The organism is Pseudomonas sp. RIT-PI-r (genome assembly GCF_001297015.1).
Classification (GTDB): domain Bacteria; phylum Pseudomonadota; class Gammaproteobacteria; order Pseudomonadales; family Pseudomonadaceae; genus Aquipseudomonas.
This window is the reverse complement of record NZ_LIGE01000031.1, coordinates 1-53,829: the sequence shown is the minus strand read 5'-3', so window position 1 is coordinate 53,829 and position 53,829 is coordinate 1. Positions and strand designations below refer to the sequence as shown.

The window sequence follows — 53,829 nt, the reverse complement described above, 5'->3', positions numbered from 1 at the left end:
ACCGGTTGCCCGGACACCAGGACGAACCAGCCGATCGTCCCAGAGATAAGCATGGCCGCAGTCATTTCAAATGTGCCGCGACGGATTGGGTTGTCCATCATCAATCTCCTGAGCATTTGCTGAAAACGTGACAAAAGTATGTCAAGCCCAACCACCTGTTCTCCAGAGTAAAAAGCAGGCTAAACTTAATTTTTGCCTTTTTTATCGAGGGTGGTTTCCCTCAGTGGCCTAATCCTGGAATCAGCTCATGACAGACGATATAGACCAGATCCTCATCAGCGCATTGATGGAAGATTCGCGGCGCTCGCTCAAGGCGCTAGCACAGCTGAGCGGGTTGTCTTCGCCGAGCGTGGCCGAACGTTTGCGCAGGCTTGAAGAGCGCGGTGTGCTCAAAGGTTATACCGTCGAAATCGACCCGAAATGCTTCGGTTACCAGCTACAGGCAATCGTTCGCGTGCGGCCACTGCCGGGGCAATTGCAGGAAGTGGAGCGGCAGATTCTGGCGATTCCAGAGTTTACCGAGTGCGACAAGGTCACCGGCGAGGACTGCTTTATCGCCCGTCTGCACGTGCGCTCGATGGAGCAACTGGACACCCTTCTCGACCGGCTCAATACTCTGGCGGAAACCAATACTGCGATTGTCAAGAAGACACCGGTCAAACGCCGATTGCCGCCGATGGCGTAAGTGCTTTTTCAGCATGTTCGGCGTAGATTGAGGTTTTTCCGGCGAAGGATTGGCGGCAATGAGAATTCAGGCAATGATACTGGCGGCGTTGATGCTAGGCGGTTGCGGGACAGTTCAAACCGTGGTGCGCAATGATCAGGCCGCGGTGGACAGCCTCAAGAAACAGAAGAGTTATTGCGGGGCGGTGCCAAGAATCTACAGCGGCCTCGCCTACGATTTCTGCAGTTTGCATGCCCCTCTGGGCGAAGGCGTGGAGGCCGACGACTACAAAAACGCCGCGATTCCTGTGGTGTTGATCGATGCGGTGATATCCGGGGCACTCGATACTTTTCTGCTGCCCTACACCATCTACAAGCAGCAGGTCGACGGCAGCATCGTGATCAATTAGCCGAGCATGGCCTCACCACTTTCACGCAGACAACAAAAAACCCGCCTAGGCGGGTTTTTCGTTATTTCACAGACTGCGATCAGTCGTCGCGGCTCATGATGCCGAAGATCTGCAACAAGCTGACGAACAGGTTGTAGATCGATACATACAGGCTGATGGTCGCCATGATGTAGTTACGCTCGCCGCCGTGAATGATGGCGCTGGTCTGGAACAGGATGCACACCGACGAAAACAGCACGAAACCTGCGCTGATCGCCAGTTGCAGGCCGCTGATCTGGAAGAAGAAGCTTGCCAGCGTTGCTCCCAGCAACACGAAGAAACCGGCGGTGATGAAACCACCGAGGAAGCTCATGTCCTTGCGGGTAATCAGCACGTAGGCCGACAGACCACCGAACACCAGTGCAGTCATTGCGAACGCCGAGCTGACCACTTCAGCGCCGCCCTGCATGCCCAGATAGCGGTTGAGGATCGGGCCGAGCAGGAAACCCATGAAACCGGTCAGCGCGAATGCGGACACCAGGCCCCACGCGGAATCACGCAGTTTGTTGGTAAGGAAGAACAACCCGTAGAAGCCGATCAGCACCACGAAAATATTCGGGTAGCCAACGCGCATCTGCTGGGCAACGAAAGCCATCACACCGCTGAATGCAAGGGTGAGAGCCAGTAGGCCGTATGTGTTGCGCAGGACGCGGCTAACCTCTAGCTGCTCAGCCTGCACGCCGTTATTAACTGCGTAATCCTGTTCGCGCATGGCGACACTCCTGTTGGTTTGAAACGTTCAGTCGCAAAGATCATAACAGACGCTCTGTAACAAGCCATGCAGAGAGTTTGACAGTGTGTTTCATTCAGGTATTATGGCGCCCGCAACGCAACGGAGGTGTGGCCGAGTGGTTTAAGGCAACGGTCTTGAAAACCGTCGACTGTAACAGGTCCATGAGTTCGAATCCCATCGCCTCCGCCATATTTTGTACCGACAAAGCCCTGATTATTCAGGGCTTTGTCGTTTCTGTTTGATGAGATTTCCGCCGCGCTAGCTGAAGCGTTACAAAACTTTTTGGTCCGCGTTACAAAACTTTCTGCTCGTTCTCCCTTCTCCGGCGTCCTGCCAAACGTAAAACACCCTTCATGTAACACGGTGCTACGCTGGGCTATCTCACGGAGGAACGCCCAATGCCAAATTCTGATCTGCTCCCTTCCCTGCTATTCAAGATCAACGAAAACCAGCTCGCCCTCAAGGCCGCCATCATGGAACTATCCAACTGGGTTGAGCAGCGCGGATCGGCCGATGTCGCCGAGAACGTTCGCGGTGCACTCTGGACAATCGACAAGAACGAAGAATTCATCAAGATGACGCTCGCGGTACTTATGGCTCCCGAATGACAGAAGTCTGTCCAGACCGTCGCACTCGCCCCTAGCACCCCATGCAGGGGACTGAAAAAACCTAATCTGTTGTTTTAAAGGATAAAAGCCATTTTCTTTCATGGCAAAACAACCGATTTTTGTGCTCATGCGAGCGGAAACGTGCGGCGTCCGACGTAGGTTTTGCGCAGAATCCGTCTGCAAAGGCGTCCTACAAAATTTAGACCTAGATATCCTCAAGATGGGATAGCATCAACTGCCATCAGAAGGAGGCGGAACATGTCTTGGGTAAACATAGCGGGGATCGTTTCAAAGCAATTTAAGTGCGGGTTCTGCAACAACACGGTAGCGAGTTCAAGAGGCTATTACTCGTCAGAGAATCAACACATCTATGTTTGCAGCCATTGCTCAAATCCGACGTACTGGGGAAATGGAAAGTCTCAGCTCCCCGGAATTTTGCCTGGCAACAACGTTGCTCACCTCCCCAAAGACCTAGAGTCTCTTTATGACGAGGCTAGACAATGCACGGCTGCTGGTGCATTCACCGGCTCTGTCCTTCTGTGTCGAAAATTGCTCATGAACATAGGGGTTTCTCAGGGGGCGGCCGAGGGAGAGGCGTTCATAAGTTACGTGAACTTTCTCGCGGATGCAGGCTATATACCGCCGAATGGGCGTGGATGGGTCGACCACATCAGAAAAAAAGGAAATGAAGCTACGCACGAGATTGCACTTATGACCCAAGATGACGCACACGAACTCCTAGCGTTTGCAGAAATGCTGATGAAATTTATTTATGAATTTCCCAGTAAGGTTCCCTCCGCTTAACCGTGACTTTTGTGGTGTGGGCAAAAACTGCCCACCACTATGTCAAGGTGACCCCGAATAACTCATGATCCTACAGTTAGTCGACGCGATAATGGAACTACGCATCTCAAATGATCGAAGACGGATTCCGTTGGGGTACATCTCGCCTTATCCCCCCAACACACCACTGATGCAGCAGTATGGGCTGGAACAGTGCATAGGCCACGCACTACGCGGCCCTCAGCATTTAACTGTCTAAAACCATACCGTCATTTATACGCGTTTTAGGTCAGTGAATACGCGGTAGACAGGGTTAGTTTTAGACAGAAAATCAGCCCATTTTCTACACGGTCTTGCCGTCAATCCTCACGCTGGCGGTGCCGGTGTCAGAATTCGGAATCCGCACCTCCACCCGCTTACCCGATTCGGTAGTCACCGTAATGACCACACTCGTGGGAGGCGGCCGCAGATCATCACCGCATATCAGTTCTACAATGTCCTCTCCTGACGCGCTCTCGCCGAACGGATCCCACAAATCGCCGTTAACGAGCGGTGCAGCAACCTTGATTGACATCCCGTACTTCCGCTTGGTTAGGTTTGTAGTCTGACGCTACCAGATGCGCAGGAAATATTCCTGCCTCACACCTGGGAAAGCTAGAGGGGGCGGATTAGCTGGCGTTTTTGGTCTGGGGGGTTTAAAGGGTTTTAGGGGGGTATTTATCCCCTAAAGTCCCCCTCAGAAACACAGAAATGGTACAAAAAGTGGTACGGCATTTTGCATTCCCAGCGCCCAACCAACTCCCGCCTCCCTTGCTGTATATGCTTCATCCCCAGGGGAAAGCAAATGCCTAACTCTGGCCTGCTTCCCTGCCCTAAAAACTCAACGAAAACCAACTGGCGCTAGAGGCAGCCATCATGGAGCTTACGCTTTGGGTCGAGCAACGCGGAGCTACTGAAGTCGGCGGTAATGTCCGCAGCGCCCTGGAGACCATCGATAAAATCGAGGAATTTATCAAGATGACGCTCGCGGTGATGATTGCCGAAGTGACTTAAAAATCGACAGCTTTCTGGGTTCATTCGTACAGCCCACGACCTGTGTCACTGGTCGGTTCGGACCACACAGTTCCTTCCTTGCTTTTTGGCTAAATTTTCAGCTTCGTTGGCTTTCGTCCGGACATCATCAACAGCGAGGTCGCCTGGTTGTGAACAGCAGGTCCCGATAGAGAGAGTAATATTTACATCGATACCATTCACATCAAATCGGCGTGCGGCGGCTTGTTCCAGTAACCTCTTAGCGAAGGCTTCGGACTCCAGCGCACTAGTGTTGCCAAGCAGCACAATGAACTCGTCTCCACCGACACTGTAGCCATAACCCCGCGTTTCAACCAAATCGGCGATAAATATCATGAAGGGTTTAAGCACATATAAGTCCACGATAGTTTCAGTGTGCTCAGTGTTAAGGTCTTTGAAATGATCAATATCGAAGAACAAAAAACCGACGGGTTTACCTAATTCGGTCAAGGCCTGGAAGTCTTGCGCAAGCTGCGTTTCTGCTCTGAGAATCTGGAATTTTCCATACTTTACCGACGATTGTTGCGCAAGAAATTTTGTGGCAGCCATCAAATGGTCGATTGCCCTTAAGAACTCCTTCTGCGAGATATAATTCCGCAACTCAGGTAAAGCGGTGAGATCTCTATGCTTCGAGTTTTTATTTTGTGCTTCCTTAAGTAATCCATTGAACTGAGCTATGAGGGCATTTTCGGCAAGGTAGTCGCCGTTCCCTTTTGCTCGTTCGGCAAGGTCTTCTATACTCGCTCTTAGATCAAAATAACTCATATCTCCCCCCCTGAACACCCACCAATGGCATGGGTAAATCAGTGACGCTACTATTTTGTAGACAACCTGTCCAATGCGAGCCCGTTCGAGTGAGTTCCGCCACCCGATTCAAATTCATTACCTACAGGCGCTCATTACGAACAGACTGAGTAATGTCGAGGTAGTTTTAGAGAGCGTTTTAGCACTTGCCGGCGCCGCTTACTCAGTTCGCCACTCATTGAGAGATGGAGGCGAAAATAGAAACCCCAGAAGGGCCAACCTCCGGGGCTTTGCTTTTTGGCCCATGTTAATTTTTCCAACCTGAAATGTAGGTCATCGCGCCACGTCCCTGACGTAAGCTTGGCACGCCGCCAGTGCAATCAGTCCTTGGTCGCCGGCGTCGGTGATTCCGACAATTCGTTGAGCATGCGCCGGGTCAAGTTGGGCGCGTACGGCTGCATGATCCACGCCGCCGGCGCCGGGGGCGGCAGACACTGAGCAGCCACCGGCTGAATCCGCGTCGAGGAGGACTGACAACCGCAGATCAGAAGTGGCAAGGCGATCGCGCAAGCGATCTTGGTCACGTTGGGCATCGCTCATTTTCCTGAAGTGGGTTTTCTCACTGGCCGCCAGCCGCTGCTCGAGCGCCAGACGCTTGTCCTGCTCGGCCTGCTGCGCGGAAGCTGCGGCTTGGGTCAGTTGATTGAGGGTTTCGGCGTGCAGTTGGGATTGCTCCGCCAACTGCTTTCCGTAGCGCCAGTCCTGAAACTGCCAGGCACTGCCGGCGCCGCTAAGCACTAGCAACACCGCACCGACCGCTTTCCACGGTACGGCGATCACGCCAGCACCGCCCGCGCACGCGACCAGATATCCAGTCGATCCTGCAAGCCATTCAATCCGCCATTGATTCGGCGGGTGATCGTGTTGAGCTGGTCACGGTCAGCCAAGTCGTTCAGCCCATTTTGTTTCCAGAACCATGCCGCTGACATAGTGGCATGCTGTGGCAACTCGAGCAGCTCGGGGAAACTGATCAGGTCAAGGCCCAGCGCCTCGCCGCACGCCACATAGTTCGCTCGGCCGGTGATCTGAATCAGGCCGCGTCCACGGTACTTCGAACCGTCACCGGATTGGGTATTGCCCAGATCCGCTCGACCCTCGTATTTCGTTTGAGCCGGAGTCGGTCCCCAGATCTCCCGGACGTAGCGCAGTTGGCCAGACTCATGGCCGATCTGGGCGATGAACGCGGCAACACGCTTGCTACCGACAATTTGGTAGCGCTGCATTGCTGTATTCAGGACAGGTACAAAAACGCCCGCGACTGGGCGGGCGTTGGGGAGGATCTGCAGCAACTGCTGCTGAGTGATGGACATACAAACTCCAGACATGAAAAAGCCGCTCAAGGCGGCGAATGGGTGCGACTGATGGCGTTATGCGAGGTTGACGATTTTGACCGGCTTGGCCGGCTTTTTCCCTTTCTTGCCCTTGGCGTTGGCCTTGCCCTTCTTGCCGCCGTTACATTCAACGGTGGTCGACCAGCCGGATTGGGTGTACGTCTGCTGCACCGACTCGGCAAGAAACTCGCCATCAAGCCCAACCTTGAAGCCCTGGGCGATGATCAGGCATTCCGCAAACAGATCAGTACGCCCTTCCATTTCGAGGCGCACGCCGGCGGTGGAGCGGTTGAACGCCGCCAAACGCGCCCGTGCCGCTGCCTGGGCGGCGGTCTTGTTCGGGTAGATATGCCGATCGGTATGCACCGCCGGCAGCCCGGCCGGCGCGTCGTCGTTTTCCAGCGACACCACAGCCAGCTCACCGGTCTTTTTGTCTTGATGCTTGGCCCCGACAGCCTTGTGCGAATCGCGATCCTCAAAGTTGAATTGCCAGCGGCTGACGTCGCTTTTGTTGATCACGATCGGCGGCAGCACCTTGCCGCTTGCGCTCTGCCCGCCCTGACGCGGCATGACCAACAACTTGCCGTCGGCGACCTTCGCCGTGCAGTCGTATTGCTTAGCCAGGCGGGTGACAAAATTGAAGTCGGATTCGTTGAGCTGATCGGCCCGCGCAACCTTCGTGCCGACCGGACACGCCGGCGACCAGCCGTTGCGCGCGGCGATATCGCCAACGATCGCCGACAGCGGCACGTCCTCCCAACTGCCGCTGCGCACGGTCTTGCCACTGCCGCGCATGTCGCTGGCCTTGCCCTTGATCACGATCGTATCGGGCGGGCCGGATACCGCGACCCCGTCGACCACATAGCGGCCCAGCCGGACCAGTGACGTCTCCTGATAGCCCAGATAGATCTCGATGCCCACGCCTTTGCGCGGCAACGTCACCAGCCCGTCCCGATCGTCAATGCGCAGCTCGAATTCGTCGGACTCCATTCCGGTCTTGTCGGTGACACTCAATTGAATCAGCCGATCATTCAACAGGGCCGTGATGTCGGTCCCGTCGACCACAATACGAAAGCGCGGAGTCATGAATTTTTCCCAAAAAAAAGCCCCGTACAGGACGGGGCAAGCAAGCACAGAGCGTTACGCGTAACGCGAGGATCCGCCGGCGAGGACTCCGGACGGGGTCAGTTCCACAAGGTAATTGCCTCGGTCACCGGCTGCGGCAGATCCGGCAACACGATCACCACGCCAGCGCGGTAGGGCTGATCTTCATCGGCCAGCCCCTGATTGGCATCAAGCACCGCCTCGACGCAGCCATCTAGATGCCCGTAATAGTTGTGACAGATGGTATCGAGCAGATCCCCGTCAGACGTCCTGCATGTCGTCGCCATAGCGCACAAACTCCAAGGTAAAGGCCTGCTTGCGCGGGATACCGCCCTGCATCAGCGCGCTTTGTTCTTCATCGACGTTTTCAAGGCACCACGTTCCCAGCACGTCGCCATAACCGGTGGTCAGGGTCAGCGGCTGAAGCTTTCCGCCGATCGCGCGCAGGGTGTCGAGCTGCTTTAACCCGCCTTTTAGCCCCGGCAGGATCACACCCTTGAGGGTGATTTTCTCGTCACCAATGCCCACACCCTGCTGCGCCGGACGCCGCGAGAGGCGCTCTTGCGAGGCCCAGCGGAATTTGCTCGACCGGCGCAGCTCGTCAAACGCCGCTGTGTCCAGGTTGAAGAAATACGGCTGCTGCTTGGGGTCTTGCGGCTGGATGATCAGCAGGTGCGGGAACGGCTTTACCGCCTCCGGCGCCGGCGTCTGATCCGTGGCAAAGGTGCCCGTGGGCACGATGTTGGCCAATGACGGGCTGATCTTCCCGGCGATCTTGTTAATGGCCGTGGCGGCCTTGCCGGCCTGTTCCTTCAGCACCCCCAAACGTTCCTCCCCCTGGGCAACCGCGCGGGTGGCCGTGCCGTACATGGCCACCACCCGCCCCACTTGCGCCTGCGCAGCGTTGATCCCGCGCATCGCCCGCTGAAGCTTTTCCCCGATCGCCGGCCCGACAAAGGGCAGGCTTTCCAGCTCGGACGCGGCGCCGGTGATTTCGTCGATCGCGCCATTCACCGGTGACAGCATTCCGTCCAGACTGCGCCGGCCGGTTTCGCCCGCCGTGGCCAGATACTTCAGCCCCGATTGCAACTGCCCCAATGCTTCCATGTGCCCCCCTTATCAAACGTGTGGCGTGTCATAGAGCTGATTGCCCCCCATCTGCTTGGCCATGTCGCGATAGTGCTGATCGAGCATTGGCTTGATCTGCGCGAACAACTGATTGCCATCCTTCACGTCGCCGTTGACCCCCAGCGAAAACGGCGCCTGAATCGCCACGCTGGACTCGACCTTTGCCGCCGCCGGTGCCGCTGCCATCGGCTTGACCCATGCCCCCGCCCCCGCCGCTGCGCTGGCCGGCGGCATCATCATGTCTTTGGCGGCCATGCCGATCTGAGGCGGCGGCGTAGGCTCTTCCAGCCCGGAGCGAATCACCTTCGGTCGACGCAGTTCCGAACCCGGGAAGCGCACCTTGTTGGCAAAGTGCGGCAACAGCATGGCGTCCTTCGAATTCAGGTCGCGCGGGTCATACGACACCGGCGGCGCCTCCGGAACGGCCGGGGCCATCGTCGCGCCGACATCCAGCCCCTTGCCGGGATTGGTCAGCATCAGAGGGCCAGTGGTTGCCGGCGCGAACGCCTTGGCCGTAGCACCCAACGCGGTGTCGCCCAGCTTCGGGGCCATGTCTTTGCCGGCATTGGCCATCATCAACGGCCCGGCATCCGGGATTTTCTTCAGCGCGTCTTCAGTGCCGAACATCGATTTGCCGACGTCCCCGCCCAAGGCATCGCCGCCGTAACTGCCAATCAAGCCACCGATCAGCCCCCCGATCGCCGTGCCGATCACCGGCATAATCATCGTGCCGAGGGCTGCCCCCGCTGCTGCACCAGAGAGCGAACCGGCCAACCCACCGGCAGCCGCACCATAACCCTCGGCCTTTTCGTCCTGAGTTTCGGCGTTCATGTAGGTGTCATAGGCCTTGAAACCGGCATCGGCCACCGCCACTACGGCCGTGCCCTTCACGACGTTGCCAACCCCGCGCGCCATCTCGACACCGCCACCGACACCGCCACCAACACCCTTTCCACCAACACCCTTGCGGCCGACCTTCTTGCCCTTCTTGCCCTTCTTGTCTTTTTTATCCTCGCCGCCATCCACGTCGCCGATGTCCAGCCCGTCACCCAGGCCACCACCGGCGCCCATGTTGGTCACGATCACCTTTTGCGGAATGTTCGGATTACCCATCAGCGAGCCACGGCCGATGTTCATCAGCCCCTTAGCCATCTTGAGAGCGCTCATCGCCGTCGACAGACCAATCAAGCCGGCAGTGGCCAGACCGATACCCGTCACCAGTCGCGGCGACTCGTCGGCCAACATGGCCAACTTGCCCGCCACAGAGCCGATACCCTCCGTCACGGCATCCGTCACCGGACGCATGGCGTCGCCGATCGCGCGCATCGAGTCGTCAAGGCTTTGCACCATTTCCGACTGTTTTTGCGCCGACGACTGCCGGCGCTCTTCCAGGTTCTTATCCAGAATCCCGGTCGCGCTGGCCGACTCCTTTTTCAGGCTGTCGTACAGATCCTTGTTCTGCATGTACGCGGTCAAGGCGCCCTTGACCTGCATATCGGCGAACAGGTCACCCGTTCGCAACGCCGATTCCAGCGAGGCGATCATGGCCTTGGCTTTCTCGGGATCGGATTCCTTGCTGATCGCAGCCGTGGCCTTGGCCATCTCGGCGGCCTTCTTGGGGTCGGTCGCCTCAATGTATTTTTGGGCCAGTGCAAAGCTGGATTCCAGAGTGGACTTGCCATTCTGCAGCCCGGTGTTCATCGAGCCTTGATAGTCGATGCCGGCCTTCTGGTACGCCTTGACGGTGTCGCCTGAGCCGATTTTCTCCATCCAGTTCTTGAGGTTGTTGGCCGCCTCGTCCGAGCCGCCGGCGGTCTTCATCTGCACTTGCAGCATCGACCCCAGTTGCGTCACCGAGTCCATGCCGGTAATGCCCAGCTTGCCCATCCCCGCGAGCAGTTCCGGGAACCAGCGCGCCATGTCGGCCGCCTCAAAGCTACCCGCCTGCCCTTGATAGGCGATCGCTTCCAGTGCCTTTTGCATCATCGCCGGGTCGGTGATCTTGGCGTTCTGCCCCAAGGCGTTGATCATCCGCGCGGTTTCAGTACCGTCCGAACCCTGACCCACGGCGAACTTGGCCGCCGTCGGCGCATAAGCCATTGCCTTGTCCAGCTCCATGCCGGCGCCCACCAGGGCGTTGACCACCTCGGCCACCTGATTGCGCGCCATGCCGGTATCGCGCGACGTGTCGATCACGGTTTTGGACAGCGTCGCCTCTTCTGGCGTGTTGGCAATGTTGGCCTTGATCGCGATGTCACGAATGATCGCGCCATAGTCCGCGCTGATCTTGGCCGGAATCACCATCGCAGCCGAGGCGGCGGTGGCTTGCCCGATGCTGCTTTTCATCTGCTGCTTGCCGGCATCGAGCTGCGTGTGTCCCTTGGCCTTCAGCTCGGCCCCGCGCGCCGTCCTGCCCATCTGAGTGTAAGCCTTGCTCAGATTGCGGACTTCGACGCCTTCCTTCTTCAGCGCGGCGAGGTTGGCTTCCAGCTTCTTACGCAGGGCGTCGGCACCCTTCTCGCCCGCCAAATGCGCCTTTCTCCACTCATCGCGCAAGCGCATGGTGTCGCCAATGGTCTTTTCGAGAACCCGGGCGCGCTTGCCGGTTTCCTCAAGTTTCTTGATGCGGCCGGTGACGTCCTTGAACGCCGCTCCCACCGTAGAACTGACCGCCCCGCCAATGACCAGCCCGAGCGCAAGTTTATTGCTCATGTGCGTGCCCTTTCTTGCTCAGTCGAAAGCGGCTCAATCCCTGAGCCACCACAGCATCCGATCAAAGGGCATGGCCTCGATCTCGGCGGCAGAGAAACCCGTCTCTCTCGCCAAGGTCTTGGCCGCCACCCGTTGGGTCTCGGCGTTAAAGCTCATCCTCTTCGACCAAGCGAAAATAGCCGGCCTGCAGGCGGTTGTAGTTGCGCGTGGTCAGGGCCGCAATCTCCGGCTCGGTCGCCTGCAACAGGCTGCAAAACATGCTAATTTCGAGCTGTTCATAGTCACCCTTCGCACCCGCCGAAGCGGCGCGCTGATCGCGAACGGTCGGCGCGCGCATGGTCACTTTGTCGACCTTGACGCCGCCGAAGTCGGCAGCCCCCTTCAGGGTAATGACGACGCTATCGTCATTGACGAGAAGCCAGGACGGGACTTTCTTTTCTTCGTTTTCTTGAGCCATTTTCTAATTCCTTACATGCCCAGGGCCGAACGTTCGGCAGCCAGTTGGTCAACGCCATCCACCACAAAAATCATGGCAAGCGGGTCAACTTCGAACATCACGCGCCCGTCGATTTCGAGCTTGTAATAGGTGATCTTCACGCCGTGCTTGATTTCACCCACGGTCGACGGTTTCCAGTCGCCCATGTCCACCTCTTTCACACCGCCGCGCATGGTGACGATCACTGGCGTCACGCGGCCTTTCAGATCCGCGAAGGCGCCACGGAACACCAGATTGGCGGCGGTCTGATCAGCCAGACCGAAGAACTTCAGCGCCTCGCGGCGCACGCCGTTGGTGGTAAAGGCCGACTCGATTTTTTCCAGACCTACCGCGAACTCGATCGGGGCGAACATGCCGCCGCCTTGGTAGTCCTCGACTTTTTGGGTCAGCTTGGGCAGCGTCAGGGTCGGCACGTCGCCGGAGAAACTGACGCCGTCGACAAACAGGTTCATGTTCTTCAGAACTTGAGGAATCATTGATAAGCCCCCTTAGGCTTCAAGCACTTCGGTCAGCCACTCGTTAGTGACCTCGATCATGAAATTCGGGTTTTCCGCCGGCGGCACGTCGGTGAAACGGATGCGCCAATACACTTTGCCCTGCTCGATTTGGCTGGCCGTGTTCAGCTCGGTGTCCGCGTACACCTCAAAGTTGATGATCGCGCCGGCGTTCTTCTGGTCGCGCATGAACGCTTGCAGGCCTTCGGTCACGTCCTTGACGTAGGTCTTGGTGATCGAGCGGTCGACCGCCCACTTGTGCCCGGCCTGAATCGCATCCATCAGGATGTCGCAGGTACGCACGCGGGTGACGAACGCCCATTTCGAATCGCTCGACAGCGTGCGGTTGCCCCACAGGCGATAACCGCCGTCGCGAATGATCGTGGTGATATTGGCGTTGTTGAGCAGGTTGGCCCGGCAAGTGGCGTCGCCGTCCAGGTACTCGACCGGGCGCGAGGTGCCGGTGATGCCGACAAACTCCTTGTTCGACGGCGAGGCCCAATAGCCGTAAGTCTCGTCAGTCCAGGCGAACAACCCCGCGACCCACGCCGAACCCGGCGCGTCGATCGTCGCACTGGTGACCGTGTCCCAGAACTGCACACCCGGATCGACCAGATACAGGCGCTTGCTGCCGAAGTTTTCGGCGTACTCAATCACCGCTTCGTCGGTCGTGTTCGGCCCGTCGATGATCGCGATCGCGCGCAGCTTGCCGGCCAACGCATCCATGGCCGTCGCAATCGCCTGAGTCGCCGAATGCTTCGGGGCGATCAGCAGCTTGGGCTGCGCGTTGTGCTTGCTCTTGCCATCGAGCAGCGCTTGCAGGCCGGTACGCTGACCCGAGGCCAACACGCCGCCGATGATCGCCGAGGTTTGCAGCGCGGCGTCTTCCAGCTTGGGCACGCCGATGGCGACGATCACCGCCTTGGCACGCACATAGATCGCCTGACAGGCCTTGGTGATAGCCGAGTCAGCACCGAAGGCGGCGATCGCCTCGCGCTCGGTCGTGATCAGCATCAGCTCGCCGGCCTTGGCCGTGCCGCCGCCGAGAACGCCGGGGGTGAAGGTGTCGCACAGACCAATGATCGAGGACGACGGCAGCGAGATAGTGCGCGCACCGGTATCAATCAGCGTGGTCGTGACGCCGTGAAAAAAACCACTCATAAGGGTCAATCTCCAGAAACGAAAAAGCCCCGCATAAGCGAGGCTGTGAGGGTGTTCGTGTTACGCGTAACGGAAAAGAAAACGCCCCGTCAGTGCGGGGCGTCTATTGCAGCTCGGCAGGATCTGGCGGCGAGGAATCCGGCCAGCCCTGCGACAGCATGTCGTCGTGAAACTCACCGGCCTCGATCGCGCGCAACAGCGTCAGCTCACGGTCAAAACAGGCTTGGACGTGCGCCCGCACCGCCTTGGCAATGGCGATGATCTGAGCCGAGCCGATCTCGACAAAGCCCGTCACCGTCTTGAAGTTACAGCGATATTCGGGATCGAGGACGGCGGACAATCCAGTACTGGCAATCAGCGCCTGGCTGTCACGCGTCGTCTCGATTTGCAGGCCGTCAATGGTCACGCCCGTCGCCTCTCGCTTGTAGCGCTCCAGGGCGACCAACAGCGCATAATCCGGCACCGGCGCCGGGCGCTCGCCCTTGACCACCTTCCCATCAACCAGACGCCAAATGCCGTCAGTCTCTTGGGTAATTTTGAGAAAGAGGCTGTCATCAACCTTGATCGCCGACGCGGGGATCTGATGGACGCCATCAATCAGGCACGTCCGTAAGGTCTGATCCTCATTAAATACTGCGTACTTCATAGCTCACCTCAGTAGCCGATGCAGATCCAGGAGAACGCATCAGGATAAGTCGCAGCAGCGTTTCGGTACTTAAACCCCGTGGCCACCAAATAGTTATTGTGAAAGGACAGAGTCGCCTCGTTTTGCCCAAACACCAGCGCACACGGCGCATTCGGAAACTGGATTGGAAAGGACACCAAAGCGTCAGCCGCGTTGGCGGTGCTATTGCCCCACTGGATGATCAAGCCGCCGAGCCACGACGGGAACACAATGTAGCCATTAATGGCCTTCTGGATTTGAAACCCCCAGCGCATTTTTTTCGGGGTCACGATCGTGGCGTCATCAGTGCCCGCGTCGGCCTGCGCTTGCGTGGCGATCTTGGCCGTGCCGAGCTTGATTTCGGTGGCCTGGGTCGCCAAAGCCTCAAGCGCGGCAATGTCGATATTTCCCTGATTGATCGGCGCATTCCAGGCCTTGATGCACCACATCACGGCCAAGTTGCGCGGGCGCACAGTTCGCCAATATGCCGTGCCAAACGAACCGGATTGCATCCCTGTCGAGGTGTAGTTGATATCCGCCGCGAAGCCCGGCGCAGGATCAGCATCAATCTGCGAGACGTTGGCAATTCCTTGAATCGTAGGGCCAACACCGTCGTCACCTTGAATCTTAGTGCCGACTTGATAGCTGCCAACCGCACGTCCAGCATCAACCCCGCGCCCATGATCCCAGCCCCGCAGGAACTCCGCGCGGGATTCCGGCAAGCGGAAATTACCCGCACCTTCGTCACCCTTGTTGAAAGCCGTGCCGAGAAACGTCGCCAGATCGGGATAGACCACAATGCTTTTAACACTGCCGTCCAGCTCCATAAACCCGGGCGCGATCTTGTCCAGCGGAAACGCCACCATGGCGCCCACTGGCAGCGCCGAGGCCTGAGCAATCATCGCCTCGATTTCGGTCTTGGTGTAAGTGTCCTTGATGCCCATTCCGGCTAGCGTTTCCGGGTTATCACCCGACACCACAATTCCCCGATCGTTGGTCTTGACCCGCGTCCACTGTCCTGGTGTCTTGTTCTTCGGCAACACTTCCAGAATGGCCGCGTCGACGTAGGCCCGTGAGGCCAGCACGATCGCCGGGTCAATCTTGAGCTGAATGTTGCCGGTACTGGTGACGATGAAATTCATGCGCACGATTTGCGTGCGGCCCGAACCCTGCGACAGCAACGGCTTGAAGCTCGGCGCGCAGTTGGCCACCGCCACCAGATCCCCGTCTGCGTCGTACAGACCGATTTCGCGAATCCACTTACCGCCTTCATCGGCGGGAATGATCTGCTCGGCGATGATCACCGCCGGGTTGACGGGATCGATCTTCAGTTGATTGAGCGGCTTGCGGCGCCACTCATTGAGCAATTTGGTTTGTCCGGCCGCCGGTACCGGGTTGGGCGGATCTGCCAGCCCGCTCGGGTTGGCATCACCCACGCCCATTTGCGTGATCAGCCAGGGAATGCCAAGTGCGTCGGCGTTCGCCTGCTTGGCCATCCCCACGTTCGTGAGGATCGCGAAAAACTGCGAATTCGCATCAATCATAATAAACGTCCAGGGTGTCTATGGTGTGTTCGCGACCGACCACGCCGAAGCTGCCGGTGACCTCGATGTCACGCATGACGGGCGGGTAAACGTCGATTTCGTCGCCTTCGTAAAGGGACACGGCAATATTCAAATCGCCTTGTGTTTCCAGGCTGATCGCCAGCCCGGTCAGATGTCGCGTGACGGGCTTGGCGTCGTCAATCAGGCGCTCTAGCTCCTGATACATTTCCTCGGTGATGCCGGTATCAAGAACGCCGACCTTCAGCGCGAAGGTGCCCGGCACGCCCTCGGGCACGGTGTTGAACCACTCGACTATCTCGATCAGATAGCCCAGCGGCTCGACCACCCGGCGCAGCGCGCCGATCGTGCCCTTGTGCTTGTGGATGTAGAAAGAGGCCTTGATGGCCGCGCGCTTGGTAGCCTCAGACCATCGGTAATCCCAGCGATCGACCGACCACGCCCACGCCAGATGCGGCAACAGGCGAGCCGGGCAAGTGTCGGGGTCGTACAGCGTGCGCAGCGGGACAATCGTGCGCTCGTAGAAAGCCGCCTCGATTGCTCGCTCCAGTGGTGTGCTATTGCTCGGCAGAAGGCTCTTCATGCTTCCCCCGCCAGCTTCACCGCGTAACCCGTGCAGAACGCCGCCTGGGCCTTTGTGGGGGCCAGATCAACCCATCCGGTCAGCTCAACCCGCGAGACGCCGGCAACGTGCAACTGCGCATCCACCGCCGACCGGGCCACCTCAACCCCCAGCCGCTTGCGTGGATTGATCCATGCCGCCAGTCGTCGCTCGGCTTCCGCCCGGCTGGCCTCGCCCTCAGGCCCCGCACTGCTCATGTGCAAAATGGCATCAATGCTGTAGTCGAGGATTTCCGCGCTTTGCACCTTGACCCGATCGCCGAGCGGCCGAACGTCTTCGTCATTCACTGCCAACCGCACCACGTCCAGCAGCTCGGCGCTGGCCTCGCCTTTTCCCTCAGTGCTGAGCACCGTTACCGTAACGTTGCACGGTGATGGACTTTCGGCCGAGGCGTCAGCCACCAGCCCCGAAGCGTTGCGTGTGTGCAGGATGTAGCTGTTACGCGGCCCGGCCGTGGTCAGCCCCTCATAAGCCAACTGGATGCGCTCGCGGTACGGGTCGTCTTCCTCCAGCACTTCAGGCACCGGCGGCGTGACGGTCAGATCCTCGGCTTGAATCACCAGGCGCGGCAGATTGACGTTGGCCCCAAGGTGGTCAAGGTCACTCTTGATCGCGTAGGCCAACAGCAGCGCCTTGGACGCGTCGTTGACCCGGGCGCGGTTGCCCAGCTTGATATAGGCCCCCGTCTCCAGCAGCTTGACCACCGGATCGGATTCCATGTTGGCCGTCCAGTTGTCGCCCAGATCGACCCGAAAGGTGCTGAGGCAATCTTGAAAGGTCAGCTCATAATCCAGCGGTTCAAGCACGTCCGGCGCCGGCAGTGCGGACAGATCCAGAACACTCATGTACTCACCTCGGCCAAGAAGTCGTTGCCCAGGTACTTGCCGGCAACAACAAAATCAATCTTCCCGCCCAGCACCGCTTTCACACGGACGCTCTTAAGCTCCACGCGCGGCTCCCACCGCTCGATCGCGCGCGCCGCCTCGGCTTGAACTGAGCTTTTCCACCCGGCGTTTACCGGCAAGTCCACATAACTACGGCACTTGCTGCCGTACTCCGGACGCTTTCGCCGGCTGCCGATCGGCGTACTGAGGATGTCGCCGATCGACTGAATAACGCTTGGCAAATCGGCAATGGGCTGGCCGGTGTGGCGATCCATTCCGATCATTTACGTCACTCCGGCGGTTCAATTTCGGGATGGGATTTCAGGTAGGTGACCGCCTGTTCATCAGACGCCGACACCTCGACAGTGGCCTTGACCACCGACAGCGTTCGATTCGTTCCAGGGATGCACAAGGTGCGCGAGGTAAAGACCGTATCGCGGAACTTCAACAGCAGATCCGGCGTTTGAAGTTGAGCTGGCACGGGTTGGCGAATCGGTGACGGCAGTTGCTCATCGATCGCTTGCTCATTGTTCTTGGCCATGGGTTTCCTCCGGGCATAAAAAAGCCCGCACTGGGCGGGCTGGATGGTTGATTAATGCTTGTGGTGATTGTCGCTACTGCCGACGGCCATGATGTTTGCGTCGCCGTCGATGTTACCGGTGACGTGTAACGTACCGTCGATATTGACCGGCCCCTTGATGTTCACAGCGCCCTCAAGATCGATCGTTCCCGACTTCACAGTCACCGCGTTATCCGTAACGACGAGTTCTGTACTGCCGACTTTGATCGTCACCGTGCCGGTCGGCAGGGTGATGGTGTAGCTCTGGGCCTGCCAGTCGTAGACCAGCGAACCGCCATCATCAAAACGCCAGACCTCAACGTGGTCGCGGTTATCTGGCTGGGCGCCGGCATTGCCGTACAGCCCGGGAATGAACGTGCCCATGCCGGCCTGACCACTGGGGTTGAACAGCACCCCCTGCTCACCAGGACTCGGTGCGCGCCAGTGCCGCGCCTTGCCGGCGGCGAGGCTGTGCCAGCGCACCCAGGCACTTGTCCATTCGCCACTCGACACCCGCACAGTTCCTGCCGGTAGATCCACCCCCACCACTACGCACGGCATCAGCATGGCCGCGATCATGCGGTCATGCTCTGCACTGGCGTAACTCATGGCGAGTCTTCCGGCGCCAACACAACTTCCACCGGAAAGCCGCCGTTCTCGGGAACCACTTCGGGATCATCTGACCAAGGCCAATCCTCCGCACCCAAATACAGCTTATGGGTCCATTCAACGACCCATACGGTGTAGCCATCCAGCTCCGGCTTGGTCCAGTCCTGCATGGCCTGAACGAACTCCGCAGGCTCGCCCGCAACGCCCCAGGTTTGCAGGCGCAACAGCACCGCCAGTTGGGCGGCCAAGTGTGCGGCCTGCTGACAATGCTGCGCACGAATCGGGTCGACGCTGATCCGCGCTTCGAACCTGCAGATCAGCGAGGGATGCCCGGTACCGATGTCAGCACCGGGTTCCATTTCTGCCATTTCGATGAACACTGCAGGCAGCGCAAGGCGATCCTTGATGTTGGGCCATGCCGTGACTTCTTTAACACCTGGCAGATGGCTCGATACCTGCTGTTCGATCGCCTGATAAAGCTCATCTAGGGTGAATGGTTCGTCAGACATTGGCCGTCCCCTTCAGGTACTTTTGAAACTCAAAGTTCAGCTCCTGCTGCAGGATCTCCAGCAAACGGCCATGGGCGCGCTTGACCCACTCGTCGAAGTGCGGACGGGCTCCCTCAAGCGACACTTTGGCCTTTGCCAGTGGAAAGCGACTGCCGTTCTCTGCGACCCATCCAGAACTGGCACCGCCCCTCGCCGACGCTGTCGTATCGGGGTAGTCGTTCGAATTGAAGTGCTTGCTTGCGGTACGGATCCAGATGTCGGGCTTGTTGCCGTAGACCTGTTTGAGGAAAGCGCCTTGATAACGGCGCCCCGCCACCGACACGCCGCTGCCGTTTTGCCGTGCGCGACCGATCCGGCTGGACTCAATGGCATTCAGTCCAAACCACAACTTGCCGCTTGCAGCTCTGCCGGCGACCGGATAGCTGCGCAATCGCTGACGCACTGCAGCGACGGCAATGCGCTCTTGCCGGCCCACCGCACGCGCAATGTGAGTGCGCAGCCACCCTAACGTTTTGTTGATGGCTCGACGCTGAGCAGCAGCGGCAGCTTTCGGCACCAATGCAGCGAAACCTTCAAAAGCTTGCAAATCTGCCGCCGACGACTGAATCGTCAGCATCCCGCCACTGGCGGAGGATTTGTAATAACTGCCGACGCTCATGCTCGCATCCTCAAGATCAAAGCGACCAAACCGTCTCCGCTCGGCTCAAGCTGAATCAGGTCGTAGTCCCCACCGCCATCAAGGGCAGGCAAGTCGACGCTGACCAGCATGCCCTGTTCCAGACCTTGCGAATCGCTGACACGGATCTCGAAGCGCGGCTCGCGCAACCCGGTGTTGAGCTTGCCGAACTTGGGTTGCAGCCAGGGCGCGGCAAACATGCCGAGCACTGGCTCTTCGCGACCCTCGATCCGCGCGGTATCGCCCAGCGTCTCGAACACCACTGCGTCGACCTCGGCGATCAGATCGCGAAAGCCCACGATCAGAGTTCCAGCAGGATCTGGGCGCGCGGTCGAGTGCACAGGTGCAGCGGGTTGGACTGTGCTTCACCGGCCATACCTTTGTTGAAGGGCAGCGGCTCGATCATGCTGTAGTACGGGATCCCTTGAGTGTTGACCGTTTCCATGTAGTCGGCCGGTGCAAACACCGAGATGTACAGATCTGGCACGCCTTCCGGAACCAGCAGCGCCTTGTCGTCATGGACAAAAGACACGCCGGCGACCTTGCCACGGTAACGCTCCCAGATGATGCCGCCGAACTCGAAACTTTCCCGGGCGTCACCACGCAGCGCTGCCGCTTGCTGACTGTTGAGGTAGGTCTCTTTGACCGACTTGTGAACAATCAGCTTGTTCCAGAAGTTCTTGCCGCAGAAAGCGCGCGAACCGGTACTGGTCACGCTGCCCAGCGCGTCCTCCTGCATGTCCAGCGCCTCACCGCACTTAACCCGCAACTCGGTACCGGCCTCAGTCAGCCCCATGGACATCTTCTGACGCTGCACACCGAAGGCCGCATAGATGTCCAACAGCGGGGTTTGGCCATCGGCATCAAGGATCAGGCCATTGAGGGCGCCCATGCGCTGGAACTCATGCGTGGCGTCCAATTGACGACGCGCCTTTGCCAGACGGGCATTGACCACGTCCTGCACCGCCTGCAGCTCAGTGCGAGTGCCGAAGGCGCGGATGCCTTGGATCTCATCCGCCTTGATGGTGAAACGCTCCGGCAGGTGCACGGTGTTGAACGGGATCAGGTTGCGCTTGCTCGCAGCAACCACCAGGCCAGAACCACCGCGCTCACCGGCCGGCACCAGTGCCAAGGTGTCACCGTCCTTTTCAATCTGCACGGTCAGGGTGGTAATGCCCTCCTCGCGGAACAGGCCCAAGGCGCTGATGCGGCCCGGCAGGTAGGGCTGATCATTGAGTGCAGCGGTCAGCGAGGTAACGGTAAACGCTTCGTCTTCAAAAATGGCGATATCGGCCATGGGTACTCTCCAGAAACGAAAAATCCCGCACGCGGCGGGATGCATAAAAAAGAAGGATCGACTTAGCGGACGATCACGAAATGAGTGGCGAGTGCTTTTTCGGCAGCCAGATCGAGGCCGGTCAAATGCGCTTCGCTGACTTCGGCCAACCGCACCACGGCACGACCGCGACGCACCACATCGGACTCACCGAGCGGTCCGTACAGAATGGCGACCGCGTTTTCAGTGCCGTCCTCTGCCGTCGGTTCGTACGGTGCGAATTCGCCGGAGGCGGTCACCAGTCCGAGGATTTGTCCGGGCCACAACTCTGGACCGGCCGCGACGTTGATCGCTTCACGCGAAATATTGCCGGCGCCTTCGGACAGCAGGAATTCACCCGCGTGCATCGGTTCCTGTTTGATGGTCATGCTCGTGCTCCTTTCGCGCTTTGCGCGGTTCCAGTTTGGGCCGCTTGGCGAGCAGCCCAAATCGAGTTGGGGTCAGGTTGTTTGGCCAGCACCTTGGGCGCCAGATCGTCCGCCAGCGGCAGACTGTTGTCGATTTCAAAGCCCTTACCGCTGGTGACAATTTTGTCGAACAGACGCGCCCGCACCGCCGGCGCATCCAGACCTGCCGCGACATACTCGGCGCTGAATTCAGGCAGCCGCGCGGCCACGCAGAGGTCGTTAATCGCCTTGGCGCGTGCCAGACCCGCCAAAACGACCTCTTCACTTTCAAGCTGGGTGGACTTGAGCAGCGGCTCGATCAGGTTGCTGATGCCCGCCGCCGTGCAGCGCTGAGTGACCATCAATGCCAACTTGGCCGAGTCGACTACAGGCGGCACCAGCGGCGGATCGACAGGATCAAGATCCGGATCCGCCTCAGGTGGCTCGTCGAGTTGGGCCAGCAAATCAGCCGGGGCGTTCTGGAATCGTTGCAGCACCGCGCCTTGACCGAGACAGGCTTTGACCTTGACGCCGTCGCCCACTTCATCGGCCAGCCCCAAAGCCACCGCTTCGTTGGCGGTCAGCCAAGTTTCAGCATCAACCATTCGCCGCAGTTCGGCGTCATCAATGTCGGGCGCCTTGGCCTTATAGGCCGCGATGATCGCCTCCAAGGTCTGATCCAATACATCAGCAACCCGGCGGAAGTCCTCAGCGCTACCGCCTGTATAGGTGTATGGGTTGTGAATCATCAACATGGCGTTGGCCGCGATTACTACGCGGTGTGCGCCGCACACGGCCACACTGGCCGCACTCGCGGCCAGTGCATCGATCCGGCCGGTGCAGCGCTCGCCCAGCCGCGACAGCGCGTTGTGCATGGCCAGCCCGTCGAACAGGTCACCGCCGATACTGTTAAACGCGGCGACCACCGGCGACACACCGTCGTCCATGGCGCGCAGATCCTGCACGAACTGATTGGCAGTGATGCCCCACGCGCCGATCTCGCCATAGACAAAGACTTCGATCACTCGCTCGGTGGACTCGCCGCTGGCATGAACGGCGTACCAAGTCTTGTCCTTGACCTCGACGCGTTTGCCGGCGCGGTTGTAAATACGCGGTTTCGCGCTCTTGCTCATGGTTGCTCCTTGTCGTCGGTGTCTTCGACGGCATCAAGGGTGTTGTAGTTGAGGCCCAATAAGGTGGCGCGCGCCAGATCGGCGGCGTTTTCCAGATCAACCGTTTCGGCGTCGTAGCCGGTACGCAGGACCATCTCGCTGCGCGACGAAAAACCGGCTCTCACCTCCATCGCTCGCGCCTGCACGTCCTGCACCGGCTGGATGTAAGCCCAGCCTTGCGGCACCCAGCGGGTGCGCAGGTATTGGCGGCGCTTCTGTGCGTAATCGTCCAGCACCAGAACACCCGACAGCACCGCCATGTCCATCCACGCGGCCCGCACCGGGCGGCAGAGTTGATGCACGTACACGCTGAACTGCAGTTGTTCCAGGCGACGCCGAAACTCGTTGAGTACCACCCGCAGCGCTCGATCGTTGATGCCGCGCATGTCGCCGGTGAGGATCTCGTAAGGCGTACCGCTACCCGCCGCTGCAGCCATCAACTGCTGACGCATGAAGTCCGGGTAGTTGTTGCCCGCGTCCGGCGGTTTGGAAAATTCCACCTCTTCGCCCGGACCGAGTTCCTGCATGGTGCCGGGTTCGAGCGCGACCATCGGCGTAAAACCATCGCGATCCGTAACCAGTGGCGCACCGGTAACCGGGTCGCGCGGCATGGGTCCCGATTCCGGCGGGGGGCGAGTGATGAAGCCGGCAAACAGGTTGGCCACCTCCTGACGGAACAGCACCGCGTCGTCGTAGTTGTCCAAACTGCGTAGCCGTTTCAGAACCGGCGACAAGCGCGGCACACCGCGCAACTGGCCAGGTTCGACCGGTTCGAAGATGTGCAGCACCTGCGTGGCCGGGACGCGCACTAGCTGGTTGTAGCCGGCGTTCAACGAGGCCGCATCACGCGGGTGCGACAGGTACATCCAATACGCTACCCGCTTGCCGCCGGGCGTGAACTCGATGCCGGCTCGGATGACGTTGCCGTTCTTGGTGCTCTCGAATTTGTCGTGCGGCACGAACTCCGGCGCCAGGATCTGCAACTGCAGCGGAACCGCCAAACCTTCGTCCCGACTGCGAGGACGCAATCGGACGAAGCACTCGCCCGATGTTTCCACCGTGCGCGCCACCAGCGCCTGCTGGCCGTAAAAGTCGGTGCGGTCATCCGCATCAGACTCATCAACCCAATCGCTCCACAGCTCCTGCAGCAGCTTGCGCAGGGCATCATCATCGGTCGCTGGCCGAGGGGTGATGCCGGTGCCGATCAGGTTGCTGACGCGCTTGTCGATGACGTTGAAGGCATACGGGTCATTGCGAACCGCTGCCCGGGAGCGCGACCGCAAATTGCGCAGTGCCGGGGTGTTGATGCTGTTGATCCCGTTGTCGGGAGCGTCCCAGTTAGCGGATCGGCGGCCTTCACCAGCGCCTTCGTAACTGGCCTTGATGTTGGACGGCAGCACAAAGCCGTTACGGGTCAACGTCGGAAAATGTCGGGCCATTAAAGTCCCCTGCCCCCGTGATAAAGGCGAACCACGCGCGAACGTGGACCGGCGGCGCTGGCCAGCGACGAGCGTATTTCTTCGCGCGCCTTGAGCAGCTCATCGACCGTGCGGTATTCCACGGTACGGTCGGTGTAGCGCACAGTTTTCTCACCGCGAGCAATGGCCGTCTCAACCGCGTCGAGGTGCTTTTTCGTAAATGACATATCAGCGTCTCTTCAGGTAGCCACTGGTGGAACTGCGGCGTTGTGGGGGAGCGGCTGCCGGACGTGATTTCACGGCTGGTTGCGGCGCCTGCGGTGCTGCCGGTGTTACGACTGGCCGGCTGAGCCGTTCGCTCTGAACGGGTTGGCTGCTATCGCCCGAAACCGACTCGTTGACCGCCTGCCGAATCCGCGCCCAATCGTGATCCTGGTAGCGATTGATGCCGAGGTAATGGGCCATGGCGAGGTTGTAAACCAACAGATCGAGCGCTTCGTTACGCTCGGATTTGCCCTTGGTCCATTCGATGCGTTTATGCCCCCTGACGTAACGGGTGACTTTGCGCTCAGCCACGCACTGGGCGAAAAAGTCATCCGGCAGGTCGTTGGCAAAGTGCAGCGCTCCCGGGCCGGTGTCGAATACATAGCGGTTATAGATCCAGTCCTTCGCCGTGTCGGTACCGACAATCCAAAGCTCGGCGCCATGCCGTTCAGTCAGGCCCTTCCATGTCACGTCGACCATCGAAGGTCGCTGCGCGATCACCGGCCGGCCCCGCTTGCTCGCCCCCTTGATGGCGAACACGCTGCGCCAGCGGCGCATACGACAGAACTGATAGACCTCATCCGTGTGGTTACCACCGGAGTCGACCGCAGTAGCCATGATCATCAGCTCAGCACCACAAGGGTGTCGGTAACGGGCCTTGAGTAACTCGTCCAGCGCCGCCCAGGTGCGCTCATCGGCGGGGTCGCCGGAGATCACTTGAAAGTCGACCACCCAGCGCTCCATGCCAGCGCCCCAACCCATCACCATCAGTTCCAGGCGGTTGGCTTGGGTGTCAACAGAAGCGGTCAGCATCAACACGCCGTCGGGCATTGAGCCAAGCCCGTAGTTTTCCAGCCGCGCCCGATCCCTCAGCACATCGGCCGAGGTTTGCTCCTGAGCGCTATCCCAGACCTTGGCCAGACGAGTGTTATAAAACACCTGCATCGGCTCCAGATCACCTTTGGCCTGAGCCTTTTTAGCCTTCTCGAATTGCTTGGCCAACGAGGCCCAACCAGTCCAGCCGGGCGGCGAGTACAACGCATTCAAGTTAAAACCAATGGTTTCGCCATCGCCCTGGGTGTGTGCTCGCCACTCCCCTTTCGCCAGCATCTCGCCCTTATAGCGTTCCTCGATCAGTACGTCGCAGTCGGGGCCGGCACACTGGTAATGCACAACCTGAAAATCCGCCGAGTAATGCAAACGCTCCCACTCCAGAACCTGCATGTGTTCACAGGTTGGGCACGGCACGTAGTAGTAACGCTGATCGCTGACCTCAAACAGATCAGCGATCCGGGACGCCCCCCTGACCGTGGGCGAACTGGAAAAGTAAAATTTTGCGTTACGGCCGAAAGTACTACCGCGAGTCTCGGCCAGTTCGACCGGGTCGCCCTCTTCGCCCACGTCCACACTCCAGCGATCAACCTCGTCGCCGTAGATGTAGCGTGCGGAAAGCTCCGCCAGGTTGGCCGCAGAACCGGCCGTGGTGATGTACAGCGAACCACCCTCGAACTCCTTCGTGTCCATGGTGTTGCGCGCATCTCGCGAGCGGTTGGACGCCACGCGCTCACGCAGAACCGGCGTAGCCTTGATGGTTTTACCAATCCGCGAAGATACCCGCTTGGCCAACCCAAGGCTGGGCAACAACGTCAGGATGTTGGACGGGGCCATGTGGATCAGGCCGCCGATCCAGTTCAAGGCGATCTGCGTTTTCATCAACTGCGAAGCCACCATAGTCACCACGCGTTTGCACGGGTGGGCTGGTGACAGACAGCGCATCGGCTCACGCGCATAAGGGGTGCGCGAAGTGTGGTATTGACCAGGCTCGGCCGCACCCGTGTCGCGCGGAATGCGCATGTACTCGTCGGCCCACTGATCAATCCAGACATCTGGCTCTGGTCGCTGCCCACGGAAATACGCTTCGCGGTACACCGTCGCACCGTTCGACATTTCTAAGGACATAGGTTTAGCTCGGGGTAATGGCTTGTTCTAGATCTGCTGCTGACAGGCGCTCAGCATCTTCCAGTGTTTGTCGCAAAGCCGCCGTCAGACGCTTTTCGATTTGCCATGGATCAGACAGCGAGGCCAGTTCAGGCGATAGCTGTGGAGCCATTCCAAGCAAAAGATCGCGCAGTAAGCGACCGGCGTTATAGGCCGCATCTTCGACCGCTTTGCGCTCTACCAGAGTGCCCTGGGCTTTAAGGAAGTTGTTTTTTTCCTGAAGCGACAGGTAGTGCTCACGAAGCGCGCGTGACTTTTGAAAGTCGGGCACCTGACCAGAGGGGTCATCTACAAAGTCTGCGATGACTATTTCCAGCGGTGGCTGATCCCCCCGCTTCGGGCGATTGCGCTCATGTCGAGCGGCGACGGCGGCCTTGCTCGGGTCGCTCGTCATGGCCAGAAGCTTCTCGCTGGCCTCCACATCAATCTTCCCGGTGGCGTTCAGAACCAGTCGTTCATTCTTGACCAGTTTGCCGACGTACTGCCTCGACCACCCCTTCAGCTCGCAGTACTCCTTGCGAGTTACAAAAGCCATGCGGCCTCCATCGTCGTGGCTTGTTAAGCCTGTCAACTAACCCGGCTTAGTTGACAGGCCTTCCGACCATTGCGCCGGGGCTGCTGTTTAAGAAAATGAACAGGCATGAAAAGGCTATACAGCCCAATAGAACCGGGGGGTTACTTCACTACAAAACACTGTTTGGATCACGCGAACCCTGTCGCTGGAAACACAGAATTTCTTGTCAACCTGTCAACCACTGTCAACTAACTTTCCAGCCCTGTGGCTAACGCTTTCCCGCGGGTTTCCGACCCCGTACCCTCCGGATAACCCCAGGGTCCCCGCCGATATCTGGTCCAGGTCGTGTCGGATCAATGAGATTTCTCATACAAATTGCTAGCATCCCAAGATCTTCCTCGACGGTGACTTGCCGAGGAAGGCTGATCGGAGGCTTCATCCCGTTGCCTTCATAAAAGGATCTTGAAATGCAACTAGACATTTACCGTGATGATGAGCTTGAGAAATGCCTGATCGTTAGACGCGGCCAAGACATTAAAAAACTCTCAGCTGTACCCCCTGACTTTTTGAAGGGCATAAGCTATCAACGTGACTTCGATTCCGACTTCGACAAGCTGCCCACAGGGCTCGACAAAAACGAGGTACTTTCCGCAATAGAAGAATTCGGCTGTTACGCAGTCAGGTCTCATTCTGAAATGCGACAGATTGATACTTGATATCGACTCGAAATCGGAGTTCGCCTTGGTCATCAGGGGCCAGGTTATTGCTTAAAACCACATCATTGGGTGGCATGTTTCCCTTTGCCAGCATCTCGCTGACTTCGTCACTCACAAGCAAAGCCACTGAGTGAACAGCAATGTTGACCTGAGCCTCAAGCGCCTTCTGCAGAGCTGACTCTAGCTCCACGATGAGCTTATCTAGCGCACCACCCCGGCGGTAGGGCAGTCCCATTACGCCGCCGGTCTCGCCTTTTACCCACAACTCCTTCCCGTCATCGCCTATCACTCGAATATGCATTTGCCGATTTCCTTGGAATAATTGATTGTCAGCGACTTACTCGTCGACTTGAACGCCTGCTTTCTTTGCCAAGAACTGGGTGTACAGACCACCAGCCACATCGGCACCAATCACCGCAATGACGATGCCTAATCCGGCAGCCAGGTAGAAGTTGTTCCAGAGCGCCATCGCTAGCAGCAGTGTCGCCATTCCCAGCAGACCTGACGCAAGAAAACGTAAGGCCACTCGCTGCAAGATCTGCCGTAACCCGAGGTCGCTGCCGGAGGCTCTCAACATCTCCCCCGACAGGCCCGCCATGCTCAGCAATATCAACAGCCAAAGGGGTACGTCGGCGAGAGCCTGATGCTCCGTATTCATCTGCAGTCCTCAAATAGATTCGGCCTTCATGTCACTGTCATCCGCGCGGAGCAAAGAGCCAGGCATGGGGCCGAAAACGAAAAAGCCCCGCTCAATGGCAGGGCTTGTAAGAAGGTACAAAAAAACCCGACTCAATGGCCGGGTTTTTGAAAGCGTCTCGCTGCGTTCACAGCAATTCACGCTGCTATAAAAACAAATCTATTCCGCGCGGAAAAGCTATTTCCCTATAATTTTTGCTCACCTAAAAACCGTCCCTCGTTCATACGCCTTGCCAGCAGACAGTCCGTTTAACAATGACTCCATCGCATCTGAGGCGTCCCTCAAGCGCCAAGTTTGATGCAACCTCTCAACACCACCTTCTTGTTTGTTCTCTAATACTCCACTTGCAACTGCGAACTGTCGAGCTAGAGCATAAGAATCGGGTACAGAGTCTTTGTTACGTTCTAAGAAAGCAAGAGCTGCAAATACGAACCCTCTCTTCTCACCTTCGCTAGTCCTTGCAGTATTATCTAAGACCTGCCCAGCCCTGTACTCAATCGTTGTGATAAGTTCGATCCTCGCTTGTAGCTCTTGATTTTTGGCTTTCGCCTCAAGTGAGTCGTATGAAAAAAACGATGCCAAGACGGCGACAAAGAACACGTATGCTGCATGGTATTTCTTAGTGCCGTAACCTGCTTTGTCGATCAGCAGACTTATTATCGTAGCGACGCCACTCACCAAACCAATTGTCACAATTACATTATCGTACAATTTCAAAGTCCTTATAATCTAAAAAGTCCTATTCACTTGAACCACTTACAGAAAATAGGCCAACAGTTACCGGGAGGCCACACAACAGCCCTGCACCTCCAATGAAACACAATCCTAAACTTACAAAAAACAACTGAAGCAGTTATTTTAAAAGACTATCAAGAGAGCGGCAATGAACTTGTACGATTAAGCTGCATCGCGAGCTTCACTAACCGCGCAATCAATCCAGGCAGCCCCGGCCCTCGCCAATTCTCTCGCCTTTCCTTCACTGATGCCGTAATGCTTTCCCACTCGCACCATGGACCATTTCGCGCCGTAGTACAGCCAGACAATGTCGCCCATCTGCTGATCACGATGCGTGAGCTTAGCCACGGCATTGTCGATGGCGATTGCCCAGTCATCAGTGATGCAGTAGTTCTTGCTTGCCACTGGCTGGCCCACTGCTTGGCGCATCAGCGCTAAAGTTGGAGACGTATAACCAGGAACTCCCATTCCATCCATCCTCCACCAACCCCACTGTTCTAGCAGATACTCGGTGTCTCCCAAAGGACGCCCTGCCGGCTTACGAATCATCATTCCTTCAATCCCCTGTGTAATTTGTGCCGCCCGCCCCCAGGCGGTTCGATCGTTCGTATTGGCTTTGTGGTTCGCTCATCAGCGGTGAACCTTTCAGCGCTGAAATTTCACGTTGAGCGTGCTGCAATTTGAAACTCAGTTGAGTGACCAACTCGTCGGAAGAAAGGACCAACTTGCTCCCCCAAACAACCCAACCTGAGCCGTTGCAATCAGTGCAAACCAGCTCATAAAACAGCCCTTTAACCACCGCGTTCCCCGCGCAGATCGAGCAAGGCTCCAGCTCGATCCGTTCTCGCTTAAAGCCAGGCACTCGCCCTTTTTGCATGATTTGAAACCTCGCCTATGGTTGTTTCTTCAATGGCCTTGCAGGCCTTATGGTCTGTGGCTCGCAGCGAATTACCGGAATCTTCAAATCTAAAGCCGGTCAATCCATGAATCGCTGCAAAGCCTTTCTGATCTAGATGTGCGTGCCACTTTTCAAGGGCATCCCGCTTGCGGCTCATTACGTCCGACTGGATGTAAACCTTCACGTTGTGCCCCATCGCGTGGTTGATTAGCAGCTCGCCAATCAGGTGGTCGATGCCGAGATCTGCCCAGCCAGTGCGCGCCACCTTGCGCAAGTCGTGACTGGTCCACTCGCCCTTTCCCAACCGACGGAACACGGCGCAGCCTTGTGCCTCGCCCAGCGCCTTGCCATTGCGCGCAGGGAACAGGCATTGGCCGTCATAGCCTCGGGCGTACTGACTTTCTCGGTATCGGGTCAGCAGCGTGCAAACCTGCTCGGTCAGGGGCAGGTGATGCTCGACGCCGGTTTTCGTGTTCTCGGCCGGGATGAACCATTCACGTTCGGCCAGGCTGATGTGCGACCAGCGCGCCATCCGGGTTTCACCGATCCGCGTGCCATGGCAGAGCATCATCAGTGCGAGCATCGAATCCAGCGGCGCGGTGCTCATGACTTCGGCCAGTTGCCCGAGCAGGCCTTCCAACTGAACGCCGCGCAGACGGGACGGCTTGATGCCGACCTTTGCCTTGGAGAAGTCGTTGAACCGGATCGCTGCCATCGGGTTGGACGTGATCATCCCCAGCTTGGCCGCTTGCCGGAATGACAAGGCCAACAGCTGAAACGCGGAACGCACGTAGTCGATGGAAACCGTCTCCTGCAGCGGCCACATCAGCAGGGTGTCGAGAGCGGCCTTGTCGATGCCGATCAGGGGCAGCTCGCCGAGGCGCGGTTTCAGGTGGCACTTGATGATAGAGGCGCCGGTGTTTTTGCGTTTGGTCGACAGATTGCGATCGCGCGACATGCGATCAGCGAACCAGTCCAGCAGTTCGCCAACAGCGTTCCACTTCGACAGGCTCGCGCCCTCCCCGGCGGCCAGACGCAGCCGAAGCGACGGCAGCGCCGCTACAACCTGTTTGTGAGTCAGCTCGGGGAACGTGCCGATGGGATTCCACTTGCCCTTCAACACCAGGTACCACGAGCCACCGGTTCGAGCCTTGTTGAAGCGCAGGTACAGGCCCTTATTCTCAATGTCGCGTACGTCCTGTACGGTGCCGGCCACTTGGCGCTTGATCTCAGCTTCGGTGATCTTCACCGCGGCGGTACTCATGCGGCCCCTTTCACGGTGAGAATTCCAGCCCTGATCAGGGCTTCGTGGGTTTCGGCGATGGCGCGCGGAACGTCCTGCCAGTCGATCTCGCCGGCGGCGCGGCCGTCGATCACGTCGTGGCAAGCGCAGCACGCGTACACCGCCACGGTGTCAAAGCCTTTCATGCCCATACCCTTCTGCCCGCAAGGCAGATGCGCGAGGACGGTGGTTTCTGGATTGTGATTGCAGATGCCTAACATCCGGACGGTGCACTCTTGGCCATCGGCCGAGGCGCGAAGCTTCTTCGAGCTCACTCGCATGCAGGCTTCCCCGTCACGACGTCGACGACTTCGTAGGTCCCAGGCCACATCCACGAGCCATAACGCTTGGCCATGGCCTCGTCGGCAAACAGCGCCAGCGCGTGATCAGGCGGCGAACTCAAATCGACCTTGAACGAGCAGCAGAACACTGCGAAGCGATAGGTATCGATTTCAGGTACAGCAAGGCGACGGTCAGACACGTTCTGCCCTCCCCGCACGCATCGCGCGCAAGTTGGCCAACGCGGTGTTACCCACTTCGGGGTTGCGATCAGGCTTAGGCGCAGCAAGTTCAGCAATAGGAATAGAGCCTAGCGATTCACCCTTCCAGATCTTCCTGCACTGGGCCAAGTAGTGACGCTCGAAGCTCGCCAAACCAAGTTCACGCGAGAGCAATGGCAGGCAATGAAAACCAGCGGCCGCAGTAGCATGGTAGACAGCAGCGTGCATCCACTTGGCCGAATCACGCATAGCGGGATGGCAGTTGCGAAGACCTTGGGCGTATGCCTTTTCGACGCTCGGCAATCCCAGCCCTTCAGGGGCAAAGCACCAACTGACGAAAACGCCGGGCGCCGGAACAAATGCAGACTTACTCGCACTCAGGACGCGCATGCCGTGGTCGATTTGCTCCATCCGGTTGATCCCGGAGCGCATGAACTCGCCGAGCCATTCAAGCTTCGAGGCGTTCATCACGACCTCAGTCGGCCAAGACTGGCGCCATGCACCACAAGCACCGCGAAGACGCAGGAACAAATCGTCGATGACAGCTTTGGTCGATGGATCAACCTCGGCCACTACTGGGTCGGACGTCGGCACGTAGGTAGGGTCGGTTCGCCGTTTGGCAATGAGATCGCGTGCAGATTTCATACCCGAACCCCTTTGGCGGTCCAGTCACCGGTCGCATCCATCTCTTCCTCAATGTCACCGGACTTCACAGCGCGATCACGCTTGATCCACTTGGCAAGGCGGTGGCACCAACCGGCGGAGTTGTCACGGGTATCGGGTTTGGCGATGAAGAAACCTTTAAACGAATTAATCAATTCATCGGTAGCCGATGAGATCGGCAAGCACATCAGGCGAAGCTGGTCTTCCAACTGTTTCGCGCTGAACTCCCAGTCGGCGAACATCGAAAAGCGCCGGCGAGGATCTTCGAGAGCATCGAGAGCTTTTCGATCCTGATCATCGATTACGCCAGAAAACTCGCGCTGCAACTGCTGTTCGGTTACCTGATGGTTAATTGACGTATTGGGTGCAGCCGCTGCACCCCGTTCTGTCGTAGCTTGCACCCCGTTCTGTTGTGGGTTGCACCCCGTGCCGTCATTTGCACCCCGCTCGGAACGGGGTGCAGCATTTGCACCCCGCAATAGTTGGAGGTCGTAAACGACTGGGCGTCGGTCATGGCGATCAATGTGAACAGCAGCAATCGCCTGATTGCCCTGCTGGATCAGTCCCGACTTCTCCAGATCATCTAACTTGTAACGCACGGTGCGCTCGGATAGACCGGTGTCCTGTGCCAGGGTGGAAGCTGACGGAAACGCGCCAGTACCGTTCGAGCCGGCATAGTTAGCCAGGCACAGCAGAACATGCCGTGCGCTTGCATCCTTGAGAACTTGCGTGGGCAAAGACAGCGCCCATGACATTGCTTGAACGCTCACAGCGGGGCTCCGATATTCAATTCGGCAAAAAGAGATGACGTGTGTCGCGACACTTTTTGCGATTGACCAAAACGTGTCGCAGGAATGGGGGTATTGCCGGGGATGACGTTCGTGTTCATAATGGCCCTCAAGTTTGTTGTTTGAAGAAGCCGGTCTAGCCACCGGCTTTTTTTTGCCTGCGATTCAGGCGTTATGGGTGTCCGGCGCATCCGTGATAGCTTTCTGCTTCCACACGAAAAGGCCTCGGAGGCCGAACATATGAAATTGAATAGGGAGCTGCAGCGGGCTCTACTCGAAGAACTGCGTGATTTCTATCCGCGCAGAAGCCAATCGGCGTATCACCTGGATGGATACAACCAGGCTGACTGCCTGGACAACCTGATGTACCTGGAAGAGCAAGGCCTTGTTGAAAGCGGCATAGCATTCACGCTCAGCGGGCATGTCACTCTGGTTCAAGCTCGCATCACTGCAAGAGGCATGGACTTCCTCGAGGACGATGGAGGCGTTAGCGCCGCACTTGCCGTAGTGACCGTTAAGCTCCATGAAGACACTCTCCGTCAACTGATTGAGACGAAGATTCAGTCGTCGGGTATTCCTGATGAACAGAAGAGCGGCATTCTGAAAGCCCTGCGAGAAGCTCCCGGCGAGACCACAAAACAGCTGATAACGAAGCTAGTGGACCTAGGCATGGAGAATGCGCCGAAAGCAATTCCGCTAATTCAAACGTTGCTGCAGGGCGGCCATTCCTGACTTCGTCAGCGGAACGAACGCGTAAAAGGCGGGCATAGCCGGCGATAGAGATGGCGGACAGTAATCTCATCTCAGGCCACCTTCACCGATGCTTTGAGCAAAGACAGCGCATCTTCCGCATGAGCGATCTCTTTCAATATCCGGGCGCGCTCCACTTGATCAACGCGACCATCTGCCATCGCGGCGTGGGTTTCTACGGTGACCTCGGCGAATTCAAAAGCTGCACGCCCTAGCGCCTGATGAACATCGATGGCGGCGGGTTGCACCTTCTTCGTGAGAGCGAAACCGTACTTCTCGGCCCATGCGTGCAACGGGCGAAAGTCCTTGGTGAACATCAGAATGCGATCCAGCTCTTCCACATTCATCTTGTGGGTGCCGTAATCAGGGTTCGCCTTCTGCGACAGCAGAGTTCTCGATGAGAAGCTCGCGCCCTCAGCAATTTTTCTTGTGCCGTGGTCGTCGACGACGTCGTAAATCGCTCTCATCAATTCCTGCATGTAACACCTCGAAATTCTTTACGTGGTGCCCCGCTGATTTAGGGGCGATCATTTGCACAACGGATCGGCGGACAGGGCTTTCAAGCGGCTTTTTCACATTGCTGCTTCGTCCCCCTCACGTATGCCCAGTCAATATCTGGACGCAGTTCTTCGCAGGTGACCTGACCTTGGCTTTCGCGCTCAATATTGATTGCAAGCGAAGCGCTCGGCCGGCGATTGCCATATGCAACCTGCTTCAACTGTCCGGGGCTCGTGACGCAGGCCATTGCGAACGCTAGAAGTGCCTCATTCTCAAGTGGCTTTAGAAATTCGTGCAGGTTCATATGCACCTCCTCATGTCAGCCCACAGATTAGCGTTTGCTAATGCGCCAATCAATAGCAATCCGTAATTTACTGTTTGCTAACAGAAAGGGATTATTGGGAAATGGATATCAAAGCATTGCGCGTACGCGCCTTACGCCGCCTGATCGGCCAAAGTCAGCTCAAAGACTTTGCAAATGAGCATGATCTAGACCCCTCGTATCTCTCTCAGATACTCAATGGGCACCGGGGCATGGGCGAAAAAGCTGCTGCCACCATGGCAGACAAAATCGGCGTGCATAGAGATCAACTGGTACATCCTGCCCCAGAACCATCTGGAGAAGAGCTAGAAGTCCAGATTCGAAAACAGAATGGTGCAGTTGCTGTTGAGAAATCTGTAGCAGGATCATCGAAGCCTGCGTCTTTGGTTGTGAAGCTGATTTCTGCTGCTATTGCTGACGGGACCTTAACCGCGTCGGATACAGAAGAGCTACGACGCCTAGCTATCCATTTCATCAAGAAGAATACTGAACTCAAGCCGAAAGCTACTGAGGTGCCAGAAAAGCTAAGAGGCTTAGCTGCCTCCGCGCTTACCACTGATGAGAACGGTGGAAACACTGACGACCTTCTCAGAATGCTCGAACACGGAATGAGCAAAAATCGGACTACGGACAGTAAACCTACAAATGAAAGTAAAAAAAAGCGGTCTAATTGATCCCGTTCTAGGTATGTATTTGAACGGAGATCCCATTGAAGACAAAGAAATTCGTGGACAGCACCCCTTGTTTTACGGGCTAGTCCGATTTCCGGGCGGACACCAGCATCACGCATATGTAAAAGTCCTTCCGCCAAAGCTCATGTTCGCGGAGGTTCTAAGCGCATCACTTGGCCAGTATCTCGGCCTCCCCATCCCATATACATCAGTGGTTCTCGCTAGAGGTAGTGATGTGGGAGTGAACGCCACGCAGGTCATATGCCTAGCTAGCGTCGACACCGGGGCCAGGCCTGTATCCAGGATTGTCCGTCATGACGAAGTAAGTCATATCTTGAATAAGTGGGCTCACATCAGAACAAGTATTGTTTTTGACGAGATCATTGCTAACGCAGATCGAAATCTGAAGAACCTGCTTCTTGGATCTGACGGCAAGCTTTGGCTCATAGATCATGAAGAAGCTCTTGGAGATCCGCTCTCCACTCCTCATCGGACGATATGCAATCATCTTCTAACAAAGCTTGTTGAGGACGTTCATGAGTTCGAGCGACGTCGCAGCAGCCAGCTGATCAATGAAAAATCCTTACCCCTCGCCGACTGTGACTTTCATTTCCATGCTCAACGAAGTCTCCCCGGCCCGTGCCAGGTTTCTCCTGGGCATGTGCAGTCGGTTGTGGAATTCTTGCAGTCCCGGGTCCATCATATGCCTCTGCTAATTAGCGGCGGCTTAGGCCTAAAACAAGGCGCACTGGACTTCGCAGGATGAAAGAGCAAGCCATGGATTTTTCAGGTTTTCCGGACCTACCTACGTATGAAGCTGATTGGGCTGCGATTTATATGGAGCCGATTGTCCAATCTGGCGAACGGCTAACTATCGGCGTCGTTGCCTCCGACGGAACATATGCTGACGGACAACTCGCGATATCTGAAAAGGCTTTGCAGTGTCTTTATGGCGAATCCGCAGCCGGAATGAAGGCGATGATGGAGATGGCGCTGAAACGAGCGCTGGGATTTGCACAAGCCGGATTTCACGGGGAATTCAGTTCTGGGATGCACGGCGTATCTCTCGGAAAAAAGCGACGTGCTTTAGGTGATGATCTCGAGGACATCATCCTTCAAGGGATAAGCCTGACTTCAAGCCTAAGCGATCTACATGCGGATGAAGATGCTCGTGAAGGTCACGAGCGCTCTGCTTACTGGCGTAGATTTCAAGTGGCCATGAAAAAATTCAACCCTCTCCTTTCATCGAATTTCGGTAGATCCGTAGAGGTTTCAATTTTAGGTTCCAGTATTTCATTACCCTGCGACTATTTCTCGACCAGGTTTGCCGTGAACATCTGTGGGCTGCAACCAGGGTACCGTCTAAGTCAGCTTTTTGATGCGGCTAGCTCGAGAATATCTAGGTTGGAGCAGATAAAAAATCATGACGGCCTCATCGCTCATGATCACAAAGCCTCACTACTATTGGTCACCCCAACTGAGCTCCAGGTAGACCACTTCAAGGAAACTAATCAAAAAGCATTTAGGGAAAAGATTTTGCTTTTGCAGGACATGGCCAATAGCAAAGACTTCGACCTGCTGACTGTTTCCACGGTTTCGGAAGGTGCAGGCACGATTTCCAAAATGGAACAGAAAGCAGCTTAAAATCATGATGTTACTAACAATTTAGCCCGCCATTGTGCGGGTTTTTTTGCGAACGCGCGAAAATAATTTAGCATTTGCTATTGCTTAAATATTTAGCAGTTGCTAATTTTCAATTAGGCCAGCGCAGCAACGGTCCAGCAGCGAAAGCCGCGCCGTTCTTTAAAACTCAGGAATCTTCGCGGATCGATCCCCGGCAACGGGCACAGCGCGAAACACAAATTTCGATCCCCATGCCAGCTCTGGGACTGGCCGGGCTCTCTCATGAGAGCACGCAAAGTTGCACAGCCACCCGATGTGACGCCAGTAGCGGCAGCGGGTAGAGAGAGGACTCCGGCATAGATGTGCAGCAAGAAACGGAAAGCATCACTGAGCAGCCTTCTCGCGAGGGCTGCTTGGGATGACAACCGATAGGTAATCAACCATGAAGCACGCAACAGAAATTGCTCAGGTCGAAATGCACCCACTGATGCAGCAGCGCCGGGACGTTCTCAACGCCTTGTTTGTTCGCTCCCACGCAGCCCGAGGAAAGTTCGCCCGACTTACAGGTCTAGCGGCGCCGGATAAGAAAGTGCGCTTTCAGGTAAGGACGGTCGGCAATGCCTACCACATCGTTGACCTGGTCACCGGAAAGACCAAGGCCTTCCGCTTCAACTATCAGGTAGCGCTGAACGTGGCGATCGCATTCGAGAAACAGGCCAATCGCCCGGCGGAAGGTGTGCATTGATCGGCGTACCACAACCCAATCCCAGTTAAGCGAGCTTTCACCATGTAAGATCACGGTTCTTTACCATTCTAGACTTTATTTCACGGATAAAACTCACACCCTCATCGGTCAATTCGTCATCCTGATAAAAACCTAGTTCTTCCATATCAGCCAAAAAGAGAGCTGGGTACGTACCAGCGAGTTTGCTGAATTTAGTTTTTACCCCGTCCGCGCTTACCATCCGCGTGTTTTTATAAAACTCAGGGACAATTATAGATTCTACAAACTCCTCAACTCGAGACAACTCACCCTTTCGCTCTGAAGATCGCATCATTCTATCAAGAGTGACTTTCTTCGATAGTTTTGAAACTTCATTATTCAGCTTTTTTAACGCCTCATCTTTTTCAGATAAAACATGACGAAACTTTTCGCGCTCTTCATCCTGAATATTCGCTCTCTCTAGAAGATCCTTAATCAGATCTTCGCGTTCTTTTAAAACCCTCTCAAACTCTTGCTTTTCCTGCTGAAGATCAGCTTTTAAACCATTAGAGGTAGCCGTCGTACCGCTTTCGAAATAACCACGCATACGACCATAATTTTCATCAATGCTTTTCAACTTTTCGCCAAAACCACTTTCAATCTTCACCAACAAACCAGCGATATCCTGAGTAAACTTATAGGTATTATCGTAAAACGCATTGCTTGTATCTGTAGCTTTAAAATAAAACGCCACTGACAACCCAACTGAAAAAAACGCTAACAGCACGGACAAAAGAGTAGCAAAGTCAACGCTAACAAAATTTGCTGAAACTACCAACTTCCAAGACACCAACGCCACAACAAAAATAATAATTAGTGCTTTAGCTAGTTTCCAGATATCACTTCGCAGGTAATCCCACATCACACCGCACTCCTTGATTCTTAATCGGAGCAAGGTACAACAAACAATATCCTTTTGCCACCATGCCGTATCCGATTACGGAGGGCCTCAACTGTTTGGAGATAATCATGAGCCACAACTGCGAATACGTGCCGCAGCACCATCAGGTGCGAGCCGAAATTGGCCGTCGCGTCATCGCCTACGGAAAGACCGGTGTGATCCTGGCCGATCGCGGCCACTACATCGGCGTGGTGCTAGACGAAGACCCGAAGAAGCGCATCGTCAACTACCACCCCACGCACGAAATGCAATACGGCGAAATGGCCGAGACACTTCCGCTGAAAGAGTGGCTGGTCCTGCCGTTCAAGCATGACTGGGATGATCTGCACTGGAGCCGGGAAGCCCGCGCGGATCATGACAGGGTGTGGGCAGCGAACCGAAGCCAGGCCAAATACAAGGCCTACGAGCGGCTTCAGGATTACTGGCACAGCATCAGGGCAATGCTCCACTTCAAAGTCCGGCGCGCCTGAGGGCGTTCAGATGCTCAGCATGTTGGCTACAATCTGAAGCAGTACGGTTGCCGCCGCAGCAAATGCAGCTCTGCTGTTCCACTTGGATTGCAGCCTCAACGTACCGTACAGCTCTCCCCCATCAACGATAGTAGCCTTCCAGGTATCAGCATTCTTTACCCCTTCATATCCAGGCGGTGGAGGTGCTTTTACGATAGCCGAGACAACCCAAAATATCGCCGACAGTAACCCAAAGAAAAGCGAAGCCAAGTTCACGTAAAAAACACAGCCCATAACGCCTCCTAGAACCGGCTCCATGCCGGGCCGAACACAAATACCGCAATGATCGGCAATACTCCAGCTCAGACAAAGCTCGGCGGCTCAACGAGCCGATGCGTCGACTCCATGTAGCTAGCCAAGTCGATCACGTCCCGAAGAAACACGACCACCTCCAGCTTCACCGCGTCGTCCGGCAGCCCTATCCGTTTCAGCATCGCTTTAGCATCCTTTTCGATCGCCGCTAGCGCATCAAAATCGCTCTGCAACCTCATGTCGGCCTCCTGCCAGTGTGAGGTGAGTCATAGATACACCACCTGGTGACGAGCCGGCCAGCGGAATTGAAGAGGTAGGCCATGGCCAAGAGCAATGCAGATCGCTCAGCGAAAGCCGCGGCGAAGAGGAAGGAGCGCGGCGAAGAGGAAATCAGATTCCACGCAATGGCCGGCACGCGCCAAGCCCTTGCTGATCTGATGGCTTGGAGCGGCACCGAGGAACAGGGCGAGGCGATCACTCTGATGATTCACCACTTGCACGGCCTTGGCCCGGGCGGTGCCCTTCCCTTGCTCACTCCCCCGCGACACGAATATGTGATTCCCGAAAACGTGTCGCGGAAATTGAAACTCGCATTCGATCGCGAAGCCCTCCGGATCGAACGCGACGGGCGCTAATCACTTCAGGTACTGCTCAAATACTTTCGTGATGATAAAGCAGACAAGCCCCGTGAAAATGAAGATGTTTCTAGCTCTGTAATACCGATAGGTCTTCAGCTGGCATTTGTCTAAAGCTATGCGGTTGCCGAGGTAGTCAGCCTCCTTTTGTTTTTCGAGGGCGTCGAGCATTGCGTGATTTTTTGCATGTGTCTGTATAGCCCACTCCGCGCGCTTGAACGCACAGACTCCTGCGCAGCCAAACAGCATAAGTGCGTATAGGTACATGGTTTCTACGTTCAACCCTATCCTACCGAACGGGATTGTTTGAACAAGAAATCCTATGGTTGCAAATATCAAGGCGAAGACAAGATGGTCAAACTTGTCACTGCTTTCTCGAAAAGCCGCGAGCGCGATTAGACTTCTTTCGTTCCCACTCAAAGCCTGCTCCTTCCGGCTCCATGCCGGTCACCCGCAATACCCCACCCCAAACCAAATTGCCACCACCGGTCACGGAGGGCGGCGCCTACCGGAGGCAACCGGAATGCCTGTTCTCCACAGCGTCATCCACAAGATCGAGGCTGGCACCTTGATGATTAAGAGTGTGCCGACTCAGCTAGTCGATCAGCTGGAGCGCGCTGCGGACGCCTGATCCTCCGCGCTGCCCGCCAGCGCCCTCTTAGTCAAGTGGTTATCGATCAATCCGACACCTCGGAAACAGAGGCCTTCAACTCGTTAGTCAGCCAATTAACCGTTTCCAAGGTTAAATTGTATTTCTTATCACCCTTACTAAACTCCCAAGTAGTGCCTGGTCTCACGCCTTTTAGAAATTTTTTCTCGCCGCCAGGCAAAACTAAAACAGCATCAGCGGTATATTCCTTTGTAACATCGGAAACACCAATGACAGCCTTTGTTTTTGGATCAACAAACGATTCGCCTTTGTAGAAGCTTCTGGAAAACTCGTAAAGCTGAGGAGCAGGAGGCTTATCTTCAATCTCGACAGCTGGGCGTTTATTCGCTTCAACCAACGCAACTTCAAGATTTCGTATTTTTGATTCCAAGGTCGGAAAAGATTTGGGGTCTTGCAAGAGCCATGACCGATACCGCTCGTTCTCAGACTTCAAATTTGACACTTCACCCTCAAGAACCGAAACCTTAGTCTTATATTGTTCCGCAACAGCCATATAGGCACTGACTTTATTTCCGTCAAGTATAAAGCTTGAAACACCCCACACTGCTGCCGAAATCACAAAGGTATACCCAATGATACTTTTAGCTGCATTATCTTCAATCCAATTAGCCATAACTTAACTCATAAAAAGTTTCCAATCACCCAACCCGAAGCATACCAGCCAGTGGCCTTTACATGATAGATCACGTACGGCCGTGCCTGTGGCGGGATTGAAGCTGCAACGAAAGCCGAGCACTCGAGCACTGAAGAATGCTGCTCGACACGCACACCCACTTATACGAATCATGCCAGCTGGCGAGTCCTACTGGTGTACGGAGGATCAATGAATGAGCTGGCTCTTTTCGCAGGCTCTGGTGGCGGAATACTCGGAGGCCACCTCCTCGGCTGGCGCACCGTCTGCGCCGTTGAGCGTGAAGCCTACTCAGCACAAGTTCTGGCGCAACGACAAAACGATCGAGCCCTCCCAACTTTCCCGATTTGGTCTGACGTGTGCAGTTTTGACGGAAGACCATGGCGAGGCCTTGTTGACGTGGTTTCTGGCGGATTCCCGTGTCAAGACATTTCAGCTGCCGGGACTGGCGCCGGTATCGACGGCGCCCGCTCCGGGCTCTGGCGTGAAATGGCGCGAATCATTGGCGAGGTACGACCTGAGCTCGTCTACTTGGAAAACTCACCTCTGCTTGTGGGAAGAGGACTTGCACTGGTCCTCAGTGACCTTGCCGAAATGGGGTATGACGCGCAGTGGTGCATTGTTTCAGCATCCGACTGCGGAGCGCCCCATCAGCGGGACAGGATCTGGCTTGTTGCCAACGCCGTTGGCGGGAGACAGCCGGCGCGGGGATTGTCCCTCGGAACGCAACCGACGATCACCGAGTCTCGTCTCGGCAGTTCGACTATGGACCACGTCGACTTCGACGGAATGCAGCGGCGGATCACAGAGTGGCCACAAACGGAAAGCGGGCGGCCACCACATTCGGTTGAGGGATGCAGTTCACACCTGGCCGACGCCTGTGGCAAGCATGGCGAAAGGATCGTCGCCGGCGGCGCTGATCCGCAAGTCCGGAGCAGACCGATCGAACGACCGGCTCGATCACGCGGTGATGGCTTCCGACGGTGGCCAACTGAACCCGGAATGGGTCGAGTGGCTGATGGGGTGGCCCATCGGGTGGACCGAATTAAAGCCCTTGGCAATGGACAAGTTCCGCGAGTGGCAGCAACAGCATTCAACATTATTGCCTGAGCCAAGAGATCAAATATAGTCGACAATGTGGACGTCAAAGCTGCCGTTAACCCTAATAGCTTTCTTTATTTTGGCAGTAGGAAAATTTTTAGAAACTATGCTAACAAGAGCTTGCTCATGGTCTTTCGTAATCCTCTCGCCGAGAACCACTGATTTAACCGCGGATCTAGGATAAAACATAGTAATTCCCGAGCAGTCCTCTCGCGGGGCGCATTCAATCAAACGTAACTCCTCCTCATAACTCCAAGCTAGAGGTTTTGTGGCAAGCATTTTTTGGTATAACTCTTGAATTTGAAAATGAGAACTTTTTATTCCATTCTCATACAAAGACAGCTCATAAACTCGATCTTGACTCAAACGTTTTGCCAATGCCTCCACCTCACTAAAAGCTTCATTATTGAAATACCACTGATCATGCAAGACCGCCATAACAGAAGCATCGACCACTGAAGGCAATTCTGCATACAGCACTTGGTAAATATTAGTATTTTCTTGAGCATCGACTATCAAATCCGCATCATATTCAATACAGAACCCTCGAAGACCGTCAGCATAATGACCCCACATGAGAACATTATCAGATCTTTTACTGAAACAAGTGATTCGTGCGCTCTCGATGTAATGTTCGATATCTGGCTCAGCACCATCTAGACTGGAAATGTATTCTTCATAGTTTTCTAGGGCATCCTTATCATCCGTTTTTTCAAACCCCCATGCTCGAAGAATATCGGCAAACCGGCCGGACGTATCTTCAAGGCTGGGGAATCCTGTCAGTATTGAACATCTGCACTCAAACGGATCGTTAAAGAAAGAGTGATGATTCAAGAAAATTTGATGATTTTCCAGATTCGCTAGCGAGTATTTATTTACCGAGCTGTATTTAAACAACACTAAAACCCTCCAAGATCCCGCACAACAAACTTCAACACTAAACAAATATCGATTACAACCCTTACATCTGAAGCACACTAAACGAAAGATTTCACACTGGCAAAATCCTTTTGGCAATATTCACATACCAACCATCTTCATCATCGTGAGTCCGGACTTTTTCGAAATCGAATATTTGAGTTCCAGATAATCCGCTTGCTTTTACGTAGGCTACTCTCACCTCATGACTATCGTTCTCACTCAGAACGTCCACAATCCTTAATGGGTAGCGCCCTCCTGCTTCTGTGAGTGGATATCTATCAGCTCCTATCTCTGTACCATCCTTTCTCATAACACAAACATAGACATGCTCACAGCGAGCTCCAGAGTTGTGGAGCACAAAATTGTTATTAATATATAAATCACCCTCAAAAAACTCCTCTTCAACGCCCCCAAAGTAGAAATTAAATACTGGCTCTAGGGAAAGCTCATAATTTCTTAATGACTGATTTGTGGCTTTCGCAAGTTCAGCTTGCTGTAAAACAGACTCTTTTAATTCTTCAGCCTGCAGTTTAAGTGCTTCAGTACTCTGTCTGAGTTCCGCTCCCTGCTGAAAGAACCCTAACACCAACCAAAGTATAGCCAAGGGGCCAAATGCACCGGCTAGAAAATCACCAACCTCGTTAAGATCCATAGTTTGAAGGGAACTAATGCGTTCTCCCACTAACCACCAGATAAAAATCAAATATCCGAAAGTAAGAACAATACCCAAAACCGCAAGCACCCGCCCCATTGCACACTCCACCTAATGAATTCCAACCAGTCTAACTTTTTATCATTGAGAGGTATGCCTTTGAACAGAGACAACAAACCGATTGCGCTGCTCAAGGTGAAGCGCTTGGCAGCGGCGAAGTCGCCGATCTCTGGCACGACAGGTCTCGACACTACCACCGTTTTTCTCGCGGGCTTCGGGGGACGCGATCGCCCAACTCAATCGAAACTGAACTACCAGACCACACAGGGCAATACCAGCACAACGGTGTTTAGCGGCTAAGGCTCAAACACTCCGTCATAACCCATCACCACCTGCTGCCGTCACGCGCGGCACGGAGCATCCAATGGAAAACGAAATCCTCTCTGACGAAGAGTTGGCGGAGCTCACCGGCTACAAGGCCCGCGCCTACCAGCGCCGATGGCTTCTTGATCGCCAGTGGGTCTTCGTCGAAAGCCGAGGCAAACGTCCCCTTGTAGGTCGCATGTACGCCCGCATGAAGCTGGGCATGATCGGCCCCACCATTGCCGCCCCTAACCCACCGCCGGATGCACCGGTATGGACGCCTGATTTTTCGCGAGTGAACTGATATGCGACCCCGCAAGGCCGAAACTCGAAATTTGCCTCCCCGGATGTATCAATGGACCAGGACGCGTAAAAGCGGCAAGGTCTGGATCTCCTACTACTATCTGGATCTCTCCGGTAAAGCCATCCCGCTGGGCAAAGACCTAGACCAGGCAAGAGCCAAATGGGCAGAGCTTGAGGCTAAGGAAAAACCGCTCGATCTACGAACCATGAAGGGCATCTTCGACCGATATATACGCGACATCGTATCGAAGAAAGCGGCGCGGACGCAGAAGGACAATCTGGCGGAGATCAAGCAGCTTCGCCCGATGTTCGACAGCGCTCCTATCGACTCAATCACCCCTGCAACTATCGCAGGCTACCGCGACGCGCGAACCGCCAAAGTTCGGGCGAATCGCGAGATTGCTACTCTCTCCCACGTTTTCAATATTGCTCGAGAATGGGGGCTGACAACCAAAGAAAACCCCTGCCAAGGCGTGCGCAAAAACAAGGAAACACCTAGGGACTATTACGCAAATGATGTGGTTTGGGATGCTGTTTACATGAAGGCAGCTCAAGAGCTGAAAGACGCGATGGACTTGGCCTATCTAACCGGGCAACGACCGGCAGATGTCCTGGTCATGAGGAAAGACGATGTCGAGGGAAATTACTTGGGAGTGCAGCAGAACAAGACGCACAAAAAGCTGCGAATCCAAATCACTGACGGTGATGAGCCAAACAGTTTGGGCCTCCTGATCGGGAAAATGGCCGAGCGCAATGCTCAGCACATTTGCAGCTATTTGATAGTGAGCGCACGCGGCAAACGGATGACGGCCAAGATGCTCCGCGATCGATGGGACGACGCCAGAGAAAGGGCAAAGAAGGAAGCGGAAGAAAAAGGCGATGTTCAGCTGGCGGAGAAAATAGGAGGCTTCCAGTTCAGAGACATCAGGCCGAAAGCCGCGTCGGAAATCCTCGACGTCGGTGATGCGAGCCTACTCTTGGGCCACACTAAAGGGGATATTACCGAGCGCGTGTATCGACGAATTGGCGCCATTGCCAAGCCATCGAAATAGCCCGAAAACCGTTACAAAACTCAAACTTCGACCCTTGTAGAATGCGGGCTGTAGAGGTGTCGAAAAATAAACGTATCGTAACGAAAATCGGCTACAGGCCCCAGTTTCATTGGCTTTGAATATCGGTCTTGAAAACCGTCGACTGTAACAGGTCCATGAGTTCGAATCCCATCGCCTCCGCCATCTTATGTACCGACAAAGCCCTGATTATTCAGGGCTTTGTCGTTTCTGGCGTGGGAGCATTCTGCGCAGTGGGTTAGGCAAATCACCCGAGTAGAAAATCTGCATCGTAGAGTTACCATGCTCAATGCCGGCGGCTCGGACCAAGACTCCACCGCCCGCCCCTGCTGCCCCACTACACGGGTCCGCATCCCTCCTGAAACCTTTACGTTCACGCTAATCGCCAGGGTTCAAATCTTCCAATCGCTGGACGCATCCTTCCACTCGCCCCCCTTCAGAATGACCCCATTCGCCCAAATCCGAACGCTGAGCGCCACGTATTTGCCTACGGCCCGTCCCGTGAGTAGAATGCGATTAATTATCAATTGTGTACTTTCCGGGATTCCGATGCGCAGCGACGAAACGCTAGGTACTGCAGATCTAGGGCTGCTCTATCGCACCCACCACTCGTGGCTACACGGCTGGCTGATCCGACGCATTGGATGTCGCGATAACGCAGCAGATTTGGCGCAGGACACCTTTGTACGTCTGCTCAAATCCCGTCAGTCCAGCCCCTTGCGCGAGCCGCGCGCCTATTTGAGCAGCATCGCCCGCGGACTGATGATTGATCAGTATCGTCGTCGCGAACTCGAACGTGCCTATCTGGAAAGCGTCACGTTGCTGCCTCAACACGAGGTTCCCTCGGAAGAAAGCCGGCTGCTGATTCTTGATGCGCTCGAGCGCATAGACCGCATGCTCAGTTTGCTTAAACCAAGGGTTCGTCAGGCGTTTTTATTCGCCCGACTCGACGGTCTGACGTGCGCGCAAATAGCCGAAAAGCTCGGTGTTTCCCGCGCGACGATTGAGCGCGACCTGGCCACGGCCCTGCAACACTGCTATCGCTTGCGTTATGTCGAGGCCTGAGCCGCAGGCGCTGGATCCGGCCATCGTTGAGCAGGCGATCCAATGGCTGGTGCGCCTTCGCTTCAATCAGGCCGATGAACAAACACAGCACTCTTTTGAGCACTGGCTGCAGCAGCGCCCAGAGCATGTGTTGGCGTGGAAGCGTGTGGAAACCCTTGGGGATGAATTTGCCGGCGTACCCGCCCAACTGGCGCGACAAACTCTCAATGGCACCCATCAGGGAATGCGCCGGCGCGAAAGCCTGAAGCTACTGGGCCTATTGGCGACTGTTGGCACGGCAGCCTGGCTCGGTCGCGACTACACACCCGTTCCCGCCATGCTTGCACAACAACGCAGCAGCACCGGCGAGCAACGACGCTTCCAACTCGATGATGGCAGCCTTATCCAGCTCAATAGCGATAGCGCCGTCGACAGCGATTTCGACGCCCAGCGACGCCTGATCATCCTGCGACGGGGTGAAATCATCGTGAATGTCGGCGCCGATCAACACTCGCCTCAAGCGCGACCGCTCTGGGTGCAATCACGTGACGGGATCATGCGCGCTCAGAGTGCGCGCTTTCTGGCACGCGAACGTGACGATGGCACGCTGGTCGCGGCTCAGGAAGGGTCAGTCACGGTTTTCCCCGGCTTCAGTCAAACGCCTGCGAGCCGCAGCGTCCAGGCAGGCAATCAGCTGCTGTTCACATCGAGTGGCGCCCGAACGTTCAGCGACAACGGCCTCGATCTGTGGAGCTGGGGGGACGGAGTGATCAGTGCGCGCAATATGCGTCTCGATGATTTCATCGTCGAGTTGTCGCGTTATCGTCCCGGGGTATTGCGCTGCGCCGAAGAGGTCGCGGATCGTCGCGTTTCCGGCACCTTCCAACTCGCCGACAACGATCAGGTCCTGGCATTGATCGCGCAATCACTGCGCTTGCACATCGATTACCGAACCCGTTACTGGGTGACTGTGACCGCTGCTACCTAAGCCCATCAAAACCACCTGAAAAATAATGAGGTGGTTTCGCATTCTCGTTCGACCTCTTAGGAAGGCCGGAATACAGGCCAGTCTGCCGATGTCCTTTCTTGGAGCGAGAAAATGAGTTCGTCCCCGGTTTCACAGCGCCATCCATTAAATCGTGCCTTGCAAGGTGCGATGTTGGGTTTGATCGTCAGCAGCTACGCATTGCCATCGCTGGGGCAAACGACGAGCGCTGACCACAGCAATCAAGTCAAGCAGTGGAACATCGCTGCCGGCCCACTGGCGCCGGCGCTTGATCGCTTTGCGCGTGAGGCTGGCATCAGTCTTTCCTTCGATGCGTCGAGTGTTGCGAACCGCACCACCGCTGGCGTGAATGGCTCGCTCGATACGTCGGCAGCGCTGTCATCGTTGCTGCAGGGGAGCCAATTGCAGATCGAGCAGCAAGGCCCGACCGCTTACCTGCTGACACCTCAGCCAAAGCCTGCCGGCCCGCTGGAACTCGACGCAACCGACGTCGAGGACTACCGCCTTGCGCCCCTCATCATCAACGCCAAGGTCAGGGTCAGTGCCGACGACGACGCCAACTCGGTGGTCGCCAAGGAACTCTGGGTTGGCGGCAAAGTGGCCACCAGCATTCTCAATACACCGGCATCGGTGTCGGTTGTGACCAACAAGGAAATGGAACAGCGCAGCGTCAGCACCACGGAAGAAGCGCTGCAATACACACCCGGCGTGATCACTGACTTCTATGGTACGGATGACCGCAACGACTACTTCCAGATCCGTGGCTTTCAGGCCACCACTTACCGTGACGGCTTGACCCTGAGTTCGATGCGCGGCGTACGCGAAGATCCATTCGCTTACGAGCGTATCGAAATTCTGCGTGGCGCCAACTCCACGCTGTTTGGACCGGCGGACCCGGGCGGTTCGGTGAATTTCGTGACCAAACAGCCGCGCTTCGAGCAGTTTGGCCAAGGCTATGTGACCTACGGTTCGTTTGACCATGTCGAGACAGGCATCGATGTCGGGGATGCGCTGAACGACGAGAAAACCCTGGCTGGGCGCTTTACTGCCAAAGGCCAAAACAGCGACCGCGAATACGACCACTCGCAGGACGACAACCAGTTGTTTATGGGCGGGCTCACCTGGGCACCGACGGATTACACGTCGGCGACGATGATTCTGGACTACCTGAAAACCGAAAGTTCGCCAAACAGCGGTGGCTATCCGCTGGACAGGGAATACGACCGCAGCAAGTTTTATGGTGAGCCCAGCTACAACTTTCACGATGTCGAGCGCACCAGCCTTAGCGGCAACGTCACCCATGACTTCGACAACGGCTTCGTACTGCGCAGCAATCTGCGTTACAGCAAGTTGACCGATGATTTTGGCTACGTTTACCTCAGCGACAGCGCCGCACGTGTCGGTACCATCGTTGACCGCTATCAGTTTGGAACGGACACCGAAGCCGACCAGTTCAACGGCAATCTGATGCTGCAATACGATGCCCGCTTCGAGAACATCGACAGCAGCAGCCTGGTGGGCGTCGAGTACCTCGATTCGACCACCAAGGAAAGCTCGGTCTACGCTCCGACTACCTCCATTGATATTGCAAACCCTGTGTTTACCGGCGTTTCACGCTCAATCGCGCCGTATGCCGTGAACAAGCGAGACGCGACCACCAAGGCCGTATTCCTCCAGCAGAACCTGTCGTTCTACGAGCGGTTCATCGTCACCGGCGGCGTGCGCAACGACTCGATGGACCTGACCAGCAAAGGCCTGGAATCCACTGAGAAAGACACCTTCTCCGAAACCTCCTACCGAGGTGCGTTGACCTATATCGTCAACGATGAGGTGTCCACCTATGTGAGCATGGTGGAATCCGTCTCGCCGCCGCAGGTTGGTGTAACACCGCAGACGGGCCGGCAGTACGAAGTGGGCGTGAAGTATTCGCCTATGGCGATCGACGCGCTGTTCTCCGCAGCAGTTTATGACCTGACCCAGGAAAACGTCACCATCGCCGTGGTGCTGCCGAGCGGCATCATTGAGCAACAGACGGTGGGCGAGTCGCGGGCGCGTGGCCTCGACCTGGAAGCCAAGGCGCAGGTGACGCAGAACCTCAGCCTGATCGGTGGTTATTCCTATATGGAGTCCGAGGTACAGCGCGGCTCGTTGTACGACGGCAGCTCCTTGAAGGGTAATGAGTTCGCCACGGCCCCCAAGCATTCCGCTTCGCTCTGGAGTTATTACGACGTGCCCGCCACTGATGTCAGCGTTGGCTTGGGTGCGCGCTACGTCGGCTCTTACTACTTCGATGCAGCCAACTCTGGCAAAAGCGATGGCACCACGCTGTTCGACGCCGCGTTCAACTACAAGATCGCCAAGGGCACCGACCTTGCGGTGAACCTCAGCAACCTGCTGGATGAGCAGCACGTGGTCGGTTCCGGCACAGCGAACTTCTACAATCCGGGTCGCGAGATTACCGCCAAAGTGAGTTACAACTGGTAAGCAGGCGTATAGCCCTTTTCCCACACAGGAAACGGTGCCCGCTTTACCGCGGGCACCGCCAGTCAGGTGGCAGATGAATCTGCATCGCCAAGCATTGCTACCAGTTCAGTCGCCAGGGCGGCCGCTTCTTGTCGATAGTCTTTGCTCCAGCTGCGTGACCAGTCATCTGGCTTTCCCTCATCTTCCCATTGCGCCAACGCAAGCCCGTTGATGATCTCCAGTTCAAACCAAAGACGCTGCCAAGCATCGGCGTCCTTGACCGAGGCAGGGTCTTGCCACAGGAACTCTGTTTTCGCGACAAACGCCGCCCATGCGAACAGATCTTCTGATGCTCGTTCGCCGAGCGTTTTCCAGTCATTTCTGACACTCAATGGACGACTCCTTCCAGTTGTATTGGCAGCCTTGGTCTTTCGCTGGCCCCTTTATAAAACGTCTGTGCCGGGATAGAGATTCGCAGATGGATGGTAATCGGGATCCTCGAATCGGCTACTGTTGTGAGGGCTGTTAGCGAAGCGCTTGATCATTCCAGTACGAAGGCAGTCGCCGGACACTCAGCCGGCGCGGCGAGGTCTTCGGCCATAAGCAGTCATGCCTTTGCGCCTATGGCCAGCGCCATGCTTCAGGCATTGAAACGTCGCCACTGAGCGGGCGAAATCTTTTCCCACTGCCGAAAAGCCCGATGGAAAGAGTTTACGTCCTCGTAGCCAAGCAGATACGCCACCTCTTTCAGCTCAAGGCCGGTATCAGCCAACAGGAGTAATCCCACCTGGCGCCGGGCCTCGTTGAGCAGAGCGCTGAACGTTGTACCCTCGCACGCTAATCGTCGTTGCAACGTGCGCTCGCTCTGCAAGAGTTCACGGGCGAGGAATTGCAAACTTGGCCGCCCGCCCGCCAGTGCGCGTTTCAGCACTTCAATGGCCTGCTCACAAAAGCCAACTGGCGCTTCAATCGCGCGAATTGCGGTGGTGAGGCCGGGGGTCATCATGTGCAGCACTTCCGGGTTGTGCTCAAGAAAAGCCAGACCGATGTCAGAGGTGCGAAGGATCAATTCGTCCCTGGCAGCGCCGTAGAGAATGGGGCAGGCGAAATAACTTGAGTGCGTTTCCAGCATTTGCTGGGGCCTTCTCAAGCTCAATGACAGAGGTTCAATGTGTTTGCCGGTGCCTCGTCGACCGAGTTCCAGTGCCAAGGCAAAACACGCCTCGACTGAAAGATAAGGCGCCGGCCCCGTGCCGGAAGGCCACTGAATCGTGAGTGAAACAGTGCCCTCGCGCTCGTCGATGCAAAGTTTGTCGGGGCTACATAGACGCTGGAAGCGCGCCAACCGAGCGAGGCCGTCACGAAAGTCAGCCGCATATAACGCAGTGAGGAACGCCAGTTTGTGTTTCGCGCTAGGTGTGTCGCGAACCATCTTTATCGCGAAGCCAGGATCCGCCGAAAGCACTTCGATGGCGTTCCAGACGGCAAACAGTTGATGGGTGCTGACAAAGGCAGACTCGTTAAGGTGAAGATCAAGGGGCAGTTGAGCGTGCTGCTGAATCAACGAGGGATCCAGGCCCAGTTGCTCTATCGACTGCCAGAACACCCTGGGCAATTTACACCGTTCGGCGCTGGTGTGAAGGTGCGACATTTCTAAGCTCCGAACCGCAGGAGGGCGGCAATGCGTAATGCTACGCGCCGCTAATGGCGCGTTCCGCAAGTATTCTGGCGTAAACCGCCCACGGGCTGATGCAGCTTCGCTCTTACCATTGTCGTCAACAAACCGAGCCAAAAGGAGCTCACGATGACAATGACTTTCTACACCAACCCCAATTCACGCGGACGCATGGTGCGCTGGATGCTCGAAGAAATCGGCTGCACCTATGAGACGGTGATTATGGATTACCAGTCGATCAGTCAGACTGACCGTTGGGGTGGTGCCGCGCTGGCCGCGCCGACGCTGGCCGATGCTGATGATTCACGCGTCGGTTTTTTTCGCGACGTGAACCCGATGGGAAAGATCCCCGCGCTGGTGCATAACGGGCAAACCATAACAGAAACTGCCGCCATCTGTGCGTATCTGGCCGACGCATTTCCCGAGGCCGGGCTGGCTCCTGCGGCGGTGGATCGTGCCGCTTATTACCGCTGGCTGTTTTTTGCTGCGGGACCTCTGGAACAGGCGGTGACTAACCACCGCGCCGGTTTCAACCCGAAGCCGGAACAGGAGTTTTTCTTTGGCTACGGAAGCTATGAGCGCACCGTGGATCAGCTCGAACGCGCGGTGCTGGCGCATCCCTTTATTGCCGGTGAACACTTCACCGCTGCGGATGTTTATGTTGGCTCCCACATCGGCTGGGGACTAGGCTTGCAAACCTTGCCACCCAGAGCTGCGTTCCTCGCTTACGCCGAGAAGTTAACGAGCCGCGACGCCTTTAACCGTGCGGTGGCGAAGGATGAAGCAATGCTGGGTGCTGCCTGATCCTTGAGGTCGAGAGCCGCCGTTCGCGACGGGTGCTATCGATCTCAAGCGGCGTGTTGGCCAAAGTGCATACCATAGACTTTTCAGAACATTCAGAGAGGCTTAGCAATGTCGATCAACCGACTCGACTTCACCACGCGTTTGCTGATCGACGCGGGCATCGGAAAAGGGATGCGAATCCTGGACGTGGGTTGCGGCTCGGGTGATGTTTCTGTTTTGTTGTGTGATCTGGCGGGAGGGAATGGAGAGGTCGTCGGCGTTGATCATGACGCCCATGCCATTGCCATCGCACGCCAGCATAGCGCCGCACATGGTTACCCTTCACTAACGTTCATCCAGTGCGAGCTTCTGGAACTGCAGGATTCGCTTGGTACTTTTGATGCCATCGTCGGGAGGCGCGTCCTGATGTATCAAAGGGATGCTGTGGCGACGATCCGAGCGCTGTCGAACCGCTTGCGTCCCGGCGGCGTCATGGTCTTTCAAGAACACGATACGACGATGGCGCCTGCAAGCGTGGACCCTTTCCCGTTGCATAAAAGAGCGCAGTTCTGGATACAGGAAATGATTGCTCGCGAAGGCGCGGATTTACACATCGGTTTCAATCTACACCGTATTTTCACTCAGGCAGGCTTGACCGTAGAAAGCGTGCGCGCTGAATGCCTGATACAAACCCCTGATAGCCCCTACAGCCTTGGCGCCATTGTTCGAGCGTGCTTGCCGCGAATCCTCGCACTAGGCGTCGCCAGCGCGGAAGAGGTCGGAATTGAAACGTTGCAAGAGCGTCTGGATCAGGAACGTTCAGCCTCTTCAGGCGTGTACGTCGGTGATGTGATGTTCGCAAGCTGGGCGCGAAAAGTTTGACGCCTCCAAATGCCCGGCGCGGCCTATTGCCATACTGCGCAAGAAGTTGCGCACATGCTCGTAATATTTCGCCCTTAAATCCGCTGCAGGCCAGGCCTATCCTGGCCTGCAGCCAAGTGCGCAAGAAGTTGCGCAGTACTGCGCAACTTCTTGCGCACTTTCGCCTTGGTCTCTCCGTTTTTTTCGCCAGTCCGCCAGCAAAAAACCGCCATCACCCCGGCCCGTAAGGGCGGCGCATTTGTTGGCACGCTCCTTGATAACAGTCAGCCACCCACCGGGCGATTTCGCCTCCCGGGCACCTTAAATTATTCCGCAAGGAGAGCACCCCATGGCAACACCAGCGTACATGTCG

General features: G+C 56.4%; 70 protein-coding genes, 1 tRNA gene and 1 pseudogene (1 of these 72 only partly in view). 22 read left to right on the top strand and 50 right to left on the bottom strand.

Features of this window, described 5'->3' with window-relative positions:
* Positions 1-98: the 5' portion of a DMT family transporter gene (locus AK821_RS18705; RefSeq protein ID WP_064391028.1), read on the bottom strand. Its footprint begins 802 nt before the window's first position; 98 of the gene's 900 nt are visible here — the first part of the coding sequence; the start codon lies at positions 96-98; its stop codon lies off the left edge, out of view.
* Positions 99-247: 149 nt separating this feature from the next.
* Between AK821_RS18705 and AK821_RS18700 the strand changes: the two genes are divergently transcribed.
* Complete coding sequence (locus AK821_RS18700) at positions 248-685, top strand: Lrp/AsnC family transcriptional regulator (RefSeq protein ID WP_064391027.1); 438 nt, start codon at positions 248-250, stop codon at positions 683-685.
* Positions 686-743: 58 nt separating this feature from the next.
* Positions 744-1,073 (top strand): YceK/YidQ family lipoprotein, encoded by a 330-nt coding sequence (locus tag AK821_RS18695; RefSeq protein ID WP_064391026.1) that lies wholly within the window; start codon positions 744-746, stop codon positions 1,071-1,073.
* A gap of 79 nt (positions 1,074-1,152) precedes the next feature.
* On the opposite strand, the gene AK821_RS18690 is transcribed toward AK821_RS18695, so the two are convergent.
* On the bottom strand, positions 1,153-1,824 hold the full coding sequence (locus AK821_RS18690) for a Bax inhibitor-1/YccA family protein (RefSeq protein WP_064391025.1): 672 nt from the start codon (positions 1,822-1,824) through the stop codon (positions 1,153-1,155).
* 122 nt (positions 1,825-1,946) lie between these two features.
* On the opposite strand from AK821_RS18690, the gene AK821_RS18685 reads away from it, so the two are divergent.
* The 3 genes from AK821_RS18685 to AK821_RS18675 all read left to right on the top strand — a co-directional run bounded on the left by AK821_RS18685 (position 1,947) and on the right by AK821_RS18675 (position 3,257).
* Positions 1,947-2,034, top strand: a tRNA-Ser gene (locus tag AK821_RS18685).
* A gap of 209 nt (positions 2,035-2,243) precedes the next feature.
* Positions 2,244-2,453 carry a hypothetical protein gene (locus AK821_RS18680; protein WP_064391024.1) on the top strand — a complete coding sequence of 70 codons (210 nt, stop codon included), beginning with the start codon at positions 2,244-2,246 and terminating at the stop codon, positions 2,451-2,453.
* 258 nt (positions 2,454-2,711) lie between these two features.
* On the top strand, positions 2,712-3,257 hold the full coding sequence (locus AK821_RS18675; RefSeq protein ID WP_064391023.1) for a DUF4145 domain-containing protein: 546 nt from the start codon (positions 2,712-2,714) through the stop codon (positions 3,255-3,257).
* Positions 3,258-3,579: 322 nt separating this feature from the next.
* Here AK821_RS18675 and AK821_RS18670 read toward each other — a convergent pair whose 3' ends face one another.
* Entirely contained in the window at positions 3,580-3,810 is a 231-nt protein-coding gene (locus tag AK821_RS18670; protein WP_064391022.1) for a hypothetical protein, read from the bottom strand.
* Between the two features lie 270 nt (positions 3,811-4,080).
* On the opposite strand from AK821_RS18670, the pseudogene AK821_RS18665 reads away from it, so the two are divergent.
* A pseudogene (locus AK821_RS18665) lies at positions 4,081-4,289 on the top strand (hypothetical protein).
* Positions 4,290-4,334: 45 nt separating this feature from the next.
* On the opposite strand, the gene AK821_RS18660 reads toward AK821_RS18665, so the two are convergent.
* The 37 genes from AK821_RS18660 to AK821_RS18485 all read right to left on the bottom strand — a co-directional run bounded on the left by AK821_RS18660 (position 4,335) and on the right by AK821_RS18485 (position 32,956).
* Positions 4,335-5,072, bottom strand: coding sequence for a GGDEF domain-containing protein (locus tag AK821_RS18660; protein WP_064391021.1), 738 nt, complete (start codon positions 5,070-5,072; stop codon positions 4,335-4,337).
* A gap of 312 nt (positions 5,073-5,384) precedes the next feature.
* On the bottom strand, positions 5,385-5,888 hold the full coding sequence (locus tag AK821_RS18655) for a lysis system i-spanin subunit Rz (RefSeq protein WP_064391164.1): 504 nt from the start codon (positions 5,886-5,888) through the stop codon (positions 5,385-5,387).
* Complete coding sequence (locus AK821_RS18650; RefSeq protein WP_064391020.1) at positions 5,888-6,421, bottom strand: glycoside hydrolase family 19 protein; 534 nt, start codon at positions 6,419-6,421, stop codon at positions 5,888-5,890. The genes AK821_RS18655 and AK821_RS18650 overlap by 1 nt, the downstream gene beginning before the upstream one ends.
* 57 nt (positions 6,422-6,478) lie before the next feature.
* Complete coding sequence (locus AK821_RS18645; protein WP_064391019.1) at positions 6,479-7,528, bottom strand: phage late control D family protein; 1,050 nt, start codon at positions 7,526-7,528, stop codon at positions 6,479-6,481.
* A gap of 98 nt (positions 7,529-7,626) precedes the next feature.
* Entirely contained in the window at positions 7,627-7,833 is a 207-nt protein-coding gene (locus tag AK821_RS18640) for a tail protein X (protein ID WP_064391018.1), read from the bottom strand.
* On the bottom strand, positions 7,808-8,653 hold the full coding sequence (locus AK821_RS18635; RefSeq protein WP_064391017.1) for a phage tail protein: 846 nt from the start codon (positions 8,651-8,653) through the stop codon (positions 7,808-7,810). The genes AK821_RS18640 and AK821_RS18635 overlap by 26 nt, the downstream gene beginning before the upstream one ends.
* A gap of 12 nt (positions 8,654-8,665) precedes the next feature.
* Positions 8,666-11,386 (bottom strand): phage tail tape measure protein, encoded by a 2,721-nt coding sequence (locus AK821_RS18630; protein WP_064391016.1) that lies wholly within the window; start codon positions 11,384-11,386, stop codon positions 8,666-8,668.
* Between the two features lie 145 nt (positions 11,387-11,531).
* On the bottom strand, positions 11,532-11,843 hold the full coding sequence (locus AK821_RS18625) for a phage tail assembly protein (protein ID WP_064391015.1): 312 nt from the start codon (positions 11,841-11,843) through the stop codon (positions 11,532-11,534).
* A gap of 11 nt (positions 11,844-11,854) precedes the next feature.
* Entirely contained in the window at positions 11,855-12,358 is a 504-nt protein-coding gene (locus AK821_RS18620) for a phage major tail tube protein (protein WP_064391014.1), read from the bottom strand.
* A 12-nt stretch (positions 12,359-12,370) separates the two neighbouring features.
* Positions 12,371-13,537 (bottom strand): phage tail sheath subtilisin-like domain-containing protein, encoded by a 1,167-nt coding sequence (locus AK821_RS18615; protein WP_064391013.1) that lies wholly within the window; start codon positions 13,535-13,537, stop codon positions 12,371-12,373.
* Between the two features lie 103 nt (positions 13,538-13,640).
* Entirely contained in the window at positions 13,641-14,183 is a 543-nt protein-coding gene (locus AK821_RS18610; protein WP_064391012.1) for a DUF4376 domain-containing protein, read from the bottom strand.
* Positions 14,184-14,191: 8 nt separating this feature from the next.
* Positions 14,192-15,745, bottom strand: a complete 1,554-nt coding sequence (locus AK821_RS30820) for a phage tail-collar fiber domain-containing protein (protein WP_064391011.1) — start codon at positions 15,743-15,745, stop codon at positions 14,192-14,194.
* Positions 15,738-16,346: a phage tail protein I gene (locus tag AK821_RS18600; RefSeq protein ID WP_064391010.1), complete on the bottom strand. Its 609-nt coding sequence runs from the start codon at positions 16,344-16,346 to the stop codon at positions 15,738-15,740. Before AK821_RS18600 ends, AK821_RS30820 begins: the two co-directional genes overlap by 8 nt.
* On the bottom strand, positions 16,343-17,230 hold the full coding sequence (locus AK821_RS18595; protein WP_064391009.1) for a baseplate assembly protein: 888 nt from the start codon (positions 17,228-17,230) through the stop codon (positions 16,343-16,345). The genes AK821_RS18600 and AK821_RS18595 overlap by 4 nt, the downstream gene beginning before the upstream one ends.
* Positions 17,227-17,553, bottom strand: a complete 327-nt coding sequence (locus AK821_RS18590; protein WP_064391008.1) for a GPW/gp25 family protein — start codon at positions 17,551-17,553, stop codon at positions 17,227-17,229. The genes AK821_RS18595 and AK821_RS18590 overlap by 4 nt, the downstream gene beginning before the upstream one ends.
* A 5-nt stretch (positions 17,554-17,558) precedes the next feature.
* Complete coding sequence (locus AK821_RS18585; RefSeq protein ID WP_064391007.1) at positions 17,559-17,810, bottom strand: hypothetical protein; 252 nt, start codon at positions 17,808-17,810, stop codon at positions 17,559-17,561.
* Between the two features lie 51 nt (positions 17,811-17,861).
* Positions 17,862-18,437: a phage baseplate assembly protein V gene (locus AK821_RS18580; RefSeq protein WP_064391006.1), complete on the bottom strand. Its 576-nt coding sequence runs from the start codon at positions 18,435-18,437 to the stop codon at positions 17,862-17,864.
* Complete coding sequence (locus AK821_RS18575) at positions 18,434-18,946, bottom strand: hypothetical protein (RefSeq protein WP_064391005.1); 513 nt, start codon at positions 18,944-18,946, stop codon at positions 18,434-18,436. The genes AK821_RS18580 and AK821_RS18575 overlap by 4 nt, the downstream gene beginning before the upstream one ends.
* Complete coding sequence (locus AK821_RS18570; protein WP_064391004.1) at positions 18,939-19,604, bottom strand: hypothetical protein; 666 nt, start codon at positions 19,602-19,604, stop codon at positions 18,939-18,941. Before AK821_RS18570 ends, AK821_RS18575 begins: the two co-directional genes overlap by 8 nt.
* Positions 19,601-19,921, bottom strand: a complete 321-nt coding sequence (locus AK821_RS18565; RefSeq protein WP_064391003.1) for a head-tail joining protein — start codon at positions 19,919-19,921, stop codon at positions 19,601-19,603. The genes AK821_RS18570 and AK821_RS18565 overlap by 4 nt, the downstream gene beginning before the upstream one ends.
* Positions 19,922-19,923: 2 nt before the next feature.
* Positions 19,924-20,919 carry a major capsid protein gene (locus AK821_RS18560; RefSeq protein WP_064391002.1) on the bottom strand — a complete coding sequence of 332 codons (996 nt, stop codon included), beginning with the start codon at positions 20,917-20,919 and terminating at the stop codon, positions 19,924-19,926.
* A gap of 62 nt (positions 20,920-20,981) precedes the next feature.
* Positions 20,982-21,326 carry a head decoration protein gene (locus AK821_RS18555; RefSeq protein WP_064391001.1) on the bottom strand — a complete coding sequence of 115 codons (345 nt, stop codon included), beginning with the start codon at positions 21,324-21,326 and terminating at the stop codon, positions 20,982-20,984.
* The gene (locus tag AK821_RS18550; RefSeq protein ID WP_064391000.1) at positions 21,323-22,477 is read right to left on the bottom strand and encodes a head maturation protease, ClpP-related; all 1,155 of its coding nucleotides are present in this window, start codon (positions 22,475-22,477) and stop codon (positions 21,323-21,325) included. Before AK821_RS18550 ends, AK821_RS18555 begins: the two co-directional genes overlap by 4 nt.
* On the bottom strand, positions 22,474-23,955 hold the full coding sequence (locus AK821_RS18545; RefSeq protein ID WP_064390999.1) for a phage portal protein: 1,482 nt from the start codon (positions 23,953-23,955) through the stop codon (positions 22,474-22,476). The genes AK821_RS18550 and AK821_RS18545 overlap by 4 nt, the downstream gene beginning before the upstream one ends.
* Positions 23,955-24,161: a phage head-tail joining protein gene (locus tag AK821_RS18540; RefSeq protein ID WP_064390998.1), complete on the bottom strand. Its 207-nt coding sequence runs from the start codon at positions 24,159-24,161 to the stop codon at positions 23,955-23,957. The genes AK821_RS18545 and AK821_RS18540 overlap by 1 nt, the downstream gene beginning before the upstream one ends.
* A 1-nt stretch (position 24,162) precedes the next feature.
* Positions 24,163-26,157 (bottom strand): phage terminase large subunit family protein, encoded by a 1,995-nt coding sequence (locus tag AK821_RS18535; protein ID WP_064390997.1) that lies wholly within the window; start codon positions 26,155-26,157, stop codon positions 24,163-24,165.
* Between the two features lie 4 nt (positions 26,158-26,161).
* Positions 26,162-26,731 carry a hypothetical protein gene (locus AK821_RS18530; RefSeq protein ID WP_064390996.1) on the bottom strand — a complete coding sequence of 190 codons (570 nt, stop codon included), beginning with the start codon at positions 26,729-26,731 and terminating at the stop codon, positions 26,162-26,164.
* Between the two features lie 657 nt (positions 26,732-27,388).
* Complete coding sequence (locus AK821_RS18525) at positions 27,389-27,727, bottom strand: hypothetical protein (RefSeq protein WP_064390995.1); 339 nt, start codon at positions 27,725-27,727, stop codon at positions 27,389-27,391.
* Between the two features lie 36 nt (positions 27,728-27,763).
* Positions 27,764-28,084 (bottom strand): phage holin family protein, encoded by a 321-nt coding sequence (locus tag AK821_RS18520; protein ID WP_064390994.1) that lies wholly within the window; start codon positions 28,082-28,084, stop codon positions 27,764-27,766.
* 237 nt (positions 28,085-28,321) lie between these two features.
* Positions 28,322-28,834, bottom strand: coding sequence for a hypothetical protein (locus AK821_RS18515; RefSeq protein ID WP_064390993.1), 513 nt, complete (start codon positions 28,832-28,834; stop codon positions 28,322-28,324).
* A 186-nt stretch (positions 28,835-29,020) separates the two neighbouring features.
* Positions 29,021-29,410 carry an antiterminator Q family protein gene (locus AK821_RS18510; RefSeq protein WP_177330962.1) on the bottom strand — a complete coding sequence of 130 codons (390 nt, stop codon included), beginning with the start codon at positions 29,408-29,410 and terminating at the stop codon, positions 29,021-29,023.
* A gap of 4 nt (positions 29,411-29,414) precedes the next feature.
* Positions 29,415-29,735: a hypothetical protein gene (locus AK821_RS29550; protein ID WP_082355463.1), complete on the bottom strand. Its 321-nt coding sequence runs from the start codon at positions 29,733-29,735 to the stop codon at positions 29,415-29,417.
* The gene (locus tag AK821_RS18505; protein ID WP_064390992.1) at positions 29,707-31,020 is read right to left on the bottom strand and encodes a tyrosine-type recombinase/integrase; all 1,314 of its coding nucleotides are present in this window, start codon (positions 31,018-31,020) and stop codon (positions 29,707-29,709) included. The genes AK821_RS29550 and AK821_RS18505 overlap by 29 nt, the downstream gene beginning before the upstream one ends.
* Complete coding sequence (locus AK821_RS18500; protein WP_064390991.1) at positions 31,017-31,319, bottom strand: nuclease domain-containing protein; 303 nt, start codon at positions 31,317-31,319, stop codon at positions 31,017-31,019. The genes AK821_RS18505 and AK821_RS18500 overlap by 4 nt, the downstream gene beginning before the upstream one ends.
* Entirely contained in the window at positions 31,310-31,519 is a 210-nt protein-coding gene (locus AK821_RS18495; RefSeq protein WP_064390990.1) for a hypothetical protein, read from the bottom strand. Before AK821_RS18495 ends, AK821_RS18500 begins: the two co-directional genes overlap by 10 nt.
* On the bottom strand, positions 31,512-32,183 hold the full coding sequence (locus AK821_RS18490; protein ID WP_064390989.1) for a replication protein P: 672 nt from the start codon (positions 32,181-32,183) through the stop codon (positions 31,512-31,514). Before AK821_RS18490 ends, AK821_RS18495 begins: the two co-directional genes overlap by 8 nt.
* Positions 32,180-32,956 (bottom strand): helix-turn-helix domain-containing protein, encoded by a 777-nt coding sequence (locus tag AK821_RS18485; RefSeq protein WP_064390988.1) that lies wholly within the window; start codon positions 32,954-32,956, stop codon positions 32,180-32,182. Before AK821_RS18485 ends, AK821_RS18490 begins: the two co-directional genes overlap by 4 nt.
* 273 nt (positions 32,957-33,229) lie before the next feature.
* Between AK821_RS18485 and AK821_RS18480 the strand changes: the two genes are divergently transcribed.
* The gene (locus AK821_RS18480) at positions 33,230-33,721 is read left to right on the top strand and encodes a DUF2513 domain-containing protein (protein WP_064390987.1); all 492 of its coding nucleotides are present in this window, start codon (positions 33,230-33,232) and stop codon (positions 33,719-33,721) included.
* Between the two features lie 71 nt (positions 33,722-33,792).
* Here AK821_RS18480 and AK821_RS18475 read toward each other — a convergent pair whose 3' ends face one another.
* Positions 33,793-34,218 carry a phage regulatory CII family protein gene (locus tag AK821_RS18475; protein WP_064390986.1) on the bottom strand — a complete coding sequence of 142 codons (426 nt, stop codon included), beginning with the start codon at positions 34,216-34,218 and terminating at the stop codon, positions 33,793-33,795.
* Between the two features lie 80 nt (positions 34,219-34,298).
* Complete coding sequence (locus AK821_RS18470) at positions 34,299-34,541, bottom strand: transcriptional regulator (protein ID WP_064390985.1); 243 nt, start codon at positions 34,539-34,541, stop codon at positions 34,299-34,301.
* A gap of 101 nt (positions 34,542-34,642) precedes the next feature.
* Between AK821_RS18470 and AK821_RS18465 the strand changes: the two genes are divergently transcribed.
* The 4 genes from AK821_RS18465 to AK821_RS18450 all read left to right on the top strand — a co-directional run bounded on the left by AK821_RS18465 (position 34,643) and on the right by AK821_RS18450 (position 37,598).
* Positions 34,643-35,233: a helix-turn-helix domain-containing protein gene (locus tag AK821_RS18465; RefSeq protein WP_064390984.1), complete on the top strand. Its 591-nt coding sequence runs from the start codon at positions 34,643-34,645 to the stop codon at positions 35,231-35,233.
* Positions 35,205-35,996, top strand: a complete 792-nt coding sequence (locus AK821_RS18460) for a HipA family kinase (RefSeq protein ID WP_152974179.1) — start codon at positions 35,205-35,207, stop codon at positions 35,994-35,996. The genes AK821_RS18465 and AK821_RS18460 overlap by 29 nt, the downstream gene beginning before the upstream one ends.
* Positions 35,993-36,874: a hypothetical protein gene (locus AK821_RS18455; protein WP_064390982.1), complete on the top strand. Its 882-nt coding sequence runs from the start codon at positions 35,993-35,995 to the stop codon at positions 36,872-36,874. Before AK821_RS18460 ends, AK821_RS18455 begins: the two co-directional genes overlap by 4 nt.
* Positions 36,875-37,295: 421 nt before the next feature.
* Positions 37,296-37,598, top strand: coding sequence for a hypothetical protein (locus tag AK821_RS18450; protein WP_236708323.1), 303 nt, complete (start codon positions 37,296-37,298; stop codon positions 37,596-37,598).
* 37 nt (positions 37,599-37,635) lie between these two features.
* Here AK821_RS18450 and AK821_RS18445 read toward each other — a convergent pair whose 3' ends face one another.
* Positions 37,636-38,478, bottom strand: coding sequence for a hypothetical protein (locus AK821_RS18445; RefSeq protein WP_064390981.1), 843 nt, complete (start codon positions 38,476-38,478; stop codon positions 37,636-37,638).
* A 107-nt stretch (positions 38,479-38,585) separates the two neighbouring features.
* Here AK821_RS18445 and AK821_RS18440 point away from each other — a divergent pair, with 107 nt between their 5' ends.
* Complete coding sequence (locus tag AK821_RS18440; protein ID WP_064390980.1) at positions 38,586-38,987, top strand: hypothetical protein; 402 nt, start codon at positions 38,586-38,588, stop codon at positions 38,985-38,987.
* A gap of 341 nt (positions 38,988-39,328) precedes the next feature.
* Here AK821_RS18440 and AK821_RS18430 read toward each other — a convergent pair whose 3' ends face one another.
* Positions 39,329-39,517: a hypothetical protein gene (locus AK821_RS18430; RefSeq protein WP_064390978.1), complete on the bottom strand. Its 189-nt coding sequence runs from the start codon at positions 39,515-39,517 to the stop codon at positions 39,329-39,331.
* Positions 39,518-39,598: 81 nt separating this feature from the next.
* On the opposite strand from AK821_RS18430, the gene AK821_RS18425 reads away from it, so the two are divergent.
* Positions 39,599-39,913, top strand: coding sequence for a hypothetical protein (locus AK821_RS18425; protein WP_064390977.1), 315 nt, complete (start codon positions 39,599-39,601; stop codon positions 39,911-39,913).
* Here the strand turns inward: AK821_RS18425 and AK821_RS18420 are convergent, their stop codons facing one another.
* Positions 39,914-40,333, bottom strand: coding sequence for a hypothetical protein (locus tag AK821_RS18420; protein ID WP_064390976.1), 420 nt, complete (start codon positions 40,331-40,333; stop codon positions 39,914-39,916).
* A 257-nt stretch (positions 40,334-40,590) separates the two neighbouring features.
* A complete protein-coding gene (locus tag AK821_RS18415) occupies positions 40,591-41,196 on the bottom strand; it encodes a hypothetical protein (protein ID WP_064390975.1) in 606 nt (201 codons plus the stop codon).
* Positions 41,197-41,406: 210 nt separating this feature from the next.
* Here AK821_RS18415 and AK821_RS18410 point away from each other — a divergent pair, with 210 nt between their 5' ends.
* Entirely contained in the window at positions 41,407-42,324 is a 918-nt protein-coding gene (locus AK821_RS18410; protein WP_082355462.1) for a DNA cytosine methyltransferase, read from the top strand.
* A 9-nt stretch (positions 42,325-42,333) separates the two neighbouring features.
* Here the strand turns inward: AK821_RS18410 and AK821_RS18405 are convergent, their stop codons facing one another.
* Both AK821_RS18405 and AK821_RS18400 read right to left on the bottom strand, forming a co-directional pair.
* On the bottom strand, positions 42,334-43,215 hold the full coding sequence (locus AK821_RS18405) for a DUF2971 domain-containing protein (protein WP_064390973.1): 882 nt from the start codon (positions 43,213-43,215) through the stop codon (positions 42,334-42,336).
* Positions 43,216-43,306: 91 nt separating this feature from the next.
* Positions 43,307-43,987 carry a hypothetical protein gene (locus AK821_RS18400; protein WP_064390972.1) on the bottom strand — a complete coding sequence of 227 codons (681 nt, stop codon included), beginning with the start codon at positions 43,985-43,987 and terminating at the stop codon, positions 43,307-43,309.
* 60 nt (positions 43,988-44,047) lie between these two features.
* Between AK821_RS18400 and AK821_RS18395 the strand changes: the two genes are divergently transcribed.
* The 6 genes from AK821_RS18395 (at position 44,048) to AK821_RS18370 (ending at position 50,158) form a co-directional block, all read left to right on the top strand.
* Positions 44,048-44,248, top strand: a complete 201-nt coding sequence (locus AK821_RS18395) for a hypothetical protein (RefSeq protein WP_152974178.1) — start codon at positions 44,048-44,050, stop codon at positions 44,246-44,248.
* Between the two features lie 64 nt (positions 44,249-44,312).
* Positions 44,313-44,555, top strand: a complete 243-nt coding sequence (locus tag AK821_RS18390; RefSeq protein ID WP_064390970.1) for a DUF4224 domain-containing protein — start codon at positions 44,313-44,315, stop codon at positions 44,553-44,555.
* Between the two features lies 1 nt (position 44,556).
* On the top strand, positions 44,557-45,606 hold the full coding sequence (locus AK821_RS18385) for a tyrosine-type recombinase/integrase (RefSeq protein ID WP_064390969.1): 1,050 nt from the start codon (positions 44,557-44,559) through the stop codon (positions 45,604-45,606).
* 567 nt (positions 45,607-46,173) lie between these two features.
* Positions 46,174-46,689: a sigma-70 family RNA polymerase sigma factor gene (locus AK821_RS18380; protein WP_064390968.1), complete on the top strand. Its 516-nt coding sequence runs from the start codon at positions 46,174-46,176 to the stop codon at positions 46,687-46,689.
* Positions 46,676-47,656 carry a FecR domain-containing protein gene (locus tag AK821_RS18375; RefSeq protein ID WP_064390967.1) on the top strand — a complete coding sequence of 327 codons (981 nt, stop codon included), beginning with the start codon at positions 46,676-46,678 and terminating at the stop codon, positions 47,654-47,656. The genes AK821_RS18380 and AK821_RS18375 overlap by 14 nt, the downstream gene beginning before the upstream one ends.
* 111 nt (positions 47,657-47,767) lie before the next feature.
* Positions 47,768-50,158, top strand: a complete 2,391-nt coding sequence (locus AK821_RS18370; RefSeq protein ID WP_064390966.1) for a TonB-dependent siderophore receptor — start codon at positions 47,768-47,770, stop codon at positions 50,156-50,158.
* Between the two features lie 62 nt (positions 50,159-50,220).
* On the opposite strand, the gene AK821_RS18365 is transcribed toward AK821_RS18370, so the two are convergent.
* Both AK821_RS18365 and AK821_RS18360 read right to left on the bottom strand, forming a co-directional pair.
* Complete coding sequence (locus AK821_RS18365) at positions 50,221-50,529, bottom strand: hypothetical protein (protein WP_064390965.1); 309 nt, start codon at positions 50,527-50,529, stop codon at positions 50,221-50,223.
* 248 nt (positions 50,530-50,777) lie between these two features.
* Positions 50,778-51,788, bottom strand: coding sequence for an AraC family transcriptional regulator (locus tag AK821_RS18360; protein ID WP_064390964.1), 1,011 nt, complete (start codon positions 51,786-51,788; stop codon positions 50,778-50,780).
* A 153-nt stretch (positions 51,789-51,941) separates the two neighbouring features.
* Here AK821_RS18360 and AK821_RS18355 point away from each other — a divergent pair, with 153 nt between their 5' ends.
* Both AK821_RS18355 and AK821_RS18350 read left to right on the top strand, forming a co-directional pair.
* A complete protein-coding gene (locus AK821_RS18355; RefSeq protein ID WP_064390963.1) occupies positions 51,942-52,616 on the top strand; it encodes a glutathione S-transferase family protein in 675 nt (224 codons plus the stop codon).
* Positions 52,617-52,724: 108 nt separating this feature from the next.
* A complete protein-coding gene (locus AK821_RS18350; RefSeq protein WP_064390962.1) occupies positions 52,725-53,477 on the top strand; it encodes a class I SAM-dependent methyltransferase in 753 nt (250 codons plus the stop codon).
* Positions 53,478-53,829: the final 352 nt, after the last annotated feature.

Bases quoted from the DNA above. Each gene is read 5' to 3' on its own strand.
- AK821_RS18520 (WP_064390994.1), bottom strand. From the start codon at position 28,084: ATGAATACGGAGCATCAGGCTCTCGCCGACGTACCCCTTTGGCTGTTG.
- AK821_RS18390 (WP_064390970.1), top strand. From the start codon at position 44,313: ATGGAAAACGAAATCCTCTCTGACGAAGAGTTGGCGGAGCTCACCGGC.
- AK821_RS18385 (WP_064390969.1), top strand. From the start codon at position 44,557: ATGCGACCCCGCAAGGCCGAAACTCGAAATTTGCCTCCCCGGATGTAT.
- AK821_RS18475 (WP_064390986.1), bottom strand. From the start codon at position 34,218: ATGCAGGAATTGATGAGAGCGATTTACGACGTCGTCGACGACCACGGC.
- AK821_RS18615 (WP_064391013.1), bottom strand. From the start codon at position 13,537: ATGAGTGGTTTTTTTCACGGCGTCACGACCACGCTGATTGATACCGGT.
- AK821_RS18455 (WP_064390982.1), top strand. From the start codon at position 35,993: ATGAAAGAGCAAGCCATGGATTTTTCAGGTTTTCCGGACCTACCTACG.
- AK821_RS18555 (WP_064391001.1), bottom strand. From the start codon at position 21,326: ATGACCATCAAACAGGAACCGATGCACGCGGGTGAATTCCTGCTGTCC.
- AK821_RS18570 (WP_064391004.1), bottom strand. From the start codon at position 19,604: ATGAGCGTCGGCAGTTATTACAAATCCTCCGCCAGTGGCGGGATGCTG.
- AK821_RS18375 (WP_064390967.1), top strand. From the start codon at position 46,676: ATGTCGAGGCCTGAGCCGCAGGCGCTGGATCCGGCCATCGTTGAGCAG.
- AK821_RS18510 (WP_177330962.1), bottom strand. From the start codon at position 29,410: ATGATGATTCGTAAGCCGGCAGGGCGTCCTTTGGGAGACACCGAGTAT.
- AK821_RS18505 (WP_064390992.1), bottom strand. From the start codon at position 31,020: ATGAGTACCGCCGCGGTGAAGATCACCGAAGCTGAGATCAAGCGCCAA.
- AK821_RS18450 (WP_236708323.1), top strand. From the start codon at position 37,296: ATGAAGCACGCAACAGAAATTGCTCAGGTCGAAATGCACCCACTGATG.
- AK821_RS18540 (WP_064390998.1), bottom strand. From the start codon at position 24,161: ATGTCATTTACGAAAAAGCACCTCGACGCGGTTGAGACGGCCATTGCT.
- AK821_RS18355 (WP_064390963.1), top strand. From the start codon at position 51,942: ATGACAATGACTTTCTACACCAACCCCAATTCACGCGGACGCATGGTG.
- AK821_RS18625 (WP_064391015.1), bottom strand. From the start codon at position 11,843: ATGGCTCAAGAAAACGAAGAAAAGAAAGTCCCGTCCTGGCTTCTCGTC.
- AK821_RS18595 (WP_064391009.1), bottom strand. From the start codon at position 17,230: ATGAGTGTTCTGGATCTGTCCGCACTGCCGGCGCCGGACGTGCTTGAA.
- AK821_RS18360 (WP_064390964.1), bottom strand. From the start codon at position 51,788: ATGTCGCACCTTCACACCAGCGCCGAACGGTGTAAATTGCCCAGGGTG.
- AK821_RS18415 (WP_064390975.1), bottom strand. From the start codon at position 41,196: ATGGCTAATTGGATTGAAGATAATGCAGCTAAAAGTATCATTGGGTAT.
- AK821_RS18680 (WP_064391024.1), top strand. From the start codon at position 2,244: ATGCCAAATTCTGATCTGCTCCCTTCCCTGCTATTCAAGATCAACGAA.
- AK821_RS18640 (WP_064391018.1), bottom strand. From the start codon at position 7,833: ATGGCGACGACATGCAGGACGTCTGACGGGGATCTGCTCGATACCATC.
- AK821_RS18425 (WP_064390977.1), top strand. From the start codon at position 39,599: ATGGCCAAGAGCAATGCAGATCGCTCAGCGAAAGCCGCGGCGAAGAGG.
- AK821_RS18600 (WP_064391010.1), bottom strand. From the start codon at position 16,346: ATGAAGAGCCTTCTGCCGAGCAATAGCACACCACTGGAGCGAGCAATC.
- AK821_RS29550 (WP_082355463.1), bottom strand. From the start codon at position 29,735: ATGCAAAAAGGGCGAGTGCCTGGCTTTAAGCGAGAACGGATCGAGCTG.
- AK821_RS18460 (WP_152974179.1), top strand. From the start codon at position 35,205: ATGAAAGTAAAAAAAAGCGGTCTAATTGATCCCGTTCTAGGTATGTAT.
- AK821_RS18545 (WP_064390999.1), bottom strand. From the start codon at position 23,955: ATGGCCCGACATTTTCCGACGTTGACCCGTAACGGCTTTGTGCTGCCG.
- AK821_RS18550 (WP_064391000.1), bottom strand. From the start codon at position 22,477: ATGAGCAAGAGCGCGAAACCGCGTATTTACAACCGCGCCGGCAAACGC.
- AK821_RS18380 (WP_064390968.1), top strand. From the start codon at position 46,174: ATGCGCAGCGACGAAACGCTAGGTACTGCAGATCTAGGGCTGCTCTAT.
- AK821_RS18635 (WP_064391017.1), bottom strand. From the start codon at position 8,653: ATGGAAGCATTGGGGCAGTTGCAATCGGGGCTGAAGTATCTGGCCACG.
- AK821_RS18560 (WP_064391002.1), bottom strand. From the start codon at position 20,919: ATGGCCGATATCGCCATTTTTGAAGACGAAGCGTTTACCGTTACCTCG.
- AK821_RS18575 (WP_064391005.1), bottom strand. From the start codon at position 18,946: ATGTCTGACGAACCATTCACCCTAGATGAGCTTTATCAGGCGATCGAA.
- AK821_RS18535 (WP_064390997.1), bottom strand. From the start codon at position 26,157: ATGTCCTTAGAAATGTCGAACGGTGCGACGGTGTACCGCGAAGCGTAT.
- AK821_RS18480 (WP_064390987.1), top strand. From the start codon at position 33,230: ATGAAATTGAATAGGGAGCTGCAGCGGGCTCTACTCGAAGAACTGCGT.
- AK821_RS18430 (WP_064390978.1), bottom strand. From the start codon at position 39,517: ATGAGGTTGCAGAGCGATTTTGATGCGCTAGCGGCGATCGAAAAGGAT.
- AK821_RS18630 (WP_064391016.1), bottom strand. From the start codon at position 11,386: ATGAGCAATAAACTTGCGCTCGGGCTGGTCATTGGCGGGGCGGTCAGT.
- AK821_RS18670 (WP_064391022.1), bottom strand. From the start codon at position 3,810: ATGTCAATCAAGGTTGCTGCACCGCTCGTTAACGGCGATTTGTGGGAT.
- AK821_RS18525 (WP_064390995.1), bottom strand. From the start codon at position 27,727: ATGCATATTCGAGTGATAGGCGATGACGGGAAGGAGTTGTGGGTAAAA.
- AK821_RS18440 (WP_064390980.1), top strand. From the start codon at position 38,586: ATGAGCCACAACTGCGAATACGTGCCGCAGCACCATCAGGTGCGAGCC.
- AK821_RS18530 (WP_064390996.1), bottom strand. From the start codon at position 26,731: ATGGCTTTTGTAACTCGCAAGGAGTACTGCGAGCTGAAGGGGTGGTCG.
- AK821_RS18700 (WP_064391027.1), top strand. From the start codon at position 248: ATGACAGACGATATAGACCAGATCCTCATCAGCGCATTGATGGAAGAT.
- AK821_RS18695 (WP_064391026.1), top strand. From the start codon at position 744: ATGAGAATTCAGGCAATGATACTGGCGGCGTTGATGCTAGGCGGTTGC.
- AK821_RS18470 (WP_064390985.1), bottom strand. From the start codon at position 34,541: ATGAACCTGCACGAATTTCTAAAGCCACTTGAGAATGAGGCACTTCTA.
- AK821_RS18675 (WP_064391023.1), top strand. From the start codon at position 2,712: ATGTCTTGGGTAAACATAGCGGGGATCGTTTCAAAGCAATTTAAGTGC.
- AK821_RS18500 (WP_064390991.1), bottom strand. From the start codon at position 31,319: ATGCGAGTGAGCTCGAAGAAGCTTCGCGCCTCGGCCGATGGCCAAGAG.
- AK821_RS18660 (WP_064391021.1), bottom strand. From the start codon at position 5,072: ATGAGTTATTTTGATCTAAGAGCGAGTATAGAAGACCTTGCCGAACGA.
- AK821_RS18645 (WP_064391019.1), bottom strand. From the start codon at position 7,528: ATGACTCCGCGCTTTCGTATTGTGGTCGACGGGACCGACATCACGGCC.
- AK821_RS18485 (WP_064390988.1), bottom strand. From the start codon at position 32,956: ATGTCATGGGCGCTGTCTTTGCCCACGCAAGTTCTCAAGGATGCAAGC.
- AK821_RS18650 (WP_064391020.1), bottom strand. From the start codon at position 6,421: ATGTCCATCACTCAGCAGCAGTTGCTGCAGATCCTCCCCAACGCCCGC.
- AK821_RS18585 (WP_064391007.1), bottom strand. From the start codon at position 17,810: ATGGCCAAGAACAATGAGCAAGCGATCGATGAGCAACTGCCGTCACCG.
- AK821_RS18610 (WP_064391012.1), bottom strand. From the start codon at position 14,183: ATGAAGTACGCAGTATTTAATGAGGATCAGACCTTACGGACGTGCCTG.
- AK821_RS18490 (WP_064390989.1), bottom strand. From the start codon at position 32,183: ATGAAATCTGCACGCGATCTCATTGCCAAACGGCGAACCGACCCTACC.
- AK821_RS18410 (WP_082355462.1), top strand. From the start codon at position 41,407: ATGAATGAGCTGGCTCTTTTCGCAGGCTCTGGTGGCGGAATACTCGGA.
- AK821_RS18590 (WP_064391008.1), bottom strand. From the start codon at position 17,553: ATGATCGGAATGGATCGCCACACCGGCCAGCCCATTGCCGATTTGCCA.
- AK821_RS30820 (WP_064391011.1), bottom strand. From the start codon at position 15,745: ATGATTGATGCGAATTCGCAGTTTTTCGCGATCCTCACGAACGTGGGG.
- AK821_RS18445 (WP_064390981.1), bottom strand. From the start codon at position 38,478: ATGTGGGATTACCTGCGAAGTGATATCTGGAAACTAGCTAAAGCACTA.
- AK821_RS18690 (WP_064391025.1), bottom strand. From the start codon at position 1,824: ATGCGCGAACAGGATTACGCAGTTAATAACGGCGTGCAGGCTGAGCAG.
- AK821_RS18620 (WP_064391014.1), bottom strand. From the start codon at position 12,358: ATGATTCCTCAAGTTCTGAAGAACATGAACCTGTTTGTCGACGGCGTC.
- AK821_RS18580 (WP_064391006.1), bottom strand. From the start codon at position 18,437: ATGAGTTACGCCAGTGCAGAGCATGACCGCATGATCGCGGCCATGCTG.
- AK821_RS18350 (WP_064390962.1), top strand. From the start codon at position 52,725: ATGTCGATCAACCGACTCGACTTCACCACGCGTTTGCTGATCGACGCG.
- AK821_RS18370 (WP_064390966.1), top strand. From the start codon at position 47,768: ATGAGTTCGTCCCCGGTTTCACAGCGCCATCCATTAAATCGTGCCTTG.
- AK821_RS18400 (WP_064390972.1), bottom strand. From the start codon at position 43,987: ATGGGGCGGGTGCTTGCGGTTTTGGGTATTGTTCTTACTTTCGGATAT.
- AK821_RS18465 (WP_064390984.1), top strand. From the start codon at position 34,643: ATGGATATCAAAGCATTGCGCGTACGCGCCTTACGCCGCCTGATCGGC.